This window comes from Microbacterium album (assembly GCF_014643695.1).
Taxonomy (GTDB): Bacteria; Actinomycetota; Actinomycetes; order Actinomycetales; family Microbacteriaceae; genus Microbacterium; species Microbacterium album.
In genome coordinates this window covers 114,251-170,189 of record NZ_BMJY01000004.1, presented here as the reverse complement: position 1 = coordinate 170,189, position 55,939 = coordinate 114,251, and the positions used below count along the sequence as shown (strand labels likewise).

The following is a 55,939-nucleotide window of genomic DNA, read 5'->3' as shown; positions in this document are numbered from 1 at the left end:
ACGACGTGCTCAACGACGTACATCACCGCAGCGTCGCCGCGGAGATCGTGACCTTCCTCGAACGCCTGCGCGCGGATCCCTCCGCCCGGCCCGTCCTCACCAGGGAGGCTCCGCGATGACCGGTTTCGCGACCACGCAGATCCGCGCGGGGGCACGCCCCCCGGTGCCTCCCAACCCGGCGGTCGTGCCGATCTACCAGACCGCCGCGTACGAGTTCGAGTCGTGGGAGGCCGCGCGCGACATCTTCGCGCTGCGTCGCCAGGGCAACCTCTACAGCCGCACCGGCAACCCGACGCAGAGCGTGCTGGAGCAGCGCATCGCCGCCCTCGACGGCGGCGTGGCGGCCCTGGCGGTGGCCTCGGGGCAGGCGGCCGTCGCGATCGCTCTGCTTGCGTTGGCGAAGAGCGGCGAGCACATCGTCGCCGCGCGCCAGCTCTACGGGGGCACGCTCGACCTGCTGACCGACACGTTCGCCGACTTCGGGATCGAGGTCACCCTCGTCGATCAGGGCGATCTCGACGCGTGGCGGCGCGCGATCCGTCCCCGGACGCGCGCGCTGTTCGCCGAGACGATCGGCAACCCCACGGCCACGGTGCTGGACGTGCGAGGCGTCGCCGACATCGCGCACGCGGCGGGGGTGCCTTTCGTCGTCGACAACACGGTCGCCACCCCCGCGCTGCTGCGGCCCGTCGAGCACGGGGCGGATGTCGCGGTGTACTCCGCGACGAAGTATCTCGGGGGGCACGGCGGCTCGCTGGGCGGGCTCATCGTCGATCTCGGCACGTTCGACTTCGGGGCGGCACCCGGCCGGTGGCCGCAGTTCACGGAACCCTACCCCCGGGTGGGGGACGTGGTGCTCTGGGAGCGCTTCGGTCGTGACGGCAGTGCCTTCCTCGTCTACGCCAAGACGAAGCTCGCGCACGACCTCGGGCCGGCGCTGTCTCCCTTCAACGCGCACCAGCTCCTGCTGGGCATCGAGACGCTGGACCTGCGGATCGCGCGGCAGACCGCATCGGCCGAGGCGATCGCGAGAGCCCTCGACGAGCATCCGGCGGTCTCGCGCGTGCACCATCCGTCCGTCGCCGGGAGCCCCCACGCCGAGCTGGCGCGGCGGTATCTGCCGCGCGGGGCGAGCGCGGTGTTCTCGTTCGACCTGGCGGCGGGGCCCGAGGCCGTCCCCCGTTTCGTGGACGCGCTGGAGCACTTCACCCTCGCTGCCAACATCGGCGACGCGCGATCTCTGGTGATCCACCCCGCGTCCACCACGCACTCGCACCTGCGAGACGGCGACCTCGCGCTCGCGGGGTTCTCCCGGTCCACGGTCCGCCTGTCGATCGGCCTCGAGGACGTCGCAGACCTGATCGGCGACCTGACGCGGGCCCTCGCGCTCGTGCCCGGGCGCGCGGGTCCGGACGCCCCTCCCGCCGCCCCCATTCCCGTCGCGGTCGGCGCGGCGACGACCACCGAGGAGCACTGATGGAGTTCGGACTCTGGGCGCCGGTCTACGGCGGATTCCTGCGCAACGTCGAGGACGAGGGCATGCCCGCGACGTGGGCGACGATCCGCGAGGTGGCCGAGACCGCCGACAGGCTGGGGTACGGCACAATGCTGATCCCCGAGCTGTACCTGAACGACCGCAAGGGGATCTCGGCGCCCAGCTTGGAGGCCTGGTCGCTGACGTCCGCCGTGCTCGCGGTGACGGAGCGGTTGCGCGTGATGACGGCGATCCGCCCGGGCTTCCATCTCCCCGCCGTCGCGGCGAAGACGATCTCGACCCTGAGCGACCTGGCCCCCGGGCGCCTCGCGCTCAACGTCGTCGCCGCATGGTGGGCCGAGGAGGCCAAGCAGTTCGGGGGACGGTTCCCGGCCCACGACGAGAGATACGACCAGGCGCGTGAGTTCGTGGAGGTCGTGCTCGGGACGCTGCGCACCTCGCCCTTCGATTACCGGGGCCGGTTCTTCACCGCCGAGGGCACGATCGTCGAGCCGAAGCCGCAGACCCTTCCCGCCGTGTTCGCAGGCGGCGAGAGCGAGGCGGGTCGCGAGGCGATCGCGGGCTTCGCCGATGCCTACGCGATGCACGGCGGCACGCTCGAAGAGGTACGGCACAAGGTCGCCGATCTCGATGAGCGTCGCCTGCGGCTGGTCGGCGAGCCCATGCGCGAGTTCGCCATGGCGGCGTACGTGATCGTGCGCGACACCGAGGAGGAGGCCCAGCGCGAGCTGGAGCGCATCACCACCGTGGATCCGTCCTCGCCGGGATACGCCTCGTTCCAGGAGTTCACCGCGAACTCAGCGCTCGATGTCGCGGTGTCGGCGCGCGAGTACTCGGTGGGGACACGGGGCCTGCGCCCCAACCTCGTCGGAACGGCGGAACAGGTCGCCGAGCGCATCCGCGCCTACCGCGAAGCGGGCGTGACGCTGCTGCTGATCCAGTCGTCACCGCTCGCGCCCGAGCTCGAGCGCATCGCGGCGGAGGTCTTCCCGCTCGTCGAGCGGGCGGCCATCCCCGCTTGACGTTCCCGGGGCTCTCGCGGGCGCCGCGCCACCGCACGTGGGGTCAGGCGGGCTGGCAGTGCGGGCACCAGTACACGACGCGCTCGCGCGTCGGATCGGCGCCGGCCGCGCCCCGCCGGATCGGGGTGCCGCAGCGCAGGCAGGGCCGATGCTCCCGGCCGTAGACCCAGCGCTCGCGGCCGCGCCGCGCGTCGCCCGTGAAGACGCGCACGCGCAGCTTCACGTTGCGCCGGATCGTCCGGGCGCCGAGCTCCAGGAGCGCGGCCGCGTCGACCTGCGTCGCGGGCCGCTCCGGATGCACACCGCGCAGGAAGAGCAGCTCGCTCGCGTACTCGTTGCCGAAGCCCGCCACGTGGCGCTGATCCTGCAGCGCGACGTGGATCGCGCGCGGATCGGAGCCGACGCGCCGGGCCGCCTCGGCGAGGTCCCAGTCGGGGCCCAGCGGGTCGGGGCCGAGGTGGCCCACGACGCGGGCCTCGTCGCGCATCGCCAGCACCTCGACCATCGCGAGATCGAAGCCGACGGCCTCCCACTCTCCGCCGGCGTCGGCGACGCACACGACGGCGCGTGCCTTGAACGCCGGCTTGCGCCAGCGTTCGCCACGGCGCTGCACGTGCCATTCGCCCTCCATCCGGAGGTGGGAATGCAGCGTGACGGCGCCGGAGCCCGCGGGGTCGGCGCCGGAGGGGCCGGCGCCGGGCGGGTCGATGCGGTGGAGCAGGTGCTTCCCGCGCGCGACGACCTCGCGCACGGTCCCGCCGCGCAGGTCGGCCGTCGCGTGGCCCGGCACCCGGACGTCGAACCAGGTCACCTCCTTGCCCGCGAGCACGGCGTGCAGCCGTCGCGCCGCCCGGTGGACGGTATCTCCCTCAGGCACGTGCGCCTCCCATCCCGACCGGGGCCGCCCGCCGGAGCGTGAGCCCCTTGGGGGACTCGACGAAACCCGCGGAGCGCAGCGCGCGGCCCGCGCCGGTCCCGTACACGAACTCGCCATTGACCTGCTCGACCGTGAGCGTCTCCAGGCGCCGCTCGCGCGCGACCCGGGCCAGCTCGGCGGCCGCGGCGGCGAGGTGCTGCTCGTCGTCGTCGAACGCCAGGACCGTGCGACCGCCGCGCTCGAGGTACAGCACGAGGGCGCCGTCGACCAGCACGACGAGTCCGCCGGCCTTCCGGCCCGGTCGATGACGCACGGCGTCGAGTGCCGGCCACGGCAGCGCGGCACCGTACGGGTTCGCCGGATCGGTCGCGGCGAGCACGACGGAGCGCAGGGGAGCCGGATCGGGCAGCCCCGCGAACTGGCGGAGGCGATCGATCGTCGGGGAGGTCGCGAACTGCGCCGCACCGAGGCGCTCGATGAGGTAGCCGCGACGGCAGTGGCCGGCCTGCTCCAACCCGGCGAGCACCCGGTACGCCTGGGCGAAGCCGCCCGGCACGCCCTCGTTCTGCACCGCGCCGCGCGTCACGACGCCGTAGCGATCGAGCAGGAGGGACGCGATGGCGGTGTGGCGGATCGCCGGGTCCGGCTCGGGCGCGGGCAGCAGCGACCAGCGCCCGCCCGCCGCCTGCGCGCGCGGCGCGGTCCCGCGCCCCGCGGCGCCGAAGCCCACCCGCGTCGTGGCGCCGCGGTACAGCCGCGAGCGCGGCGTGCGCCGGGCCGAGCGATGGGCCTGCGCGCCCGCGCCCAGCAGGGACCGGATGGGCGCGAACGTGTCGTTCGTGACCCGCCCCGTCCACACCAGGTTCCACAGCGCCTCGAGCGTCGCCTGCTCGGACGGGCCGTCCGGGTCGCGACCGCCGATCGCGTCGCGCAGCTGGGCGGCGAAGTACGCGCCGCCCGCGCCGAGCGCCGCCAGGAGCCGCTCCTCGAGCGAGCCGGGAGCGATCTCGGCGTCCGCCGGGGCGAGCGTCAGGGGAGCGGCCTCCGCGGGGTGCAGCGCGATCCAGCCGTCGCGACCGGGGAGGGAGCCGTGGCCCGACCAGACGACCTCTCCGGCGGACGTCAGCTCGTCCAGCATCGCCGGCGCGTAGTCGCGCACCCGCGACGGCAGCACGAGGGACTCCCAGGCGCTGGCCGGGATGGGCACGCCGGCGAGCTGGTCGACGGCCGCCAGCACCCCGTCGACGCCCTCCAGGGGACGGGTGACGTGCTGCCAGTCCGGCAGGAACCGGGCGTAGGCGTGCGGATCGACCGGTTCCACGCTGCCGCGCAGCGCCGCGAGCGATCGCATGCGGATGCGCCGCAGCGCCTCCGCGTCGCACCACTCCTGCTGGTCCTGCGGTTCGCGCGGTGTCTCCGAGCCCGGCCGTTCCCCGCGGGTCGGTCCCGGCGCATCCGGCAGGAAGAAGCCGCTCACGAGGCGACCCTGGCCCTCGAGCCGCTGCAGGGCGTGTCGCGCCACCGCCGTCCCCACGCCGAGGCGCGCGGCGACCGCAGCCGTCGTGAACGGGCCATGGGTGCGGGCGTAGCGCGAGACGACATCGCCGAGCGGATCGGGCAGCGGGTCGAGGAACGCGACGGGCACCCCGACCGGGAGGGCGACGCCGAGCGCGTCGCGCAGCCGGCCCGCGTCCTCGATCGCGGCGTACCTCTCGCGTCCCGCGATGTTCACGGGGATGGCGCGGCGCGCGGCGACGAGCGCCTCGAGGTGGGTGCGCGCCTCGCCCTCGCCGGCGGCGCCGTCGTCGGCTCCGGCAGCGGCGGGCTCCAGCCGTGCCGCGACCTCCTCGGCGGACAGCGGGCCCAGCACGCGCAGCAGATCCGCGACGCCCTCCATGCCGCGGGCGCGGCGGTCCGGCGCGAGCCGCTGCGCCTCGGCCTCGAACTGCGCGATGACGTCCGGGTCGAGCAGTTCGCGCATCTCGACCTTGCCGAGCAGCTCGCTCAGCAGCGCCGGATCGACCGACAGCGCCGCCGCCCGCCGCTCGGCGAGGGGCGAGTCGCCCTCGTACATGAACGCGCCGACGTATCCGAACAGCAGGTCGCGCGCATACGGAGAGGGCTGCGCCGTCTCGGTCTCCACGAGCCGGATGCGGCGCTCGCCGATGCCGCGCGCCAGACGCAGCAGCGCGGGCAGATCGTAGACGTCCTGCAGCACCTCCCGCAGCGTCTCGAGGATGACGGGGAACGTCGGATGCCGCCGCGCGACCTCGAGCAGCTGCGCCGAGCGCTGACGCTGCTGCCACAGGGGGCTGCGCCGCCCGGGATTCGTGCGCGGCATGAGCAGAGCGCGCGCCGCGCACTCGCGGAAGCGTGACGCGAACAGCGCCGAGCCCCCCACCTCGTCCGTGACGATCCGCTCGAGCTCGTCGGGCTCGAAGACGAACAGCTCCGCTCCCGGCGGATCCGACTCGGCATCGGGGATGCGGGCGATGATGCCGTCGTCGCTCGCGACCGCCGATCCTTCCACCCCCAGCCGCTCGCGGATGCGCGCGTTCACCGCGAGCGCCCAGGGCGCGTGCACGTGCATGCCGTAAGGGGAATGAAGGATGATGCGCCAGTCGCCGACCTCGTCCCGGCCGCGCTCGACCGTCAGCGTGCGGTCCGTCGGGAGACTGCCGGTCGCCTCCCGCTGCTCCGCGAGATAGGCGAGCAGGTTCGAGCGGGCGTTGTCGTCCAGGCCGGCGGCCCGCAGCCGCTCCTCGGCCTGCTCCGGCGCGGCCGTCGAGAGCTCGCGGGCGAGACGGCCGAGCGCCTCGCCGAGCTCCGCGGGACGTCCGAGACCGTCGCCGTGCCAGAACGGCACCTTGCCGGGCTGCCCGAAAGCCGGCACGACGTTGACGCGATCGTGGGTGATCTCCACGATCCGCCAGCTCGTCGTGCCGAGCGTGAAGACGTCGTTGACGCGGGACTCGTAGACCATCTCCTCGTCGAGCTCCCCGACGCGGGCGTTCCGTGTCTCGCCCGCGATGAAGACCCCGAACAGCCCCCGATCCGGGATGGTGCCGCCGCTGGTCACCGCCAGGCGCTGTGAGCCGGGTCGTCCCTCGATCGTGCCGGCGTCGCGGTCCCACACCAGGCGCGGCCGCAGCTCGGCGAACTCGTCGGACGGGTAGCGCCCCGCCAGCAGGTCGAGCGTCGCCTCGAAGGCGCCACGGGGGAGGGAGCGGAACGGGGCGCTGCGACGCACGGTCTCGAACCAGCGCTCGACCTCGACGCGCTCGAGCGCGACGGCGGCGACCGTCTGCTGCGCGAGGATGTCGAGCGGGTTCTGCGGGATCTCGATCGCCTCGATCTGCCCCGCGAGCATCCGCTCCGTCACGATCGCGGTGTGCAGGACGTCGCTGCGGTGCTTCGGGAAGAGGGCGGCGCGGCTGATCTCGCCGACCTGGTGTCCCGCGCGTCCGACGCGCTGCAGGCCGCTCGCCGCGCTCGGCGGCGCCTCGACCTGGATGACCAGGTCGACCGCGCCCATGTCGATCCCGAGCTCCAGGCTGCTCGTCGCGACGACGCACCGGAGGACGCCGGCCTTGAGCTCCTCCTCGACCACTGCCCGCTGCTCCTTCGACACCGAGCCGTGGTGCGCCTTCGCGAGGACCGGGGCGGCGCCCGCCGTCTGCCCCGCCTGGGCCATCATCGCCGCCGGGATCGCCGGTTCGGGCAGGTCGAGGCCCACGCGCTCGCTGTAGATCTCGTTGAGCCTGGCCGTGAGGCGCTCCGCAAGCCGTCGGGAATTGGCGAACACGATGGTCGAGCGGTGCGCCAGGATCCGATCGACGATCGCCTCCTCCACGTGCGGCCAGATCGAGCCCGTCATCTCGGTATTTTGGGGCCCTGTGTTTTGAGGCCCTGTGTTTTGAAGCCCTGTGTTCTGGGGAGGCTCCGAGAACCACTCTCCGCCCTCGCCGGGATCCGGAGCGGGGACCTCGGCCGCGACCGGCGGAGGGCTCTGCATGTCGGCGACCGGCACGGTGACGCTCAGCTCGAAGGTCTTCGACGCCCGGGGCGCCACGATGTCGACGGGAGCCGACCCGCCCAGGAACCGCGCGACCTCGTCGATCGGCCGGACGGTGGCCGAGAGGCCGATGCGCTGGGCCGGCCTGCCGGAGCCGTCCGGACCGGCGGAGACGATCAGGTCGTCCAGCCGCTCGAGGCTCACGGCCAGGTGCGCGCCGCGCTTGGTGGCGGCGACGGCGTGCACCTCGTCGACGATCACGGTGTGCACCGAGCGCAGCGTCTCGCGAGCCTGGCTCGTGAGCATCAGGTAGAGCGACTCGGGCGTGGTGATGAGGATGTCCGGGGGATGCCGCACGAGCCGCTGACGGTCGGAGGACGGGGTGTCGCCCGAGCGGACCCCGACCGTGACGTCCGGCGCCTCCAGGCCCAGCCTGCGGGCCGCCTGCGAGATGCCCACGAGGGGCGAGCGCAGGTTCCGCTCGACGTCCACGCCGAGCGCCTTGAGGGGCGAGACGTACAGGATCCGCGTGCCTTCGCCCGCGTCGGGCGTCTTCTCGCGGAACACCCGATCGATGGCCCACAGGAAGGCCGACAGCGTCTTCCCCGATCCGGTCGGCGCGACGACGAGCGCGTGGCGCCCCTGCGAGATCGCCTCCCAGGCGCCCGACTGCGCGTCCGTGGGCGCGCGGAAGGCGCCCCGGAACCATTCCCGCGTCGCGGGGGCGAACCGGTCGAGCACATCCACACCGCTATCCTCCCCCGGATCGCCGACACGCGGCGAAGGCTCAGGACGGGCGGTCGGCGTCCAGATCGGCGAGCTGGCGGTCGAGGAAGGCGCGGATGTCGGTCAGCTCCTGCTCCGAGACGGCGTGCGGCAGCCCCGGATAGATGCGCCCGACCAGGTCGCTGTGCCGGGGCAGCCACTCGGTCGTGTGGAGCACGAGCGGCGCGGGGATCACCTCGTCGAGCGCGCCGCGCCCCCAGAAGACGGGCGGGCGACGTTCGGCGAGCTCGGCGTCCCCCGGCAGCTCGCCGGGCGTGACGTAGCCGGACAGGTTGACCGCGAACGCGAACCGCTCCGGCTGCAGCCGCAGTGCCTGCAGCGCGACGGCCCCGCCCTGCGAGAAGCCGAGCAGGCCGACCGCCGAGGCGCTCGCCGCGGCCCGGTCGATCCACTCGATCAGCCGCTGCGCGGCGCGCGTGATGTGCACGGGATCGCGGCTCTCGAGCCCCTCGATCGGGTACCAGGAGCGGCCGGGCGTCGGCCACGGCGGCTCCAACGGCGCCCGCACGGCGGCGAATGCGAACTCCGCCGGCAGCCGCGGGGCGAGTGCGGCGAGGTCGTGCTCGTCGGCTCCGTAGCCGTGCAGCAGCACGAGCAACGGCCGTCCGGCCGGCGCGCCCGACCACAGCACGGCATCGTCGTCGAGTGCGGGGATGTCGATCCCGCTCGGCGCGGGTCCATTCGGCTCAGACACCCTCCCATCCTCGCCCGAACCCCCGACATCCGTCACGCACCCTGCTCGCACGCTCCGCGGCCCGCATGCAGGACGGGTGGGACGGATGCGTGCCGCCGTGGCGTGTAGGGCCTGTGAGCGGGCGCAGAACCCTGTGAGCGGCCCGCCGCGCGTGGCGTTCCGACGTCGTGCGGGTATACAGGAGGCATGGCTGTGCGCACTCCCGACCCCGATCCGAACGAGCGCGAGCCCATCGGAGGCTCGGACGACGCGGACTTCGCCGCGGCGGGCGCCGGCGGCTTCGGCGGCGTGCCCGGCGGCGCGGCCAACCCCGGATGGCTGAGCGAGGTCGAGCTCGCGGAGGCCCGGCGCCGGCTGCCGATGCTGTACGTCGAGGCGGTGCCCGTGCGCACCGACGGCACGGGGGCGGTCACGCAGGTCGGCGTCCTGCTGCGTGCCAGCCCGGTGGGCGAGATCAGCCGCACGATCGTGTCGGGCCGCGTGCGGTACGGCGAGACGGTGCGCGACGCGCTGTTCCGCCACCTCGAGAACGACCTCGGCCCCATGGCCTTCCCCCTGCTGCCGCCGCAGCCCACGCCGTTCACGGTGGCCGAGTACTTCCCGATCCCGGGGGTGAGCGCCTACCACGACGATCGGCAGCACGCCGTGTCGCTCGCGTTCGTCGTGCCGGTCACGGGCACGTGCGAGCCGCGTCAGGACGCGCTCGAGGTCACGTGGATGTCGCCCGAGGAGGCGGCGTCCGACGCGCTCGCCGCCGAGATGGAGGGTGGGCGCGGCACGCTCGTGCGGACCGCGCTGGCGAGCGTGGGCGCGCTTCGCTGAGCGGGCGCGTCAGGCGCGGGTCTCGGCCGCGATCGCGGCGACGAAGGCGTCCACGTCGGCCTCGGTCGTGTCGAAGCTCGTGAGCCAGCGCACCTCGCCGATCGCGGCGTCCCAGTCGTAGAAGCGGAAGCGCTCGCGCAGCCGGTCGGCGACCCCGGGCGGCAGCGTCGCGAACACGCCGTTGACCTGCGTCGGCTGGGTGAAGCCCACGCCCCGGATCGATCCGTCCGCCAGGCCCGACTCGATCCCTGCCCGCAGGCGGGCGGCCATCGCGTTCGCGTGCGCGGCGCTGCGCAGCCACAGCTCGTCCGTGAGCAGCGCGACCAGCTGCGCCGAGACGAAGCGCATCTTCGACGCGAGCTGCATCGCGGTCTTGCGCAGGTACTCGATCCCGTTCACCGCGTCCGGGTTCAGCACCACGACGGCCTCCGCCGCGAGGCACCCGTTCTTGGTGCCGCCGAAGCTCAGCACGTCCACGCCCGCGTCACGGGTGAACGCGCGCAGCGGCACGTCCAGCGCGGCGGCGGCGTTCGCGATCCGCGCACCGTCCATGTGCACCGTCAGCCCGAGCGCGTGCGCGCGCTCGGCGACCGCGGCGATCTCCTCGACGGTGTAGAGCGTGCCCAGCTCCGTCGACTGGGTGATCGAGACCACCTGCGGCACCGCCTGGTGCACGCCGCGGCCGCCCGCGGCCGCCTCGATCATGTCCGGCGTGAGCTTGGCGTCGGGCGTCGCGATCGGAGTGAGCTTCATCCGGCCGACCTTCTCGGGCGCGCCGCCCTCGTCGGTGTTCACGTGCGCGAGAGCCGGCGTGATCACCGCGCCCCAGGGGGTGAGCATCGACTGCAGCGCCACCACGTTCGCACCCGTGCCGTTGAAGACCGGGTACGCCGCGACGCCGTCGCCGAGCAGGTTCGCGAACAGCTCCTGGAGCCGCGCCGTCTGCGCATCCTCCCCGTACGCCGGCTCGTGTCCGCCGTTGGCGGCGGCGATCGCCGCGATCACCTCGGGGTGGACCCCCGCGTAGTTGTCGGAGGCGAAGGAACGGGGCTCGGCTGCGCGCGGCGTACTCACCCGTCCATCCTCACACCGTCCCGGTGACAGACGGCCCGCCCCTCGTCGCCGGGATACATCCCGCGGCGGATGTGGGAGGCCGCTGCGGAACGTACGGTGAGGGGGATGGACGACAGCAGGACGACCGCGCCGGAGGCGGAGACGAACGGCTGGTTCCGGCGGGTCTCGCCCACCCAGTGGGTGATCGACATCGTCGTGGGCGGCGTCTTCGCGCTGTTCGCCTTCGCGACGGTGACCGCGTTGGATCCGGGCGCCCCGCCCCTGCCGGGGTATGCGACCGCGCTGACGATGGTGGCGGCGCTCATGCTGAGCCGGGTCTCCCCGCCGCTGGCGCTCATCGTCGCGTGGGTCGGTGCGCTGGGGCAGATGGGAGCCGGCCTGCCCCCCATCCTCGGCAACACGGCCATCTTCGTCGTGCTGTTCGCCACGGCGGCGTACGGGACGAAGGTCGTGTTCTGGGCGGGCTTCGCCTCGGCGTTCGTGGGTGCGGTCGCGATCGCGGTGTACCTCGTGATGCTCCCGGGCATATTCGCCGTTCCGGGATGGGCGGGGTGGGAGCTCGCGGTCCCGGTCATCGCGACGTTCACGTCCGCGCTCTTCGCACTGATGCTGTCGTGGACGCTCGGTGCGCTCACGCGCGCCATGGTCCGCACCCGCGAGGGACGGCGCGCGCAGCGCGAGGCCGAGGAGCGCGCAGCGGCGGAGGAGGAGCGGGGGCGCATCGCGCGCGACATGCACGACGTCGTGGCGCACTCGCTCGCGGTCGTCATCGCCCAGGCGGACGGCGCCCGCTACGCCGCGGCGGCCGATCCGGAGACGGCGAAGGCGGCGCTGACCACCATCAGCCAGACGGCCCGCGCCGCGCTCGCCGATGTGCGCGTGCTGCTCACGCAGCTGCGGCACCGGCAGGCGGAGGGCCCGCAGCCGACCCTCGCCGACCTCGAGCAGCTGTACGCGCAGGTACGCGCCGCGGGTGTCGAGCTGCGCGTCGATGTCGATCCCGTCCCGCCCGGGGAGCCGCCTGCGGCCGTGCAGCTGGCCGTGTACCGCATCCTGCAGGAGGCGCTCACCAACGCCCTGCGACACGGCGACGGCGGCCCCGTCGACGTGGGGCTGTCCTGGCTGCCTGACCGCGTGGGGCTCGAGGTGCGCAACGGCCTCGACGGGGAGCCGCGGACCGAGTCGTCCCTTCTCGCCGGCGGTGTCGAGCCCGGCGGCCACGGCCTGATCGGCATGCGCGAGCGCGCACAGCTCGCCGGCGGACGCCTGGACGCCGGTCCAGAGGGCGGCGCGTTCGTCGTGCGGGCCGAGCTGCCGATCGGTCGCGCGGCGTGAGCTCGCGCGGCATCCGCGCGCCGGGTGAGAGGATGCACGGATGATCCGAGTCGTGCTCGTGGACGACCAGGCGCTGTTCCGTGCCGGGATCCGGATGCTCGTCGCCTCCCAGCCGGACCTCGAGGTCGTCGGCGAGGCGGGCGATGGACGAGAAGCCCTGGACGTCGTGAGCCGCGCCCGGCCCGACGTCGTGCTGATGGACATCCGCATGCCGGTCATGGACGGTCTCGCCGCGACGGCCGCGCTCCTGCAGCAGCCCGACGCGCCCAAGGTCGTCATGCTGACGACGTTCGATCTCGACGAGGCCGCCGCCCGCGCCATCCGCCAGGGCGCGTCCGGGTTCCTGCTCAAGGACGCCGATCCCGAGTTCCTGCTCGCGGCGATCCGCACCGTGCATGCCGGGTCCTCGGTGATCGCCGCCGCGGCCACGCGCGAGCTGTTCGCCCACTTCGCGGAGGCGCCGCGCCCCGTCCCGCCCGCCTACGGCGAACTGACCGAGCGGGAGCGGGAGATCTTCGCGCTCGCCGCCCGCGGCCTCAGCAACGCCGAGATCGCGGCCCGCGAGTTCCTGAGCGAGGCCACCGTCAAGACGCACATCAGCCGCATCCTCTCCAAGCTCGCCCTGCGCGACCGCGTGCAGCTCGTCGTCTTCGCGTTCGAGCACGGGCTCGCCTAGCGGCGGCGTGCGGCGACCTCGCCCGTGTCCCACTTCGTGCCGCTCTCGCCGCTGCCGTGTCCCAGTTGATGCCGGAATCCGGCGCCTAAAGCGACACGAATGGGGACATGGGGCCCCGGAACGCGGCGATGCCGCCCCCTCCGGAGAGGGAGCGGCATCGCGCGCAGGGGTCTTACTTCTTCAGGTCGAAGCGGTCGTTGTCCATGACCTTGGCCCAAGCGCTGACGAAGTCCTGAACGAACTTCTCCTTCGCGTCGTCCGAGGCGTACACCTCGGCGAGCGCGCGCAGCTCCGAGTTGGCGCCGAACACGAGGTCGACGCGGCTGCCGGTGAGGCCCGTGTTGCTGGTGAAGGTCTGCTCGTCCTGCGCGGGCGTCCACTCGATGCCGAGCTCGAGCAGGTTCACGAAGAAGTCGTTCGTGAGGACACCCGGCTGCTCGGTGAACACACCGAGGTTCGAGCCGTCCCAGTTGTTGCCGAGCACGCGCAGGCCGCCCACGAGCACCGTCATCTGCGGCGCGCTGAGGCCCAGGTGGTTGGCGCGGTCGAGCAGCAGGTACTCGCTGGGCAGCTTGAGGAAGCCGCTGTCGTAGTTGCGGAAGCCGTCGGCGACGGGCTCCAGCCAGGCGAACTGCTCGACGTCGGTCTGCTCCTGCGTCGCGTCGACGCGGCCCGGGGTGAAGGGCACCTCCACCTCGACGCCGCCGGCCTTGGCGGCCTGCTCGACGCCGACGTTGCCGGCGAGCACCACGACGTCGGCGAACGACAGGCCCGACTCGGCCGCGATCGTCTCGAGGTGCTGGATGACGGGCTTCAGCTGCTCGGGCTGGTTGACCCGCCAGCTCACCTGCGGCTCGAGGCGGATGCGGCCGCCGTTCGCGCCGCCGCGCTTGTCGGAGCTGCGGAACGTCGCCGCCGCCTTCCACGCGGTCGAGACGAGCTGCTGTACCGTCAGGCCCGAGTCGAGGATGAGCTGCTTCGCCTTGGCGACATCGGACGGCTGGGTCGACGCCGTGGCGGCGGGCAGCGGGTCCTGCCACAGGAGGTCCTCGGCGGGCACCTCGGGACCGAGGTAGCGCGCCTTGGGGCCCATGTCGCGGTGCGTCAGCTTGAACCACGCGCGAGCGAAGGCGTCCGTGAACGCCTGCTGGTCGTCCTTGAAGCGGCGCGAGATCTGGTCGTAGACCGGGTCGAAGCGCAGGGCGAGGTCGCTCGTGAGCATGCGCGGCTCACGCTTGCCGTCCGAGTGGGCGTGAGGCACCATGTCGGCACCCGCGCCGTCCTTCGGGCGCCACTGCTTGGCACCCGCGGGCGACTCCATGAGCTCCCACTCGTACGCGTACAGGATGTGGAAGAACTCGTTGTCCCAGCGGGTCGGGTGGTACGTCCACGTGACCTCGAGACCCGACGTGACCGTGTCCTCGCCGTGGCCGGTGCCGTAGCCGTTCTTCCAGCCGAAGCCCTGCTCCTGCAGCGGCGCGGCCTCGGGGTCCGGGCCGATCAGGTCGTCCTTGTGGGCGCCGTGCGTCTTGCCGAACGTGTGACCGCCGGCGATGAGCGCGACCGTCTCCTCGTCGTTCATGCCCATCCGGCGGAACGTCTCGCGGATGTCGCGCGCCGAGGCGAGCGGGTCGGGGTTGCCGTTCGGGCCCTCCGGGTTGACGTAGATGAGGCCCATCTGCACGGCCGCCAGCGGCGCCTCGAGCTCGCGGTCGCCCGTGTAGCGCTCGTCGTCCAGCCAGACCTTCTCGGGGCCCCAGTAGACGTCGTCGTCCGCCTCCCACACGTCGGCGCGGCCACCGGCGAAGCCGTAGGTCGGGAAGCCCATGGTCTCGAGCGCGACGTTGCCGGCGAGGATCATCAGGTCGGCCCACGAGATCTTCTGGCCGTACTTCTTCTTGACCGGCCACAGCAGGCGGCGGGCCTTGTCGAGGTTGGCGTTGTCCGGCCAGGAGTTCAGCGGCGCGAAGCGCTGCTGGCCGGCGCCGGCGCCGCCGCGGCCGTCGTGCGAGCGGTACGTGCCCGCCGCGTGCCACGCCATACGGATCATGAAGGGGCCGTAGTGGCCGAAGTCGGCGGGCCACCAGTCCTTCGACTCCGTCATGACGGCGGCGAGGTCGGCCTTCACGGCGGCGAGGTCGAGGCTGTTGAACGCGGCCGCGTAGTCGAAGTCCTCGCCGAGCGGGTTGGCCACGGCGGGGTTCTTCGCGAGGATCTTCAGGTTGAGCTTGTTCGGCCACCACTCGGCGTTCGCGCTGCCCATCGTCGGGTGCACGCGCGTGCCCTTCACCGCACCCGCGTCACCGTCGGGACCGGTGCCGGGCAGGGCGGGCTCGCTGTCGACCGCCGCGGGCTGCGGCTCGCCGTAGCCGAAGGGGCACCCGCCGGTGCTGTCGGTCGTGTCGGCGTTGTCGGTCATGCCTGTGTTCTCGGTCATGTCTGCCTTTCGCAATGCGGGGGATGGGGGGAGGAGGTTGATGGGCTCAGGCGGCTTCGGGGCCCTGGCACGAGGGGCACAGGCCCCAGTAGATGACCTCGGCCTCGTCGATCGCGAAGCCGTGGGTGTCGGCGGGCGTCGAGCAGGGCACGCTGCCGCCGCCGCAGTCCGCGTCGACGATCACGCCGCACGAGCGGCACACGAGGTGGTGGTGGTTGTCGCCGACGCGCGTCTCGTAGCGCGCGACCATGCCGTGCGGTTGGATGCGGCGGAGCAGCCCCGCGTCGTTCAGTGTGTGAAGGGAGTCGTACACGGCCTGGTGCGACACGGCCGGCAGGTCCTGGCGGACGGCGCGGATGAGCGTGTCCGTGTCGGCGTGCGGGTGCGCGCGCACGGCGCGCAGCGTGGCGACGCGCGGCCCGGTGACGCGCAGGGACGCGTCCCGCAGCGCCTGCTCGAGGTCGCCGCCGTCGTGGGCGCCGTGGCTGCGCGAGTCGTTCACGCCGATGTCGTCCCGTCGGATCGAAGGGGGAGGGAAATCCTGAACGATTCAAATGTAGCGGAGATCCCCGGTCTCGCGCATCCTCGTTCGCGGGCGTGTCCGCGGCAGGCAGGATCATCCTCGCGATGTACGCGGATGAGCCGCCAGGGCGATCCGGGGGGCGGCCGGGTCTCCGTAGCGTCGGAGTCATGGAGATCACCACCACGGACATGGGTCTCGCCGCCCGCGTCCAGAGCCTCACCAAGACCTACGGCGAGGGCGCGAGCGTCGTCCGGGCGCTCGACGACGTGAGCGTCGGGATCCGCCGCGGGCAGTTCACGGCGATCATGGGCCCGAGCGGATCCGGCAAGTCGACGCTCATGCACATCATGGCCGGCCTGGACGCGCCGACGGGCGGGCGCGCGTGGATCGGCGACACCGAGATCACGGGGCTCGGCGACCATCAGCTCACGCTGCTGCGCCGGCGTCGCGTCGGCTTCGTGTTCCAGGCGTTCAACCTCGTGCCGACGCTCGATGTCCGCGCGAACATCCTGCTTCCCTTCGACCTGGACGGACGCCGACCCACCACGAGCGAGCGCGCGCGCATCGACGGTCTCATCGACACGCTCGGGCTCGGCGCGCGGCTCGGCCACCGCCCGCACCAGCTCAGCGGCGGTCAGCAGCAGCGCGTCGCGATCGCCCGGGCGCTGGCGACGGCGCCCGACCTCGTGTTCGCGGACGAGCCGACCGGAAACCTCGATTCCCGCACCGGCCGGGAGGTGCTCGCGCTCCTCGCGACGGCGAGCCGCGAGCACGGGCAGAGCATCGCGATGGTGACGCACGACCCGATCGCGGCGAGCCACGCCGATCGCGTCCTCTTCCTCGCCGATGGGCGGATCGACGCCGACAAGCCGCGCCAGACGCCCGAACAGATCTCGGCGCACATGCTGTCCGCGGAGGTGGCGTCATGACCGCCGCGACGATGACCACGCACGTCCCGGACACCTCGGCGACCGGGTCGCGCCTGGCCCGGCTGGCGTTCCTGCGGGAACGCGGGATGGGCGCCAGCGTCCTGGTCGCGGCCCTGTCGAGCGCGTTCGGCGTCGTGCTGATCAGCGCCACCGGTTACATCGGCGAGCTGCTGCGCAGCGACCCGTACATCGGCGACAGCGAGACCCTCGCCGCCGTCGTCGCGATCCTCAGCGTGCTGCTCGTCGCCGTCGCGGTGTACGTCGCCGCGGTGGTGACGGCCAACACGTTCTCGACGATCGTGGCCGGACGCACGCGCCGCATCGCGCTCATGCGCCTCATCGGCGCGTCCGCCCGGTCGCAGCGCGACGAGGTCGCGGGCCAGGGGCTCGTGGTGGGCATCATCGGCGCCGCCGCCGGGCTCGTCGCCGGGCTCGCGCTCGCCGCGGGCGGCGTCCTCGCCGGCAACGAGCTGCTGGGCGTGGACCCCGGCTACGACGTCGGACGCGGCGTGCTCCTCGTGCCCGCGGGCATCGTCGTCCTGACCACGTGGGCGGCCGCGTGGGTCGGCTCCCGTCGCGTGCTGGCGGTCACGCCGCTGCAGGCGCTCGGCGGATCCGTGGAGCGCTCGCGCGAGGCGGCGTCCGCGCGGCCGGCGCGCAACATCGGAGCCATCGTGCTGTTCGCGATCGGCGCGGTGCTGCTGGCGCTGGGCATCGTGGCGGGCCTCGTCACCCCGCTCGGGGTGATCGTGGCGTTCGTCGGCGGTCTGCTGTCGTTCACGGGGCTCGTGCTCGGTGCGACGATCGTCATGCCGCCCGTGCTGCGCATCGTCGGGCGCTGGTTCGGCTCGAGCGCCACGGCGCGCCTGGCCGCCGAGAACGCCCTGCGCTATCCGGAGCGGTCGAGCCGGATGGCGATCGGCGTCGTCATGGGCGTCACGCTCGTGACGATGTTCGCGGTCGCGACCGAGTCGGCCAAGGCCGTCCTCACCGCCAACGCCGGCGGGCGGCTCGACGCCGAGTTCTCGGCGGTGATGGACACGTTCTCCTACGTGATGATGGGGCTCGTGGCGGTCTCCGCCGTGATCGCCGGTGTGGGCCTGGTCAACCTGCTCACGATCGGCGTCGTCCAGCGCCGTGCCGAGCTCGGCCTGCTGCGGGCCCTGGGGCTGTCGAACGCGCAGGTGCGCCGCATGGTGCTGCTGGAGGCCGCCCACATCACGATCGCGGCCCTCGTGCTGGGGCTCGGACTGGGAGTGGTCTACGGCTGGGCGGCGGCGCAGTCCCTGCTCGGCGCGGTGCCGACGAGCCCGGGCGGGCCGTCCGGATCCTTCGTCCTGCCCGCGCTGCCGTGGCTGCCGGTCACGGCGGTGATCCTGGCGACGGCGGTCCTGACGCTCGCCGCCGCCGTCGGCCCGACGCGGCTGGCCACGCGCGTCGCCCCCGTCGAGGCGCTCGCGGCCGACTGATCCGGCCCGGACCGCGCCCCTCCGGCCCGTGCCCCGCGCGTCGGGACGGCTCAGATCGCGGTGCGCACCATCCGGCGCTCGTGGAGCAGGACGCCGCCCGACCACGTCGGCTCGACCTTCGTGGCGCCGTCGAAGCGGAAGCCGATCTTCTCGTAGAAGCGGATGGCGCGCCCGTTGCCCTCCAGCACCCACAGGAAGGCGGGCACTTCCCCGATCGCCGCGTCGGCGAGGAGCTTGCCCGCCCCCGACCCGTGCCGGTCCGGCAGCACGTACAGCGCCCACAGCTCGAGCGGTGACGGCGGCTCCTCGCCGCGGCCCGGTCCCGACGAGCTGAATCCGATGAGCTCGTCCCCCTCGATCGCGACCCACGTCCGTCCGCGCGCCTTGGGGTTCTCGAGCGTCGTGCGCCAGCGAGTCGAGCGCGCGACGATGTCGAGCGAGTCGAGCACGGCCTGCGGGATCAGCCCGCGGTACGCGATGCGCCACGTCCGCACGTGCACCTCGCTGAGCCGATCCGCGTCATCCGGCACCGCCCGCCGGATGCGGATGTCAGTCACGGCCGTCCTCGGCCGTGGCGGCGGGCGGGGGCTCGGGATCGAACGCCCACGTGGGTGCCAGTCGCTTCAGCCGCGCGCCGCGCCACTGCCACAGGGCCCAGAGCGCCGGCCACAGCGCAGGCGCCGTCGGGCCGCCGATCACGAGGCGCTCCCGCCACAGCGTGCGCGACGGATCCGCCGGGTCGGGGGAGACCGCCATCTGGTGATCCCAGACGTCGAGCGAGGCCAGCGGGCCGGTCAGCGGGACCCCGGCGTCGCGCAGGATCCGCACGGGTCCGTTCGCGTCGGTCTTCTGCCGGTCGTGCAGGGAGATCAGGTGCGCCCCGAGGCGTATGCCGCCCGCGGCATACCGCACGGGTGCGTCGGCTCCGTCGTCCCAGCGCGACGGGAGCCCCTCGGCGGCCATCGCCTCGACGCGCAGCAGCGGTCCGTACAGCTCACCCAGCGCGGCGGGCGAGTGCAGGGCGCGCCAGGCGGCGTCCGCGTCGATGTCCAGCCGCAGCTTCTGCAGGATCCGCATGCGTCCATCGTGCCTCGTCGCGCGCCACCGCGGTGCGGCTTGCGCGCGCCGACCTACCCGTGGCAGGGGCCGCGCGGGGGGGGGCCTACGCTGGGGGAGTGAGCTCCCCCTTGGATCAGTCCACGTACCAGGTGCGCCTCGACTGGGGCGTCGGCGGTGTCCACCGCGTGGCCGCGTCGGACGTCTACGTGGTCGTCGACGTCATCTCGTTCGGGTCGGCTGCGGCCGCGGCGGTCGCGGGCGGCGGCGAACTGCGGCTCGACGAGGCGAGCGCGCCCGGGTCGGACGGCGCGGAGATCGCCACGGCGGCCGCGGAGCTCGGGCATACGCCGCTCGTGCTCGCCGGCGCGCTGCGGAACGCGGCGGCGATCGCCCGCGCGATCAAGGCCGAGCAGGAGCGGCGCGGTGCCCGCACCAGCGTCTCTGTCATCGCGGCGGGGGAGCGCCCGGATGTCGGCGAGCTGCGGTTCGCCGTGGAGGACCATCTCGGAGCCGGCGCGATCGTCGACGCCCTGGCCGGGCTCGGGATCGACCACTCCTCGCCCGAGGCCGTCGCGGCCGCGGAGTCGTTCGCGGCGCTGCGCCGCGCGATCCGGCACCTGCTCACCGCCAGCGGTTCCGGCCGGGCGCTGGAGGGCGATCCGCGCCACGCCGACGTCCTCGCCGCCGCGAGGGTCGACGACCTCGACGCCGTGCCCGTGCTGCGCGACGGGACGTTCACGCGACTCTGACGACGGCGCGGAGGCGCCGGCGGCGTCAGCGCGGGGAGGCCGCGGCGAGGCGCGTGGCCGCGGTGATCTCGCGCCGGGACCAGCGGAACTGGTAGCGCGCGTCGTACCGCGGGGCGCACAGCACGCACGACATCGCGCGCGTCGGACGGCGATGCCGGTACGCCGTGTGGCCGGCGGGGCAGACCCCGACCCAGGGAGCGAGCTCGTTGGCCGTCTCGCCCTTGTGGGTGGTGCCGCCGACGTAGCCGATGTCGCGCGCGATCCGCTTCCACTCCGGCCCGTGCCCGGCAGCCGGACCGGCGATGGCGTGGGCGACCTCGTGCAGCAGCGTCTGGTGGTTGGTGTCGTCGTCGTAGCGCGCGGCGAGGTAGCGCGAGACGGAGATGCGCTTGCGGTCGTAGTCGCACAGTCCCGCGCGGCGCTTGGCGTTGTCGAAGCCGAAGGTCCAGGACGGGTCGAGGTGCTGAGCGATCAGGGCCTGCGCCCAGACCCGTACGCGCTCGAGATCAGACACATCCTGAAGGGTAACCGCCCCCGCCGACATGCCGGCGCATCCCGGCCCCGCGCGCGCCGGGAGCCCGCCGGCTCAGCCCGCGACGGGCGCCTCGTGGCGGCGCCGGTCGACCGCTTCGATGCACCGCATCGTCGGCTCGAGCTCGGTGTCGGAGGCCCCGGCCTCCTGCCGCAGGAACAGCGTCTGCTTGAAGTCGGCGCGAGCGCCCGCGATGTCGCCCGCGTCGTACCGCACCTTGCCGCGGTGCTGCAGCGCGAAGGCCGCGATCCCGGCCCAGCCCTGCCCCTCGGCTTCGGCGGCGCACGTCGTCAGCTCGTGCTCGGCGGCGCCGTACGCGCCGCGCCACTGCTGCACGGTCGCGTGCAGGATCCGCGCCCGCAGCAGGTCCTTGCGGGTGCCGGCCATGCGGGCCAGGCGCACCGCCTGCTCCGACAGCGAGAGCGCCTCGTCGAGCTCGCCGAGCACCTTGAGCAGCCACACGCGCTCGAGCAGGGCGGGAAGGCTGCGCTGCTGTCCGATCTCCTGCAGGCGCGCCCGGCACTCGGCGGGGTCGACGATCTCGCGGAGCGTCTCGGGGTCGTACCCGTGGATGTAGCTCACTCGCAGACTCCTTCCCGCTGGCGGTTCGCCCGTCCAGTGTGACGCGCGCGGCTGGGCGACGGCGAAGGGCACGCCCAGATCCGGCGAATCCCGTCGCGCTCGGCGCGGGTCAGCGCTCGAACAGGATCTCGGACGGCTTCGGCGAGTCGGTCGCGTCCCCGTCGACCGCCGGCCGGGCGTCCTTCACGAACGCCTCGATCTCGGCGCCCTGCGCGACCTTCGCCGGGTGCGGTCCCGCCGCCATCAGGCGCGGCAGCCACTCCGTCGGCAGCGGCGAGCGCGACGCCGCCACCACGAGGTTGCCGAAGCGCCGCCCCTTCAGCACCTGCACCTCGGCGAGCACGATCACCTCGGGCAGCACCGCGCGGATCGTCGCGACCTGCCGGCGCGCGAAGGCGAGGCCCGCGCCGTCCGCGACGTTGACGAGCAGGAGGCCGTCCGGAGCGAGCAGCGCCGCCGCCGCGTCGTAGAACTCGACCGTCGTGAGGTGGGCCGGCGTCTGCGCGCCCGAGTAGACGTCCGACACCAGGAGGTCCACGGCACCGGTCAGCGCGGCGGGCAGGCGCGACAGGCCCTCGCGCGCATCGCCGATCCGGACGCGGATGGAGGCGCCGCGGGGCAGCGGCAGCTCGCGTCGCACGAGGTCGACGAGCGCCTGCTCCAGCTCGATGACCTGCTGCCGCGATCCGGGCCGGGTCGCCTCGATGTAGCGCGGGATCGTCAGGCCGCCCGCGCCGAGATGCACGGCCGTGAGCGGCCCGTCGCGGAGCTGGTCGATCACGGCGCTCATGCGGGCGACGTACTCGAAGTGCAGGTGCGTCGGATCGGCCGGGTCGACGTGCGACTGCGGCGTGCCGTCGACCTCCAGCTCGTACCCGCTCGCATACGCGCTCGGGTAGATCCGCGCGACGCGGCCGTCCGACAGGCGCGCGGACGGCACCTCCGCGTCCTCGCGCCGCTGCCGCCCCATCTGCCCAAGGGTACGACCCCGCCGCCGCGTCCGCCCGATCCGCGACAATCCGTCTTCGCGCCGACAATGCCTGTGCCGCACGCATTCTCGGTGCGGCGACGGATTCTCGGCGCGGGGAGGACGGCCGAAGCTGGGCATATACCGGACGTCGCGGGCTTCGTCAAGGAACCGCTGGACAAGGCGCGTCGGGATGCCTATAGTGGGTATTTGCGCTCCTTGGACTCCCCCATGCCTTCATATGGTGGTCGGCTGGTGCCCACGATCCCCGCAGATAGCGGCGTGAGGTCGAAGGGTTTCGGGATATCGGAAGCGCACCTCACCTGTCGACAAGGAATCTAGCGGCCCCGTCGGGCCCATGGAGGTTTTTCCCTTGGCTGCTGCGCGAAACGCATCTACCACCACCCCGAAGAACGGTCGCGGAGCATCCCGCCTCTCGTTCGCCAAGATCTCCGACACGCTCACGGTCCCCGACCTGCTGGCGCTGCAGACCGAGTCCTTCGACTGGCTCGTCGGCAACGACGCCTGGAAGGCCCGCGTCGCCGAGGCGAAGGCAGCCGGCCGCACGGATGTGCCCGAGCGCAGCGGTCTCGAGGAGATCTTCGAGGAGATCTCGCCGATCGAGGATCTGAGCGAGACGATGCAGCTCTCGTTCACGAACCCCTACCTCGAGCCGGAGAAGTACTCGATCGAGGAGTGCAAGGACCGCGGCAAGACGTACGCGGCCCCGCTGTACGTCGAGGCCGAGTTCATGAACCACCAGACGGGCGAGATCAAGACCCAGACGGTGTTCATGGGCGACTTCCCGCTCCAGACCGACAAGGGCACGTTCATCATCAACGGCACCGAGCGTGTCGTGGTGTCGCAGCTCGTCCGCTCGCCCGGCGTCTACTTCGACAAGACGCCCGACAAGACGAGCGACAAGGACATCGTCTCGGCGCGCGTCATCCCCAGCCGCGGTGCCTGGCTCGAGTTCGAGATCGACAAGCGCGACCAGGTCGGCGTGCGCATCGACCGCAAGCGCAAGCAGTCGGTCACGGTCTTCCTCAAGGCCCTCGGCCTGACGAGCGAGGAGATCCTCGCCGAGTTCGCGGGCATCGAGTCGATCGAGGAGACCCTCGCGAAGGACACGATCCTCACCAAGGAGGACGCGCTCCGCGACATCTACCGCAAGCTCCGTCCGGGCGAGCAGGTCGCCGCCGAGGCCGCCCGCGCGCTGCTGGACAACTTCTACTTCAACCCGAAGCGCTACGACCTGGCCAAGGTGGGTCGCTACAAGATCAACCAGAAGCTCGGCATCGACCGCCCGCTGACGGACTCGGTCCTGACCGTCGAGGACATCGTCGCGACGATCAAGTACCTCGTCCGCCTGCACCGCGGCGACAAGACGTTCGAGGGCGTCCGCAAGGGCGAGACGGTCGAGCTGCGCCTGGACGTCGACGACATCGACAACTTCGGCAACCGCCGCATCCGCGCGGTCGGCGAGCTCATCCAGAACCAGGTCCGCACCGGTCTGTCGCGCATGGAGCGCGTCGTCCGCGAGCGCATGACCACGCAGGACATCGAGGCGATCACGCCGCAGACCCTGATCAACGTGCGCCCCGTCGTGGCCGCGATCAAGGAGTTCTTCGGCACGTCGCAGCTGTCGCAGTTCATGGACCAGAACAACCCGCTCGCGGGCCTGACCCACAAGCGTCGCCTCTCGGCGCTGGGCCCCGGCGGTCTGTCGCGTGAGCGCGCGGGCGTCGAGGTCCGCGACGTCCACCCGTCGCACTACGGCCGGATGTGCCCGATCGAGACGCCGGAAGGCCCGAACATCGGTCTGATCGGCTCGCTCGCGTCGTTCGCGCGGATCAACTCCTTCGGCTTCATCGAGACGCCGTACCGCCGCGTCGTCGACGGCAAGGTCACCGACGAGATCGACTACCTCACCGCCGCGGAGGAGGAGTCGTACATCATCGCGCAGGCCAACGCCCCGCTGAACGCCGACGGCTCGTTCCGCGAGGACCGCGTGCTCGCGCGCTCGGTCGGCGGCGAGGTCGACCTCGTCCCCGCCGACGAGATCGGCTACATGGACGTCTCGCCGCGCCAGATGGTGTCGGTCGGCACGTCGCTCATCCCGTTCCTCGAGCACGACGACGCCAACCGCGCGCTCATGGGCGCCAACATGCAGCGCCAGGCCGTGCCGCTGCTGCGCTCGGACTCGCCGCTGGTCGGCACCGGCATGGAGAACTACGCCGCGATCGACGCGGGTGACGTGATCATCGCCGACAAGCCCGGCGTCGTCACCGAGGTCTCGGCCGACTACGTCACGGTGCAGCTGGACGAGGGCGGCACGCGCGAGTACTTCCTGCGCAAGTTCGACCGCTCGAACCAGGGCAACAACTACAACCAGCGCGTCATCGTGTCGGCGGGCGACCGCGTCGAGGCGGGCGAGGTCATCGCGGATGGCCCGGCCACCGAGAACGGCGAGCTCGCGCTCGGCAAGAACCTGCTGGTCGCGTTCATGACCTGGGAGGGTCACAACTTCGAGGACGCGATCATCCTCAGCCAGAACCTGGTCAAGGACGACACCCTCACCTCGATCCACATCGAGGAGTACGAGGTCGACGCCCGCGACACCAAGCTCGGCAAGGAGGAGATCACGCGTGACCTCCCCAACGTCAGCCCGGAGCTGCTGAAGGACCTGGACGAGCGCGGCATCATCCGCATCGGCGCCGAGGTCCGCCCCGGCGACATCCTGGTCGGCAAGGTCACGCCCAAGGGCGAGACCGAGCTGAGCGCGGAGGAGCGCCTGCTCCGCGCGATCTTCAACGAGAAGAGCCGCGAGGTGCGCGACACGTCGCTCAAGGTGCCCCACGGTGAGCAGGGCACCGTCATCGCGGTGAAGGAGTTCAACGCGGAGGACGGCGACGACGAGCTCGGCTCGGGCGTCAACCGCCGCGTCGTGGTGTACATCGCCCAGAAGCGCAAGATCACCGAGGGCGACAAGCTCGCCGGTCGTCACGGCAACAAGGGCGTCATCGCGAAGATCCTCCCCGTGGAGGACATGCCCTTCCTCGCCGACGGCACGCCGGTCGACATCATCCTGAACCCGCTGGGCGTGCCCGGCCGGATGAACTTCGGCCAGGTGCTCGAGCTGCACCTCGGCTGGATCGCCAAGCAGGGCTGGAAGATCGAGGGCGACCCCGAGTGGGCCGTCCGCCTGCCGGAGGAGGCCCGCGAGGCCGCGCCCGGCACGAAGGTCGCCACGCCGGTGTTCGACGGCGCCGCGGAGGCGGAGCTCGCGGGTCTGCTCGACTCGACGCTCCCGAACCGCGACGGCGAGCGCCTGATCGACAGCACGGGCAAGACCCGTCTGTTCGACGGCCGCTCGGGCGAGCCGTTCCCGGCCCCGATCTCGGTCGGCTACATGTACATCCTGAAGCTGCACCACCTGGTCGACGACAAGATCCACGCGCGTTCGACCGGCCCGTACTCGATGATCACCCAGCAGCCGCTCGGTGGTAAGGCGCAGTTCGGTGGCCAGCGCTTCGGTGAGATGGAGGTGTGGGCGCTCGAGGCCTACGGCGCCGCGTACGCGCTGCAGGAGCTCCTCACGGTCAAGTCCGACGACATCCTCGGCCGCGTCAAGGTGTACGAGGCCATCGTCAAGGGCGAGAACATCCCCGAGCCCGGCATCCCCGAGTCGTTCAAGGTGCTCATGAAGGAGATGCAGTCGCTCTGCCTGAACGTCGAGGTCCTCTCGGCGGACGGCACGGCTGTGAACCTCCGCGACACCGACGACGAGGCCTTCCGCGCGGCGGAGGAGCTCGGCATCAACATCTCCTCGCGCTTCGAGTCCGCCTCGATCGACGAGATCTGATAGCCCGGCCGATTGATTTCGGCACGCCGGCTTGGCCGGCTGCTCAATCACCAGATTTTTAACGCAGGAGAGTCAATTGCTCGACGCAACAACTTTCGATGAGCTTCGCATCGGCCTGGCGACCGCCGACGACATCCGTCGTTGGTCCTTCGGCGAGGTCAAGAAGCCCGAGACCATCAACTACCGCACCCTGAAGCCGGAGAAGGACGGTCTGTTCGGTGAGCAGATCTTCGGACCCTCCCGTGACTGGGAGTGCGCGTGCGGCAAGTACAAGCGCGTCCGCTTCAAGGGCATCGTCTGCGAGCGCTGCGGTGTCGAGGTCACGAAGAGCTCGGTCCGTCGCGAGCGCATGGGCCACATCGAGCTCGCCGCGCCCGTGACGCACATCTGGTACTTCAAGGGCGTGCCCTCGCGCCTCGGGTACCTGCTGGACATGGCGCCCAAGGACCTCGAGAAGGTCATCTACTTCGCCGCCTACATGGTGATCTCGGTGGACGAGGACGCGCGTCACCGCGACCTGCCCACGCACGAGAACAACCTGCGTCTCGAGATCAAGAACATCGGCGACCGCCGCGATGCGCGCATCGCGGCCCGCCTCCAGAAGCTGGAGGAGGAGCTCGCCGCTCTCGAGGCCGAGGACGCCAAGGCCGACCAGAAGAAGAAGGTCAAGGACGCCGCCGAGAAGGAGATGGCGACGATCCGCAAGCGCGCGGACGAGCAGGTCGCCAAGCTCGAGCGCATGTGGGAGGAGTTCCGCAACCTCGAGGTCGGCCAGCTCAAGGCGGAGGACGACGTCTTCCAGGAGCTGCAGGACCGCTTCGGTCAGTACTTCGAGGCGCACATGGGCGCCGAGGCGATCCAGCGTCGCCTGGCCGAGTTCGACCTGGCCGCCGAGGCCGACTCGCTGCGGACGCAGATCGCCGAGGGCAAGGGCCAGCGCAAGATCCGTGCGATCAAGCGCCTGAAGGTCGTCAACTCGTTCCTGCAGACCGGCATGTCGCCGGCGGCGATGGTGCTCGACGTGGTCCCGGTGATCCCGCCGGAGCTGCGTCCGATGGTCCAGCTCGACGGTGGCCGCTTCGCCACCAGCGACCTGAACGACCTGTACCGTCGCGTGATCAACCGCAACAACCGTCTGCGTCGTCTGATCGACCTCGGTGCGCCCGAGATCATCGTCAACAACGAGAAGCGGATGCTGCAGGAGGCCGTCGACGCGCTGTTCGACAACGGTCGCCGCGGTCGCCCCGTGACGGGCACCGGCAACCGCGCCCTGAAGTCCCTGAGCGACATGCTCAAGGGAAAGCAGGGTCGCTTCCGCCAGAACCTGCTCGGCAAGCGCGTCGACTACTCGGGCCGTTCGGTCATCGTCGTCGGCCCGCAGCTCAAGCTGCACCAGTGCGGTCTGCCCAAGCAGATGGCCCTGGAGCTGTTCAAGCCGTTCGTCATCAAGCGCCTGATCGACCTCGGTCACTCGCAGAACATCAAGGCCGCCAAGCGCGCGGTCGAGCGCACGCGTCCCGAGGTGTGGGACGTGCTCGAGGAGATCATCCGCGAGCGCCCCGTGCTGCTCAACCGTGCGCCCACGCTGCACCGCCTGGGCATCCAGGCCTTCGAGCCGCAGCTCGTGGAGGGCAAGGCCATCCAGCTGCACCCGCTCGTCTGCGCGGCGTTCAACGCCGACTTCGACGGTGACCAGATGGCCGTGCACCTGCCGCTGTCGGTGGAGGCGCAGGCCGAGGCGCGCATCCTGATGCTCGCGTCGAACAACATCCTCAAGCCGTCGGACGGCCGTCCGGTGACGCTGCCCTCGCAGGACATGATCATCGGTCTGCACCACCTGACGACGCTGAAGGACGGCGCGAAGGGCGAGGGTCGCGTGTTCGGCTCGGTCGCCGAGGCGACCCTGGCGAAGGACGAGGGCACCCTCGACCTGCAGGCCAAGATCCGCATCCGCATCCCGGGTCTGTCGTTCCTCGAGGGCCAGGCACCCGAGGGCTACGAGAGCCACGGCCTCGTGGACACCTCGCTCGGCCAGGCGATCTTCAACGACCAGCTGCCGAAGGGCTACCCCTTCGTGCGCGAGCAGGCCGACAAGGGCAAGCTCTCGCAGATCGTCAACAAGCTGGCCGAGGAGTACCCGAAGACCGAGGTCGCGGCGACGCTCGACCGCATCAAGGACGCCGGCTTCTACTGGGCCACGCGCTCGGGTGTGACGGTGTCGCTGAGCGACGTGCTCACGCCCCCGAACAAGGGCGAGATCATCGCCAAGTACGAGCAGCAGGCCGCCAAGGTCACGGCGCAGTACGAGAAGGGCCTCACGACCGACGCCGAGCGTCGTCAGGAGCTCATCAAGATCTGGACCGAGGCCACGGACGAGGTCCAGAAGGAGATGCGCGCCAACTTCCCGGAGGACAACACCATCAACCGCATGGTGTCGTCGGGTGCGCGTGGTAACTGGCTGCAGATCCGCAACATCGCGGGTATGCGAGGCCTGGTGAACAACCCGAAGGGCGAGATCATCCCGCGCCCGATCATCTCCTCGTACCGCGAGGGTCTGTCGGTGGCGGAGTACTTCATCGCGACGCACGGTGCCCGTAAGGGTCTGGCCGACACGGCCCTCCGTACGGCCGACTCGGGTTACCTCACGCGTCGTCTCGTGGACGTCTCGCAGGATGTCATCATCCGCGAGGACGACTGCGGCACCTCGAAGGGTCTGGAGTACCCGATCGCCGCGTTCGACGCGTCGGGCACGCTGGTCAAGGACGCGAACGTCGAGAACTCGGTGTTCGCCCGCACCCTCGCGGTCGACGTGGTCGCCGAGGACGGCACGGTGCTCGCCGAGGCGGGCTCCGACGTGGGCGATGTGCTGATCAACGCGCTGGTCGAGGCCGGCGTCGAGTCCATCAAGGTGCGCTCGGTGCTCACCTGCGACTCGGCCGTCGGCGTCTGCGCGCAGTGCTACGGCCGTTCGCTCGCGACCGGCAAGCTCGTCGACATCGGCGAGGCCGTCGGCATCATCGCGGCCCAGTCGATCGGTGAGCCCGGCACGCAGCTGACGATGCGTACGTTCCACACGGGTGGTTCGGCGTCGGCCGAGGACATCACGCAGGGTCTTCCCCGCGTGCAGGAGCTCTTCGAGGCTCGTACTCCCAAGGGTGCCTCGCCGATCGCGGAGGCCTCCGGCCGCATCACGATCGACGAGACCGAGAAGTCGCGCAAGGTCATCATCACGCCCGACAACGGCGACGAGCCGTTCGTCTACCCCGTGCTGAAGCGTGCGACGCTCCTCGTCGAGGACGGCCAGCACGTCGAGGTCGGTCAGGCCCTCCAGGTCGGCACGCTCGACCCGAAGGAGATCATGCGCGTCCAGGGCGCCCGCGAGGTGCAGAAGTACCTCGTCAACGGCGTGCAGGGCGTGTACCGGTCGCAGGGTGTGCCGATCCACGACAAGCACATCGAGGTCATCGTCCGCCAGATGCTGCGCAAGGTCACCGTGGTCGACCACGGCGAGACCGACATGCTGCCCGGCGAGATGGTCGACCTGCGTCGTTACCAGGACGTCAACCGTGCGGCCGTGGCCGAGGGCAAGCGCCCCGCGTCGGGCCGTCCGGAGCTGATGGGTATCACGAAGGCGTCGCTCGCGACGGAGTCGTGGCTGTCGGCCGCCTCGTTCCAGGAGACGACGCGCGTCCTCACCGAGGCGGCGATGCAGGGCAAGCGCGACCCGCTCGTCGGTCTCAAGGAGAACGTCATCATCGGAAAGCTGATCCCCGCCGGCACGGGCCTTGCGAAGTACCGCAACGTCACGGTCGAGGCGACGGAGGAGGCGAAGAGCGAGCGGTACCCCAACCGCATCTTCGCGTCCGACGGCGGCTTCCCCGACGGCGACTACAGCTACGTCGACTTCGACGCGTTCTCGACGGACGACTTCACGCCCGGCACCTATAACTGAGCGTGACCCCGTGAGGAAGGGCCCCGGCTTCGGTCGGGGCCCTTCCCCGTCTTCCGGCGCAGGAGGCGGGTGCGGGCTTGCGCGGCGAGGCTCCCGCGTGCCGGGGAGCGCCGGGGGTACTCTCGGCGGGCAGGGGAGAGTCCCCGACCGTGAGGAGTGCTTCGGATGAGTGACGCCCAGGGTTCGTACCGCGACCCGAGCACCGGCGAGCCCATCGAGGAGAACGCCGACCTCGAGCCCGCCGGGAGCACGGACGAGCAGCCGGCGACGCCGGATGCCCCTGCCGGGGATGCCTCCGCCGGCGCCCGGGCCGCCGATGACGCCGCGGCCGCCGACAGCGCGCCCGACGCGACGCCCACCGTCGTCGCGCGAGCCTCCGACGACGAGCCCGTGACGCGGCCCGAGCCCGGCGATCCGCAGCCCACGGAGTCCGCGGACGAGGAGCCGGACTACGCGGCCCTCGCGGCCGAGCTCGACGAGCTCGAGCGTCGGATGGCACCGCCGCGCGAGGAGAGCGCGGGCGACGAGCGCGCGGGCGACGAGCGCCCCGCCCCCTGGTTCGAGCCCGCCGACCGCACCCAGACCCTGACGGCCGCCGACGAGGCGCCGACGCAGGTCGCGCCCGCGGTCACCCCGAGCGAGCCCGTCACCCCCGAGCCGTCCGCTCCTGCGGCGCCGCCGCCCGCGCAGCTGCCGGTCTTCGTGCAGGCGCCCGAGCCGCCGCGCAAGCGCGGCAATCGAGGCGCGGCCGCCGCGATCGGCCTGCTGGCGGCGCTCGCGTTCGCAATCCTGTACTTCGCCGCCACGCTCGCCCACCGCGCCCTGCTGGGCGACGTCGATCTCGCCAACATCGCGGACGTCTCGCTGCAGCTGCTCGCGTCCTTCGCGCTGTGGGTGCCCGTCGTCGCCTTCTTCCTCGGCTTCTGGCTGCTCGGCGTGATCGTGAACCGCGCGCGCTGGGCGGCGTGGGTGCTGCTCGGGGTCTTCGTCGGGCTCGCCGCCTACGCGGGGCACATCGGCGGGCAGCTCTTCGAGGCGCCGTTCTGGCTGCAGACGCCCAGCGAGGCCCGCGCGCTGATCGAGGATCAGCTGCTGTCGCCGCTGGCGATCGCCGCGTTCGTCCTGGGACGAGAGATCACGATCTGGTTCGGCGCCTGGGTCGCCCGCCGCGGCGCGCGCGTCACGGCGCAGAACGAGGAGGCGCAGGCCGAGTACGAGCGCACGATCGAGGCCGGTCCCAGGCTGGGCTAGGACAGGGCCACGAACACGTCACGACCGGGAGCGCCGGGGGGACTGTCCCCCCTGGCGCTCCTCGCGTTCGCGACGGTCGGGTACGTCGCCCTGGTGATCTTCGCCACGGGGATGCTCAGCCTGGTCACCGATCGGGACGTGATCGACACGCCGGGGCTCGGGCCGGTGCCGGGGCCGCTGGCCGTGGGAGTCTCGGCGGGCGCCTTCGCGCTGTCGCTGCGGCCCGCGCTGCGTGTGGACCGCCCCGCGTACTCGACGGCGGTCGGTGTCGCGCTGGCGGCGGCGCTCGCACACCTGGCCGGACTGTGGCTGCTGGCCGTGGTGTTCGGCGCCGACCTGGGCCGTGCGGTGGCCGCGGCGGCCGGCGCGGCCACCAGCTGGACCTCCGCGGCGTTCGCCGGATGCGCCGCCGTCGCCGCGTGGGCGGCGATCGCCGTGCGGCGCACCGCGGCCCGGCCCCCGCGGTGGCCGTGGGAGGACGACCCCGAGGAGTGACGCCGCCGACGGTCGTGACGTCGGAGGGAGCGCACATGGAACAATGAGGCCGATCCGCAATGCACGGTTCAGCCGATATTGCGCGGTCTCGGCCTAACCTGGAACGGTGGCGCGGTCCCTCGAGACGCAGGTCAGCCAGGCGGTGGATGCCTGGCTGCGCTGGGTGCCGCGCTGGGAGCCTTCGACGCACCGCGGGCGCGTGGCGCCGTGCCGCCGCTGTCTGGGGTCGCCGATCCTGTCGGCGGCGGGCCTCGGGTCCGACGTGCCGCACGGCGTCCAGCACGGGCTGTCGACCCGGATGAAGACGATCATCGACAACGCCGTCGCGGTCTACACCGCCAAGAACCTGCCGCTGCTGCAGGCCGAGCTCGACCAGCAGGCGGCGCGCAACCGGGCGCGCAGCTACCGTCCCACCGAGGGGCTGGACCCGGAGTTCGAGGGGCTGCCGCTGGACCCGGATCCGGTGCCGGGCGCGCCGTTCCTCTTCACCCTCACGGGTCTGGCGCGGGCGGAGGAGTCACAGGTGCCGAGCCTGCCGCCGCTGTCCGACGAGGCGAAGGCGGCGCTCCGGCGGGAGGTCGCGTTGGCGGACGAGTACGCCAACCTCATCGGCCGCGAGGTGTGCGGCCTGCTGCTGCAGCACCGGCTGCGGATCCAGGCGGCGGTCGCCGAGTTCGTCGAGCCGCAGATCGAGGCGATGCTCGCCGAGCTGGCCGACGCGCTCGACGCGCCGTTCGATCCGCGCGATCCGCCCGGCGGGCTTCCGTTCTGAAGCGGCGCCTTGCATCCCGGGCGCCCGGAAGCCCGGCAGACACGCCGTGAGCGGGCGGATGCGCGTTTGACCGGTGCCCTCGCCGGCGCGTATCATGATTCGGTGTGCGTTCACGCGCGCCCTGCGACGTGCCTTGGCTTCGGCCGGGGGTCAGAAGGGGGCCGTGCGGGATCGCCTCTCTGGGACACGACCTGAGAACAGGTCACCCCCACGGCATACCCACCGCAATCGTGAGACACATTCTGTCGCTCGGGTGGGTCTACGTGAAACCCGCGACGCAACTCTGGGAAACAGGGGCGCGGCGCGGGGAACGACATCGCTGTCACCGTGCAGCACTACTAGGAGAGAACGTGCCAACCATTCAGCAGTTGGTTCGCAAGGGTCGCTCGCCCAAGGTCTCGAAGACCAAGGCGCCCGCGCTCAAGGCGAACCCGCAGCAGGCGGGGGTCTGCACCCGCGTCTACACGACCACGCCCAAGAAGCCGAACTCGGCTATGCGCAAGGTCGCCCGTGTCAAGCTTCGCAACGGCACCGAGGTCACCGCCTACATCCCCGGCGAGGGCCACAACCTGCAGGAGCACTCGCTCGTGCTCGTCCGCGGCGGTCGTGTGAAGGACCTCCCCGGTGTCCGCTACAAGATCGTCCGCGGTGCGCTCGACACCCAGGCCGTCAAGAACCGTAAGCAGGCGCGCAGCCGCTACGGCGCGAAGAAGGGCTGAGTCAGATGCCTCGTAAGGGACCCGCTCCGAAGCGTCCGGTCGTCAACGACCCGGTCTACGGCGCTCCGATCGTCACGCAGCTCGTGAACAAGATCCTCGTGGACGGCAAGAAGTCGATCGCCGAGAGCATCGTCTACGGCGCCCTCGAGGGCGTCGCGGCGAAGAAGACGGATCAGGATGCCGTCGCCACGCTCAAGAAGGCGCTCGACAACGTCCGCCCCACCCTCGAGGTCCGCAGCCGCCGCGTCGGTGGCTCGACCTACCAGGTGCCGGTCGAGGTCAAGCCGCACCGCGCGAACACGCTCGCGCTGCGCTGGCTCGTCAGCTACGCCAAGGGCCGTCGCGAGAAGACGATGACCGAGCGTCTGATGAACGAGATCCTCGACGCCTCGAACGGCCTCGGCGCCGCTGTGAAGCGTCGCGAGGACACGCACAAGATGGCCGAGTCCAACAAGGCCTTCGCGCACTACCGCTGGTAATCAGCACCCCGCGCCCCCTGGGCGCGGACAGCCGGCCCCGGATGCGGGGACACCTGGTCCGGGGCCGGCGCCCACGCTCCACTCCACACCACACGTAAGGAACCGCAAGTGGCACAAGAGGTGCTCACCGACCTCAAGAAGGTCCGCAACATCGGCATCATGGCGCACATCGATGCCGGTAAGACCACGACGACCGAGCGCATCCTGTTCTACACGGGCGTCAACCACAAGATCGGTGAGACGCACGACGGCGGCGCGACGACCGACTGGATGGAGCAGGAGCAGGAGCGTGGCATCACGATCACGTCCGCTGCTGTGACGTGCTTCTGGGACGGCACCCAGATCAACATCATCGACACCCCCGGCCACGTGGACTTCACGGTCGAGGTGGAGCGCTCGCTCCGCGTGCTCGACGGTGCGGTCGCGGTGTTCGACGGCAAGGAGGGTGTCGAGCCCCAGTCCGAGACCGTGTGGCGTCAGGCCGACAAGTACAACGTGCCCCGCATCTGCTTCGTCAACAAGATGGACAAGCTGGGCGCCGACTTCTACTTCACGGTCGACACGATCATCAACCGCCTCAAGGCCAAGCCGCTCGTGCTGCAGCTGCCGATCGGCGCGGAGAACGACTTCGTGGGCGTCATCGACCTCGTCGAGATGCGCGCGCTGGTGTGGCCCGGCGACGCCAAGGGCGACGTGACGATGGGCGCGAAGTACGAGATCACCGACATCCCGGCCGACCTCGCCGACAAGGCGCAGGAGTACCGCGAGAAGCTGCTCGAGACGGTCGCCGAGAGCGACGAGTCGCTGCTGGAGAAGTACTTCGGCGGCGAGGAGCTGACGGTCGCCGAGATCAAGGGCGCGATCCGCAAGCTCACGGTCGCCGGCGAGCTCTACCCGATCCTCTGCGGCTCGGCGTTCAAGAACCGCGGCGTGCAGCCGATGCTCGACGCGGTCGTGGACTACCTGCCCTCGCCGGTCGACGTGCCCTCGATCGAGGCGCACGACCCGAAGGACGAGGAGAAGATCATCGAGCGTCACGCCGACGCCTCGGAGCCCTTCGCCGCCCTCGCCTTCAAGGTCGTCTCGCACCCGTTCTTCGGTCGTCTGACCTACATCCGCGTCTACTCGGGCAGCCTCGAGTCGGGCTCGGCGGTCGTCAACTCGACCAAGGGTAAGAAGGAGCGCATCGGGAAGATCTTCCAGATGCACGCCAACAAGGAGAACCCGGTCGACTCGGTCACCGCCGGCCACATCTACGCGGTCATCGGTCTGAAGGACACCACGACGGGTGACACGCTGTCGGACGCCGACCAGCAGGTCGTGCTCGAGTCGATGACCTTCCCCGAGCCCGTGATCGAGGTCGCCATCGAGCCGAAGACGAAGGCCGACCAGGAGAAGCTGGGTCTGGCGATCCAGAAGCTCGCCGAAGAGGACCCGACGTTCCGTGTCGAGAACAATGCCGAGACCGGCCAGACGGTCGTCAAGGGCATGGGCGAGTTGCACCTGGACATCCTCGTGGACCGCATGAAGCGCGAGTTCAAGGTCGAGGCGAACGTCGGCAAGCCGCAGGTGGCGTACCGCGAGACGATCCGCAAGACCGTCGAGCGTCACGACTACACGCACAAGAAGCAGACCGGTGGCTCGGGCCAGTTCGCGAAGATCCAGTTCAAGCTGGAGCCGCTCGAGGTCACGGCCGACAAGACGTACGAGTTCGAGAACGCGGTCACGGGTGGCCGCATCCCGCGCGAGTACATCCCCTCGGTCGACGCCGGTTTCCAGGACGCGATGAACGTCGGCATCCTCGCCGGCTACCCGATGGTGGGCGTCAAGGCGACGCTCGTCGACGGTGCGGCGCACGACGTCGACTCCTCGGAGATGGCGTTCAAGATCGCCGGTTCGATGGGCTTCAAGGAGGCCGCCCGCAAGGCGAGCCCCGTGCTGCTCGAGCCGCTCATGGCCGTCGAGGTCCGTACTCCCGAGGAGTACATGGGCGACGTCATCGGCGACCTGAACTCGCGTCGTGGCCAGATGCAGTCCATGGAGGACGCGCAGGGCGTGAAGGTCATCAAGGCCCTCGTCCCGCTGTCCAGCATGTTCGGCTACATCGGCGACCTGCGGTCGAAGACGTCGGGTCGCGCTGTGTACTCGATGGAGTTCGACAGCTACGCCGAGGTCCCGAAGGCCGTTGCCGACGAGATCATCCAGAAGGGCAAGGGCGAGTAAGACGCCCTGCCCGGATGGGCCCTCGGGCCCGAAAAACTTCACACAGACTCTCTACTAGACTGAGAACCATCCCCGGACAGACCCGGTCGCAATCCAGCGCCCGGCGATGATCCATGAACCGTCCTGAGGAGGACCCAGTGGCTAAGGCCAAGTTCGAGCGCACCAAGCCGCACGTGAACATCGGAACGATCGGTCACGTCGACCACGGCAAGACGACGCTCACCGCGGCGATCTCGAAGGTGCTCGCCGACAAGTACCCGTCGGACGTCAACGTCGTTCGCGACTTCTCGTCGATCGACTCGGCTCCGGAGGAGCGCCAGCGCGGCATCACGATCAACATCTCGCACGTCGAGTACGAGACGCCGAAGCGCCACTACGCTCACGTCGACGCCCCGGGTCACGCCGACTACATCAAGAACATGATCACGGGTGCCGCCCAGATGGACGGCGCGATCCTCGTGGTCGCCGCCACCGACGGTCCCATGGCGCAGACGCGTGAGCACGTCCTGCTCGCCAAGCAGGTCGGCGTGCCGTACCTGCTCGTCGCGCTGAACAAGGCCGACATGGTGGACGACGAGGAGATCCTGGAGCTCGTCGAGCTCGAGGTCCGCGAGCTCCTCTCGTCGCAGGGCTTCCCGGGCGACGACGCTCCGGTCATCCGCGTCTCGGGCCTGAAGGCCCTCGAGGGTGACGAGAAGTGGGCGCAGTCGGTCGTCGAGCTCATGGAGGCCGTCGACGAGTCCATCCCGGACCCGGTGCGTGACCGCGACAAGCCCTTCCTGATGCCGATCGAGGACGTCTTCACGATCACCGGTCGTGGCACGGTCGTCACGGGTCGCGCCGAGCGTGGCACGCTCGCCATCAACTCCGAGGTCGAGATCGTCGGCATCCGCGCGACGCAGAAGACCACGGTCACGGGTATCGAGATGTTCCACAAGCAGCTGGACGAGGCGTGGGCCGGTGAGAACTGTGGTCTCCTGCTCCGTGGTCTGAAGCGTGAGGACGTCGAGCGCGGCCAGGTCGTCGTGAAGCCGGGTTCGGTGACTCCGCACACCAACTTCGAGGGCACCGCGTACATCCTGTCGAAGGACGAGGGTGGCCGTCACAACCCCTTCTACACGAACTACCGCCCGCAGTTCTACTTCCGCACCACGGACGTGACCGGCGTCATCACGCTGCCCGAGGGCACCGAGATGGTCATGCCCGGTGACACCACGGACATGACGGTGGAGCTCATCCAGCCCATCGCCATGGAGGAGGGCCTCGGCTTCGCGATCCGTGAGGGTGGCCGCACCGTCGGCGCCGGAACGGTGACCAAGATCATCAAGTAATCCCCCTGGGATCGCTCGGAAGGGCCGGGACCGCGAGGTCCCGGCCCTTCCGCATGTCCGGATGTGTCAGGCGGACGAAATGGATCACCCGGGATGCCGCTATGCTGAGCGCGCGCGGTCGCTCGACCCGACGAGAAGCGATAGCGCATCCCGCACCTCGATGAGGACCGATGACACAGCAGGCACCCGTTCGCGCGCCCAGAAGACAGTGGGGCGCCGAGCGTACGACCGCGCCCATGGCGATCATGCACGACCGTCCATCGGCGCGGAAGATCGTGCTCGGCCGGGTCGCGATCCTCGTGACGATCTTCGCGTGGCTGATGTACACGATCACGACCGTCGTCCGCGAGTTCATCGAGGGCGACGCGCGAACCCTGCGGTTCGTGCTGGAGTCGACGTCCTACCTCCTGGTGGTCACGTTCCTGTCGTTCTCCGCGCTGATGTACCTGACCGCCCGTCAGGGGGCGCTCTACCGCTTCCGCGACCACCGCAGGGTGCCCCGCGCCCTGATCGACCAGCACTTCTCGGGTGACGACGATCGCGGCGTGACGGTGCTCATCCCGTCGTACCGCGAGGAGCCCGACGTCGTGGCGAAGACCGTGTGGTCGGCCGCGCTGCAGGAGTTCCCCCGAAAGCGGATCGTCCTGCTGATCGACGACCCGCCGGACCCCGAGGACGAGGGCGATCGGGCGCTGCTCGAGTCGGCGCGCGAGCTGCCCCGGCGGGTGATGGCCGAGCTCGAGGAGCCGCGGCGGCGCCTCGCCGAGGGAGCCGAACGCGTGCGCGTCGATCTCGACGGCGCGGACGTCACGCCGCAGGACGTGCTCGAGCGCGTCGCCGACGACTACGGCTTCGCTGCGGACTGGCTCGAGGCGCGTGCCCAGGCGCATCCCCTGGTGGACCACATGGACGCCTTCTTCGTCGACCGGGTGCTCATGGGCCTGGTGGGCGATCTCCGGCTGACCAAGATCGCACTCGACGGCGCGCGCGACCAGGGCGACGCACCGTCTCCCGAGCGTATGGTGCAGCTGCAGGACCGGCTCGTGCGCATCTTCACGGCCGAGGTCGCGTCGTTCGAGCGGAAGCGGTACGCGTCGCTGTCGCACGAGGCGAACAAGGCGATGAACCTCAACTCGTACATCGCGCTGATGGGTCGGCGGTGGAAGGTCGAGTCCCTGAGCGACGGCGACGTGCTCGCGCCCGCGGAGCCCGGCGAGCCGGCGGAGCTGGACATCCCGGACTCGGAGTACCTGCTGACGCTCGACGCCGATTCGATGCTGCTGCGCGACTACTGCGTGCGGCTGGTCTATCTGCTGGAAGAGCCCGGCAACGAGCGCGTCGCGGTCACGCAGACGCCGTACTCCTCCTATCGCGGCGCCCCGAGCCGTATCGAGCGGATGGCCGGCGCCACCACGGACATCCAGCACATCCTCCACCAGGGCATGACCTACTACGACGCCACCTTCTGGGTCGGCGCGAACGCCGTCATCCGCAAGCGCGCGCTGGATGACATCGTCGAGCGCCAGACCGTCGGCGGCTACGAGATCGCCACGTACATCCAGGACCGCACGGTGATCGAGGACACCGAGTCGAGCATCGACCTGGGCACGCACGGATGGAAGCTGGTCAACTATCCGGAGCGCCTCAGCTACAGTGCCACGCCGCCGGACTTCGGATCCCTCGTCGTGCAGCGCCGGCGCTGGGCGAACGGCGGGCTGCTGATCCTGCCGAAGTTCTCGCGCCAGCTGCGCGAGCGCCGGTTCCGGCGCGAGCGCATCCTGCGCCGCGAGATCCTGCTGCGGGTCAACTACATGGCCTCGATCGCGTGGGCGAGCCTGGGCCTGATCTTCCTGCTGGGCTATCCGTACGACAGCCGCCTGCTGAGCCCCTGGGTCCTGGGCGCCGCGGCTCCGTACTTCCTGTGCATGGCGTCGGACCTGCGCACGAACGGGTACCGGGCGTCGGACGTCTTCCGCATCTACGGGTTCAACCTGGTGCTGCTGGCCGTCAACGTCGCGGGCGTGCTGAAGTCGGTGCAGCAGTCCGTGACGAACGCGAAGATCCCCTTCGCCCGCACGCCCAAGGTGCGCGACCGCACCGCCGCTCCCGGCATCTACGTCCTGATCCCGTACGTCATCGTGGCGTTCTCGATCGTCACCCTCATCCGGGACATCAACGCGCAGAACTGGGGCAACGCGGCCTTCGCCGCCGTGAACGCCACGCTGTGCGCGTGGGCGATCGTCGCGTACATCGGCATCCGCAACTCGCTCGTCGACATGGGCCTGGGCGTCCTCAACTGGCTCTACGTGCCACGCAAGCCGAAGCGCGACCGGCGCGCGAAGGCTGCGGAGACGCGCGAAGCCGCGGGGCCGCAGGACGTGGACTGGGCCGGGATCCTCTACCACGGCGACCGCCGCCTCGGGAGGGACGTCGCCCGCAAGAACGACGTGCGCCGCCGGGTGAGCCCGCGATGAGCGAGGTGACCCCAGAGATGTCCAAGAGGTTCCCCGGGCGCCGGCTGTCGATCTTCCGGCTCACCGTCCTCGTCGCGATCGTCGCGGCGCTCGTCGTGGGCGGCTTGACCGGATTCCGGTGGTGGCAGGACGAGCGGGAGGCGGAGCGCAGCACGCCCTGGTTCGCGAGCTACGTGGACGTCACGGCCACGCCCGCCCATCCGTTCGAGTCGGTGGCCGACGACGAGCCGCGCCACGCCGTGCTGAGCTTCGTCGTCGCGGCCGGCGAGGGCGCGTGCGAGGCCTCGTGGGGCACGCACTACTCCCTCGACGAGGCGCGCCAGGGTCTCGATCTGGAGCGGCGGATCGCGCGCCTGCGTCAAGCGGGCGGCGACGTGATCGTCTCGTTCGGCGGCCTGCTCAACGACGAACTGGCCCTCGCGTGTGACTCGGTGGACGCGCTCGCCGACGAATACCGCAGGGTGATCGACCGGTACGAGCTCGCGACCATCGACCTCGACATCGAGGGCGCGGCACTCGCGGACGAGCGTTCGCGGACGCGCCGCGCCGAGGCGATCGCGCAGATCCAGCAGGAGCAGCGCGACGCGGGGGAGTCGCCCGTGTCGGTGTGGCTGACCCTGCCCGTGGGGTCGAGCGGCATGCCGCCGGACGCGGTCGCGACCGTTCAGTCGTTCCTCGACGCGGGCGCGAACATCGCGGGCGTCAACGTGATGACCATGAACTTCACGGGTGCGGAGGCCGCGACGGGGCTCGCGGAGGTGATCGAGGGATCTCTCCGCGCCACGCACCGCCAGCTCGTGGCGCTGTACACCGACCACGGCCTCTCGGTGGGAGACCGCACCGCGTGGCGGATGGTCGGAGCCACGCCCATGATCGGGCAGAACGACGTCGTGGCCGAGACGTTCACCCTCGACGACGCCCGGGCGCTCAACGCCTTCGCGGCGGACGTGGGCCTGGGACGGATGTCGATGTGGTCCGCGAACCGCGATCGCACGTGCGCCGCGGCGTACGTGGACCTGCACGTCGTGTCCGACTCGTGCAGCGGAGTCGATCAGGGCGACCTGAGGTTCGCGACGGTGCTGGCCGCGGGCTTCCGCGGCTCTCCCGACCATGCCGCGGCCGACGCGGCCACCCCGCCGCCGCCCGTGCGGCCCGGCGAGATCACCGACGACCCGGCGACCAGCCCGTATCCGATCTGGGACGAGGAGGCGACCTATCCCGCCGAGACCCGGGTCGTGTGGCGACGCAACGTCTACGCGGCGAAGTGGTGGACGTCCGGCGATCAGCCGGATGATCCGACCGTGGCGGCGACCGACCACCCCTGGCGCCTGATCGGTCCGGTGCTGCCGGGCGAGACCCCCGTGCCCCAGCTGAGCCTGCCGGCCGACTTCTATCCGGCCTGGACCCGTGGGGACGTGTACGTCGCGGGCGATCGCGTGATGCTGGACGGCATCGCTTATGAGGCTCGCTGGTGGACGCAGGGCGACAATCCCGCGGCGGTTCAGCTGGATCCCGGCGGTGCGCCGTGGGTGCCCCTCACCCAGGACGAGATCGCCGAACTGCTCTCGGAGGAATGAGTCGGACGGGGGCCGCCGAAGATAACGTTCAGGTAACGCCCACCGATCGTCCACGCCGCTGCCAGGCCATGGCGGGGTTTCGTCCAGACGCGACCGCCAGGGTCGAGAGTCCGTGCCTTCACGGCCGCGTCCCGAAGCGGCCGTCCGCTCTTCCGGTGAAGTCCGAGGGCGACGACGCGGGCGCCCCGACACGAAACGCAAGGTATGACGCAGAACGACATCGAGAACTCGAACAGCCCGATCCTGACCCCCTTCCCCCGCGCGAACCACCTGACGCTGCTGCGCCGCGAGCGTCGAGCCCGCCGCAATCGCTGGCTCATCGGATCCGCCATCGCGGCGGGCGTGGCCCTCAGCGGCGTCACCGCGGTGTCGGCCGCGACGGTGCCCTCGCCGCCGAAGGCCGTGCAGAGCCCCGTGCCCGCCAGCGCCGACCCCGGGGCGATCGCCGTCGCGGAGGAGACCCTCGAGCGCGCGGAGACCGTCCTGGGCGAGGCCAAGGAGGGCGTCGACACGAAGCAGCTGAGCGGCTACGTCGCAACGCTCAAGGGGTACGACAAGATGCCCGCCGTCGTGGTGATGGGCATGGTCGACCGTGCCGCGTCCGAGACGCAGCAGGTCGCGGCGCAGACCGCGGCGATCCAGAAGGCCGAGGACGAGGAGGCCGCGCGCCAGGCCGAGGCCGAGCGCAAGGCCGCCGAGGAGCGCGCTGCCGCCGAGCGCAAGGCCGCCGAGGAGCGCGCCGCCGCCGAGCGGGCCGCGGCGGAGGAGCGTGCGGCCGCGGAGCGCGTCGCGACCGAGTCCCTCGCGTCGTCGAACTCCGTCGCGGGCGCCCAGGCGACCGCGCAGCGCATGGCCGCGGCGCAGTACGGCTGGGGCGGCGACCAGTTCGGCTGCCTGGTCTCGCTGTGGAACAAGGAGTCCGGCTGGAACCACCAGGCGCAGAACCCCTCGAGCGGCGCGTACGGCATCCCCCAGTCGCTGCCGGGCAACAAGATGGCCACGGCGGGCGCCGACTGGGCGACCAACGCCACGACGCAGATCGCGTGGGGCCTCGATTACATCTCCCGCGCCTACGGCACCCCCTGCGCCGCCTGGGGCCACTCCCAGGCCGTCAACTGGTACTGACCTGCCGGCGATTCCGAAGGGATCCGCGAATCCGAAGGCCGATCCAGCCAGGACACCTTCGGAATCGCGGATCCCTTCGCCTTGCGGCGGGGCTATGCCGCCTTGTGCAGGCCCTGGGCGATCGCACGCAGGATGAGATCCTGCACCTCGGGCCACCGCTCCATCACCTGCGTGTAGGTGACGCGGATGACGGTGTAACCGTGCAGGCGCAGGATCGCGTCGTGCTCGTTGTCGGACGCCCTCTGCGCGCCGACGTGGTGTCCGCCATCGACCTGGACGACGAGCCGTTCGCCGATGAGGAAGTCCACGCGGTGGCCGTACAGCCACACCTGCGAGCGGATGGGCACGGGAAGCCAGCTGAGACGCGTGAACACGAAGGTCTCCACCCCCGAGTCGCGGAACGGCGAGGTCTCCGCGAGGAGCCGGCGCGCGGCGGGAGAGAGGCGGTATCGCCCGAAGGAGTCGCGGTCCACGAGTCCCTGCTGAAACGCGGAGTCCCAGATCGCCAGCGCGCGCTCGTGCGGTTGGCAGTCCGCCACGAGCGTGAGGACGTTCTCGACCGGGTCCTCGAGCCGGTCGCGGTCGCGCGGGATCAGCGGCTCCGCCCAGTGCACGTGGGCGCGCTCGACGACGACCGAGGCAGGCGCCAGCGCTGCGACATGCACCGTGTCGTCGTCGCACAGCGTCCAGAGGCCGAGCCTTGCGGCCTGGGTCACGCAGGTGAGGACGACGCCCGACACCGCTGCTCGCACCAGCATCCGATCCGTCCCCGGGACGTACACCCATCCCTTGCGAGGCCTGCGGAGCTCCCCGCGCTGCAGCACCCCCGCGATCGCATGGCGCGAGTAGCCGGCGTCGACGAGTGTCCGGGTGCGGGCGATGCCGTCGTGAGCCATGAGGAAGGCGAGCAGATCCATGCCGACACCCTGCCGAGCCGAGCACCCTCCGCACGGCTCGCGTCACCTCTCCGGGGAGATACCCGCCGGAATCCACGCCTGTGGACGAACCGTGCCCCCGGCGCATCCGAAGGGATCGGCGATCCTGAAGGCGGATCGCGCGAGATGGCCTTCGGGATCGCGGATCCCTTCGCTTGCGCCGGCTGGGAGAGGGCTCCACGCGGGGTCCCGAGCCGCGGGATTCCGCGGGTCGGGGCGCGACACGCCCGGGTTGCCAATGCCGCGTGCGGGGTGGCAGAATAGACAAGTTCCACATTCCTGCGCGTTCGACGCGCCGGATCACTGCCAGGGCAGTGCACAGACCCCCGAGTCTGGGCCGCGGGCAGGAGAACGAAATCACACAACCACCTCGCAGGGGGATCTCTGCGCGCGTGGGCTGACATGTGAACACAGGACCGATTGGTTCGCCCGAAGGGTATCCGGAGGGCACGTGCGTCCAATGCCCGAGAGGTACGACGCGTAAAGAGAGTGAGCAGACACATGGCGGGACAGAAGATCCGCATTCGCCTGAAGTCGTATGACCACGAGGTCATCGACACGTCGGCGCGCAAGATCGTCGACACGGTGACCCGTGCGGGCGCCCAGGTCGTGGGGCCCGTGCCCCTGCCGACCGAGAAGAACGTGGTCGTCGTGATCCGTTCTCCCCACAAGTACAAGGACAGCCGCGAGCACTTCGAGATGCGCACGCACAAGCGCCTCATCGACATCGTCGACCCGACGCCGAAGGCCGTCGACTCGCTGATGCGTCTCGACCTGCCGGCCGACGTCAACATCGAGATCAAGCTCTGAGGTTCGACATGGCTGACATCAACAACAAGGTTTCGAAGGGCATGCTCGGCACGAAGCTCGGCATGACCCAGGTGTGGAACGAGAACGGCAAGCTCATCCCCGTCACGGTGATCGAGCTCGCTCCGAACGTCGTCACGCAGATCCGCACGCCCGAGAAGGACGGCTACAGCGCCGTGCAGATCGCGGCGGGCCAGATCGACCCCCGCAAGGTGAACAAGCCCCTCACGGCCCACTTCGAGGCCGCGGGCGTCACCCCCCGTCGCCACCTCACGGAGATCCGCACCGCCGACGCTGCCGAGTACGCGCTCGGTCAGGAGATCACGGTGGACGGCACGTTCGAGGCCGGCCAGCTGGTCGACGTCGTCGGCACCAGCAAGGGTAAGGGCACCGCGGGTGTCATGAAGCGCCACAACTTCAAGGGCGTCTCCGCCTCGCACGGTGCTCACCGCAACCACCGCAAGCCCGGTTCGATCGGCGCCTCGTCGACCCCGAGCCGCGTGTTCAAGGGCATGCGCATGGCCGGCCGTATGGGCGCCGAGCGCGTGACCGTCCTCAACCTCACGGTGCACGCCGTCGACGCCGAGAAGGGTCTGCTGCTCGTCAAGGGCGCGGTCCCCGGCGCGCGCGGTCGCACCGTGTACGTCCGCAACGCTGTGAAGGGGGCCTGAGTTAGATGGCTGACTCGACTCTCGCTCTCGACGTCCGCGGCACCGACGGCAAGAAGGCCGGCTCCGTCGAGCTGCCCGCCTCGGTGTTCGACGTCAAGACGAACATCCCGCTCATCCACCAGGTCGTCGTGGCGCAGCTCGCCGCGGCTCGCCAGGGCACTCACTCGACCAAGCGTCGCGGTGAGGTCTCGGGTGCCGGCCGCAAGCCCTTCAAGCAGAAGGGCACGGGTAACGCCCGTCAGGGCTCGATCCGCGCGCCGCACATGACCGGCGGTGGCATCGTGCACGGCCCGAAGCCGCGCAACTACGCCCAGCGCACGCCCAAGAAGATGATCGCCGCCGCCCTCGCGGGCGCGCTGAGCGACCGTCTGCGCGGCGAGCGTCTGCACATCGTCGACTCGTTCGGCATCGACACCCCTTCGACGAAGGCCGCCGCCGCGTACCTCGCGCAGGTCGCCCCGACGAAGAACGTGCTCGTCGTGCTGGACCGTGACGACGAGGTCGGCTACCTGAGCGTGCGCAACCTGTCGTACGTGCACGTGCTGTTCGCCGACCAGCTCAACGCCTACGACGTGCTCGTCGCCGACGACATCGTCTTCACCAAGGCCGCCTTCGACGCGTTCGTCGCGCTGAAGACCGGCGCCACTGAGGAGGTCTCGGCATGACCGCCGTCCAGAAGGACCCGCGCGACATCATCCTGAAGCCGATCGTCTCGGAGAAGAGCTACTCGCTGATCGACGAGGGCAAGTACACGTTCCTCGTGGACCCCCGCTCGAACAAGAGCGAGATCAAGCTCGCGATCGAGAAGATCTTCGGCGTGAAGGTCGCCTCGGTCAACACGATCAACCGCGTCGGCAAGGCCCGCCGCACCCGCTTCGGCACCGGCAAGCGCAAGGACACCAAGCGCGCCATCGTGACGCTCAAGTCGGGCACCATCGACATCTTCACGGCAGTCGGCTGACGGTCGGGGAGGAAGAGAGAACATGGCTATTCGCAACTACAAGCCCACGACCCCCGGTCGCCGCGGCTCGTCGGTGGCTGACTTCGCGGAGATCACCCGGTCGACGCCTGAGAAGTCGCTGCTGCGCCCGCTCTCCAAGACGGGCGGCCGCAACAACCAGGGCCGCATCACGACGCGTCACATCGGTGGTGGCCACAAGCGCCAGTACCGCGTGATCGACTTCCGTCGCAACGACAAGGACGGCATCAACGCCAAGGTCGCTCACATCGAGTACGACCCCAACCGCACCGCGCGCATCGCGCTGCTGCACTACGTGGACGGCACGAAGCGCTACATCCTCGCGCCGAACAAGCTGCAGCAGGGCGACGTCGTCGAGTCGGGTCCGAACGCCGACATCAAGCCCGGCAACAACCTGCCGCTGCGCAACATCCCCACGGGTACCGTCGTGCACGCCATCGAGCTCCGCCCCGGCGGCGGCGCGAAGATGGCCCGTTCGGCCGGCGCCGCGGTGCGTCTGGTCGCCAAGGACGGCCCGTACGCGCAGCTGCGTCTGCCCTCGGGCGAGGTCCGCAACGTGGACGCGCGCTGCCGCGCCACGATCGGCGAGGTCGGCAACGCCGAGCAGTCGAACATCAACTGGGGCAAGGCCGGCCGCAAGCGCTGGAAGGGCGTCCGCCCGACCGTCCGCGGTGTCGCCATGAACCCGGTCGACCACCCGCACGGTGGTGGTGAGGGCAAGACGAGCGGTGGACGCCACCCCGTCAGCCCGTGGGGTCAGCCTGAGGGCCGCACCCGTCACGCCAACAAGGAAAGCGACAAGCTCATCGTGCGTCGTCGTAACGCCGGCAAGAAGCGCAAGTAGGAGTAAAGAAGATGCCCCGCAGTCTGAAGAAGGGCCCCTTCGTCGACGAGCACCTGCTGCGCAAGGTTGTCTCGCAGAACGAAGCCGGCACCAAGAACGTCATCAAGACCTGGTCGCGCCGTTCGATGATCGTCCCGGCCATGCTGGGTCACACGATCGCCGTGCACGACGGTCGCAAGCACATCCCCGTGTTCGTGACCGAGACGCTGGTCGGCCACAAGCTGGGCGAGTTCGCGCCCACCCGCACCTTCCGCGGCCACGTGAAGGACGACAAGAAGGGCCGTCGCCGCTGACCGCGGTGACGCAAGAGGAGAAGAAATGGTGGAGTCCATCGCACGCGTGCGACACATCCGCGTGACCCCTCAGAAGGCTCGTCGTGTCGTCGCGCTCATCAAGGGCAAGCAGGCCCAGGAAGCGCTCGCGATCCTGAAGTTCGCGCCGCAGTCGGCGTCCGAGCCGATCTACAAGCTCGTCGCGTCGGCCATGGCCAACGCGCAGGTGAAGGCCGACAAGGACGGCGAGTACCTGGACGAGCAGGACCTGTTCGTGAAGAACGCCTACGTGGACGAGGGCACGACGCTCAAGCGTTTCCAGCCCCGTGCCCAGGGTCGCGCGTTCCAGATCAAGAAGCGCACGAGCCACATCACGGTCGTGCTCTCGACGCCGGAGGTCGCGGACACGGCTGCCGGCAGCAACAAGAAGGCGAGCAAGTAATGGGACAGAAAGTCAGCCCCTACGGCTTCCGCCTCGGCATCACGACGGACCACGTCTCGCGCTGGTTCTCTGACTCGACCAAGCCGGGTCAGCGGTACGCCGACTACGTGGCCGAGGACATCAAGATCCGCAAGCTGCTGCAGACGTCGCTCGACCGTGCCGGCGTGAGCCGCATCGAGATCGAGCGCACGCGCGACCGCGTCCGCGTCGACATCCACACGGCCCGCCCGGGCATCGTGATCGGTCGTCGTGGCGCGGAGGCCGAGCGCATCCGCAGCGAGCTCGAGAAGCTCACCGGCAAGCAGATCCAGCTGAACATCCTCGAGGTGAAGAACCCCGAGGCCGACGCTCAGCTCGTCGCCCAGGGCGTCGCCGAGCAGCTCAGCGCCCGCGTGGCCTTCCGCCGCGCGATGCGCAAGGGTCTGCAGGGTGCGCAGCGCGCCGGCGCCAAGGGCGTCCGGATCCAGGTCTCGGGCCGCCTCGGCGGCGCGGAGATGAGCCGTTCGGAGTTCTACCGCGAGGGTCGTGTGCCGCTGCACACGCTGCGCGCGAACATCGACTACGGCTTCTACGAGGCCAAGACCACCTTCGGCCGCATCGGCGTGAAGGTCTGGATCTACAAGGGCGACCTCACCAACAAGGAACTCGCGCGCGAGCAGGCGAACCAGAAGCCGGCGCGCGACCGTGGCGGCCGCCGCGGCCCGCGTCGTGACAACGCGCCGGCCGAGCAGGTCGCGGAAGGAGCTTCGGCGTAATGCTCATCCCCCGCAAGGTCAAGTACCGCAAGCAGCACCACCCCAAGCGGGATGGTCAGGCGACGGGTGGCACGAAGGTCTCCTTCGGCGAGTTCGGCATCCAGGCCCTCACGCCCGCGTACGTGACGAACCGTCAGATCGAGTCCGCTCGTATCGCCATGACGCGTCACATCAAGCGAGGCGGAAAGGTGTGGATCAACATCTACCCCGACCGCCCGCTCACGAAGAAGCCCGCCGAGACCCGCATGGGTTCCGGTAAGGGCTCGCCGGAGTGGTGGGTCGCCAACGTCAAGCCGGGTCGCGTCCTGTTCGAGGTCGCCGGCGTCAACGAGCAGCTCGCTCGTGAGGCCCTGACCCGTGCCATTCACAAGCTGCCGCTCAAGGCACGCATCATCAAGCGCGAGGAGGGCGACGCGTAATGGCGATCGGCACCAAGGAGCTCGCCACCAGCGAGCTCGACACGTTCGAAGACCAGCGCCTCGTCGAGGAGCTGCGCAAGGCCAAGGAAGAGCTGTTCAACCTGCGCTTCCAGTCGGCCACGGGGCAGCTCGAGAGCCACGGCCGCATCCGCGCCGTCAAGCGCGACATCGCGCGGCTCTACACCGTGATCCGCGAGCGCGAGCTCGGCATCCGTGCCACGCCCGCTCCGGTCGAGACGAAGGCCAAGAAGAGCAAGGCGAAGAAGTCCGAGGAGACTTCGACCGCCGAGGGAGAGGCTGAGTGATGGCCACCGAGAAGAAGGTCGGCGCGCACGCTGAGCACGATGTGCGCGATGTCGACGCCCGTGGTTACCGCAAGGCTGCCCGCGGTTATGTCGTGAGCGACAAGATGGACAAGACGATCGTCGTCGAGGTCGAGGACCGCGTGAAGCACCCCCTCTACGGCAAGGTCATCCGTCGCACCAAGAAGCTGAAGGCGCACGACGAGCAGAACACCGCCGGCATCGGCGACCTCGTGCTCATCAACGAGACCCGCCCGCTCAGCGCCACCAAGCGCTGGCGCCTGGTCGAGATCCTCGAGAAGGCGAAGTAACACATGATTCAGAACGAATCCCGCCTCAAGGTCGCCGACAACACCGGTGCGAAGGAGCTGCTCACCATCCGCGTGCTCGGCGGCTCGAACCGCCGTTACGCGGGCGTGGGCGACACCATCGTCGCGACGGTGAAGGACGCGATCCCGGGCGGAAACGTGAAGAAGGGCGACGTCGTCAAGGCGGTCGTCGTCCGCACCGTGAAGCAGACGCGCCGCGCCGACGGCTCGTACATCAAGTTCGACGAGAACGCCGCCGTGATCCTGAAGAACGACGGGGAGCCCCGCGGCACCCGCATCTTCGGCCCGGTCGGCCGCGAGCTTCGTGACCGCAAGTTCATGAAGATCGTCTCGCTCGCCCCGGAGGTGCTGTAACCCATGGCGAAGATCAAGAAGGGTGACCTGGTCCAGGTCATCACGGGTGCCAAGCAGGAGCGCGGCGGCGACCGCGGCAAGCAGGGCAAGGTCCTCGACGTCGTGGACGGCGGCAACCGCGTCGTCGTCGAGGGCGTCAACTACATCACGAAGCACAACCGGATCGGGCAGACCCAGCGCGGTACCAAGACCGGTGGCATCGAGACGTACGAGGCACCCATCCACATTTCCAACGTCGCGCTTGTCGACCCCGAGACGAAGAAGCCGACCCGCGTGGGCTTCCGTGTCGAGGAGCAGGCGAAGGACGGCGTGAAGCGCATGGTTCGCGTGCGCGTCGCGAAGAAGTCAGGTAAGGACATCTGAAGATGAGCACCACGACTGCCGCGCCGGCTGGCAAAATCCAGCCGCGCTTGAAGCAGGTCTACCGCGACCAGATCCGGCAGAAGCTGCAGGACGAGTTCGGCTACCCGAACGTCATGCAGATCCCCGGCCTGGTCAAGGTGGTCGTGAACACGGGTGTCGGCGAGGCCGCTCGCGACAGCAAGGTGATCGAGGGTGCGGTCGCCGACCTCACCGCGATCACCGGTCAGAAGCCGGTCGTCACCAAGGCGAAGAAGTCGATCGCGCAGTTCAAGCTGCGCGAGGGCCAGCCCATCGGCGCGCACGTCACCCTCCGGGGCGACCGCGCCTGGGAGTTCCTGGACCGCCTGATCTCGCTGGCCCTGCCCCGCATCCGCGACTTCCGCGGCCTGTCGGGCAAGCAGTTCGACGGCAACGGCAACTACACGTTCGGTCTGCAGGAGCAGTCGGTCTTCCACGAGATCGACCAGGACAAGATCGACCGCGTCCGCGGCTTCGACATCACGATCGTCACCTCCGCGAAGACGGACGACGAGGGACGCGCGTTCCTGCGTCACCTCGGCTTCCCGTTCCGCGCGGACGACCAGCAGGCCTGAGTTACAATCGAGCGTTTGTGCGTTTCCGCCGCCGGTCCGGGGGCCTGCCCCCCGGCCGGCGGCGGAGCGTTGCTCGCACAACTGAACACCGCTGAATCATCGAAGGTCGTCTGTCGTGTAACGGCAGCCGAAACCTCATGACCAAAGGACATTCCTCATGACCATGACAGACCCGGTCGCAGATATGCTGACCCGTCTGCGCAACGCGAACTCGGCGCACCACGATTCCGTGACGCTGCCGTCGAGCAAGCTGAAGACGCACATCGCGGAGATCCTCAAGCAGGAGGGTTACATCGCGGCGTGGGAGGAGACCGACGCGCGCGTCGGCAAGAACCTCACGCTGACCCTGAAGTACGGCCCGAACCGTGAGCGGTCGATCGCCGGCATCAAGCGCGTGTCGAAGCCCGGACTCCGCGTGTACGCGAAGTCCACCGAGCTGCCCCGCGTGCTCGGCGGTCTCGGCGTCGCCATCCTGTCCACCTCCTCCGGTCTTCTCACCGACCGTCAGGCAGAGCAGAAGGGCGTGGGCGGAGAAGTTCTCGCCTACGTGTGGTGATCCCCCCATGTCGCGTATCGGACGTCTTCCCATTGACATCCCCGCCGGCGTCACCGTGACGGTCGACGGGCAGCAGGTTGCCGTGAAGGGCCCCAAGGGCGAGCTCGCGCTCACCGTGGCCAAGCCCATCGAGGTGAAGGTCGAGGAGAACCAGGTTCTCGTCACCCGCCCCGACGACGAGCGCGAGTCGCGCTCGCTGCACGGTCTCACGCGCACCCTGATCAACAACAACATCATCGGCGTGACGCAGGGCTACTCCAAGGGCCTCGAGGTCGTCGGCACCGGTTACCGCGTGGCGCAGAAGGGCTCGGCGATCGAGTTCGCCCTGGGCTTCTCGCACCCCGTGACCGTCGAGCCGCCGGCCGGCATCACCTTCACGGTCGAGGGCAACAACAAGCTCACCGTGAGCGGCATCGACAAGCAGGCCGTCGGTGAGACCGCCGCCAACATCCGCAAGATCCGCAAGCCCGAGCCGTACAAGGGCAAGGGTGTGCGCTACGCCGGCGAGGTCGTGCGTCGCAAGGCCGGAAAGGCTGGTAAGTAATCATGGCTGTGAAGTCGAAGACCGTAAGCCGCAAGCGGCGTCACGTTCGCCTTCGCAAGAAGGTCGTCGGCACCGAGGCCCGTCCTCGTCTCGTCGTGACCCGTTCGGCGCGCCACGTGTTCGTGCAGCTCGTCGACGACAGCAAGGGCCACACCGTGGCCTCCGCCTCGACCCTCGAGACCGACCTGCGCGCCCTCGACGGCGACAAGACCGTCAAGGCCCGCAAGGTCGGCGAGCTGATCGCCGAGCGCGCGAAGGCCGCCGGCTTCACGGACGTCGTGTTCGACCGCGGCGGCAACCGGTACGCCGGTCGCGTGGCCGCGATCGCCGAGGGCGCCCGTGAAGGGGGGCTGAACCTGTGAGTGAGAACAAGGAGAACGCTGTGACCACCGAGGCCGCCGAGCCTGCCACCGAGCAGGCGGCGCAGACCGAGCAGCGCAACGAGCAGCGTGGCGACCGCCGCGGCGGCCGCGACCGCAACCAGAGTCGCGACCGCAACTCGCGCGGTTCGGACAGCCAGTTCCTGGAGCGCGTCGTCACGATCAACCGCGTCTCGAAGGTCGTGAAGGGTGGTCGTCGCTTCAGCTTCACCGCTCTCGTGGTCGTCGGTGACGGCAACGGCGTGGTCGGCGTCGGCTACGGCAAGGCCCGCGAGGTGCCCCTGGCGATCTCGAAGGGCGTCGAGGACGCCAAGCGCAACTTCTTCCGCGTGCCGCGCGCCGGCGCCACCATCCCGCACCCCGTGCAGGGTGAGGCAGCCGCCGGTGTCGTCATGCTGCGCCCCGCGTCGGCCGGTACCGGTGTTATCGCCGGTGGTCCCGTGCGCGCCGTGCTCGAGTGCGCCGGCATCCACGACGTGCTGTCGAAGTCGCTGGGCTCGTCGAACACGATCAACATCGTGCACGCGACGGTCGAGGCCCTGAAGCAGCTCGAGGAGCCCCGCGCGGTCGCCGCGCGTCGCGGTCTCGAGTTCGATCAGGTCGCGCCCGCGCGTCTCGTCCGTGCGGAGGCCGAGGCCGCCGCTGCTGCGAAGGCAGGTGCGTAATGGCTGCTCGTCTGAAGGTGACGCAGACCAAGTCCAAGGTGAGCGAGAAGCAGAACCAGCGTGACACGCTGCGCAGCCTCGGCCTGAAGCGGATCGGCGACTCGGTCGTCCGTCCCGACGACGCGCAGACGCGCGGTTACGTCCGGGCCGTCGCTCACCTCGTGAAGGTGGAGGAGATCGACTGATGGCTGAGAAGAAGGCCGACAAGGCCGCCGAGGCGCAGCGCCCCGGCGTGCTCAAGGTGCACCACCTCCGTCCGGTCCCGGGCGCCAACACCGCGAAGACCCGCGTGGGTCGCGGTGAGGGCTCCAAGGGCAAGACGGCCGGCCGCGGCACGAAGGGCACCAAGGCCCGCAACACCGTGCGCGCCGGCTTCGAGGGTGGCCAGATGCCGCTGCACATGCGCACGCCCAAGCTGCGCGGCTTCAAGAACCCGTTCCGCGTCGAGTACCAGGTCGTGAACCTGGACAAGCTCGCGGAGCTCTACCCGCAGGGTGGGGACGTCACCGTGAGCGACCTGGTCGCGAAGGGTGCCGTCCGCAAGAACGAGAAGGTCAAGGTCCTCGGCGGTGGCGACATCACCGTGGCCCTGAACGTCTCGGTCGACAAGGTCTCCGGCTCGGCAGAGCAGAAGATCGTCGCCGCAGGCGGAAGCGTCAAGTAACCACTCAAGGGGCCGGGAGCATTTGCTTCCGGCCCCTTGCGTTAGCCTGGAGGTCGGCCCACCTGATCCGGCCACCTCATCCCCGGGAGGCACGTCCTTGTTTAGCGCCATCGCGCGGATTTTCCGCACGCCGGATCTGCGGCGGAAGATCGGTTTCACGCTTGCGATCATCGCGATCTACCGCTTCGGCGCGCACGTGCCGACGCCGTTCGTCAACTTCCCGAACGTGCAGAGCTGTATCGATCTGACCTCCGGCACGGACGGCCTCCTCTCGCTCGTCAACCTGTTCTCGGGTGGCGCGCTGCTGCAGCTGTCGATCTTCGCGCTGGGCGTGATGCCGTACATCACGGCCACGATCATCACGCAGCTGCTGCGCGTGGTCATCCCGCACTTCGAGACCCTCCACAAGGAGGGCCAGGCGGGTCAGGCCAAGCTCACGCAGTACACGCGCTACCTGACGATCGCGCTCGCGCTGCTGCAGTCGACCACGCTCGTCACCGTCGCGCGCAGCGGCCAGCTGTTCGGCGTGACCGGCATCCCGGAGTGCACGCAGCTGCTCACCAACGACGTGTGGTGGGCCCAGCTGCTCATGATCTTCACCATGACCGCCGGCACCGGCCTGGTCATGTGGTTCGCCGAGATGGTGACCGAGCGCGGCATCGGCAACGGCATGTCGCTGCTCATCTTCACCTCGATCGCGGCGACCTTCCCGGGCGCGATGGGCGCCATCTGGGCGGCCCGCGGCTTCGAGATCTTCCTGCTCGTGATGGCGGTCGGTCTCGTGGTGGTCGCGCTCGTCGTGTTCGTCGAGCAGTCGCAGCGGCGCGTTCCCGTGCAGTACGCCAAGCGCATGGTGGGTCGCCGCACCTACGGCGGCACCAACACCTACATCCCGATCAAGGTGAACATGGCGGGCGTCGTGCCGGTCATCTTCGCGTCGTCGCTGCTGTACATCCCGGCGCTCATCGGGCAGTTCAACACGCCCACCGACGGCAGCATGCCGCCGGAGTGGGTCACCTGGATCTCGCAGTACCTGACGACGGGCGACCACCCGCTGTACATGGCGGTGTACTTCCTGCTGATCATCGGCTTCACGTACTTCTACGTGGCGATCACGTTCAACCCGGTCGACGTCGCCGACAACATGAAGAAGTACGGCGGTTTCATCCCCGGCATCCGCGCCGGTCGTCCCACCGCCGAGTACCTGGACTACGTGCTGACCCGCATCACGTTCCCCGGTTCGATCTACCTCGGTCTCATCGCGCTCATCCCGCTCGTCGCGCTGGCCACGGTCGGCGCCAACCAGAACTTCCCGTTCGGTGGCGCCTCGATCCTGATCATCGTGGGCGTCGGCCTCGAGACCGTGAAGCAGATCGACGCGCAGCTTCAGCAGCGCCACTACGAAGGGCTCCTCCGATGACGGCACAGCACACCGGTTCCACCCGCCTTCTGATCGTCGGACCGCAGGGCTCGGGCAAGGGCACGCAGGGCGTGCGCGTCGCGGAGGCCTTCGGGATCCCCGTGGTCTCGACCGGCGACATCTTCCGCGCCAACATCAAGGAGGGCACGGAGCTGGGCCAGCAGGTCAAGGAGATCACGGACGCGGGCGACCTCGTGCCGGACGAGCTGACCAGCGCGATCGTGCGCGACCGCCTGGCGCAGCCGGATGCCGCGCACGGGTTCCTGCTGGACGGGTACCCCCGCAACGTCGCCCAGGTGTCGCACCTGGACGACTTCCTGATCGGTCGCGAGGAGTCGCTCGACGCGGTCATCGAGCTCAGCGTGCCGCGCGAGGAGAGCCTGCAGCGCCTCGCCCTGCGCGCCAAGGACCAGGGCCGCACGGATGACACGGAGGCGGCGATCGCGCACCGCCTGGACATCTACGAGCGCGAGACCGCGCCGATCCTGGCCGTGTACCGCACGCGCGGGATCGTCGACACGATCGACGGGGTCGGCGACCTCGACGAGATCACCGAGCGCATCTTCGCGGCGCTCGGCGCCCGCGGCCTGCAGCGCGCCGCCTGAACCCTGCCGTGATCTTCCGCCGTTCCATCTACAAGACGCCCGCGCAGTTGCGCGGGATGATCGAGCCCGGTCTCATCACCGCGGACGCCCTCGCCGCCGTGCGCGCGCTCATCCGCCCGGGAGTGACGACGCTCGAGCTCGACGCGGAGGCGTCCCGCGTGATCACCGAGCGCGGCGCACGCTCGAACTTCAAGCTGGTGCGCGGCTACCGGCACACCGTCTGCGCGTCGGTCAACGAGGCGGTCGTGCACGGCATCCCGTCCGACGTCCCGCTGCGGCCGGGCGACATCGTGTCGGTCGACTGCGGCGCGGAGACGCCGGAGGGGTGGAACGGCGACTCGGCGATCACGGTCGTCATCCCCGATCCCGAGCGTCCGGAGGTGGTCGCCGAGCGCGAGGAGCTCTCGCGCGTGACGGAGGGCTCCATGTGGGCGGGGATCGCCGCGCTGGCGACCGCGCAGCGACTGGGCGAGGTGGGCGCCGCGATCGAGGACTTCATCGAGGCGAACCCCCTGTCGTCGACCGGCAAGCCCGCCGGCATCCTGCGCGAGTACGTGGGGCACGGCATCGGGCGGAAGATGCACGAGCCGCCGTCGATCTTCAACTACCGCACGCCCGACCCGGGTGCCGAGGTCAAGCCCGGGCTCACGGTCTGCATCGAGCCGATGATGACCACCGGGTCGGGGGAGACGTTCGTCGAGGACGACGAGTGGACCGTCACCGCGGCCGACGGC

The 55,939-nt window shown here is 70.4% G+C and carries 56 protein-coding genes (2 of these 56 cut by a window edge); 44 read left to right on the top strand and 12 right to left on the bottom strand.

The genetic code is table 11. The annotated features are described in order from the left end of the window. The 3 genes in view from IEX37_RS07280 to IEX37_RS07270 are tightly spaced (each overlapping or abutting the next) and all read left to right on the top strand, a layout consistent with a single transcriptional unit that may run on beyond the window. Window positions 1-119, top strand: the end of a protein-coding gene (locus IEX37_RS07280) for an alpha/beta hydrolase (protein WP_188755587.1). The gene continues 610 nt to the left of window position 1, outside the view; the window shows 119 of its 729 coding nt (coding positions 611-729); its start codon lies off the left edge, out of view; it ends in the stop codon at window positions 117-119. Further along, window positions 116-1,477 (top strand): O-acetylhomoserine aminocarboxypropyltransferase/cysteine synthase family protein, encoded by a 1,362-nt coding sequence (locus IEX37_RS07275; protein ID WP_188755586.1) that lies wholly within the window; start codon window positions 116-118, stop codon window positions 1,475-1,477. Before IEX37_RS07280 ends, IEX37_RS07275 begins: the two co-directional genes overlap by 4 nt. Beyond that, complete coding sequence (locus tag IEX37_RS07270) at window positions 1,477-2,517, top strand: LLM class flavin-dependent oxidoreductase (RefSeq protein ID WP_188755585.1); 1,041 nt, start codon at window positions 1,477-1,479, stop codon at window positions 2,515-2,517. The genes IEX37_RS07275 and IEX37_RS07270 overlap by 1 nt, the downstream gene beginning before the upstream one ends. 43 nt (window positions 2,518-2,560) lie before the next feature. Here IEX37_RS07270 and IEX37_RS07265 read toward each other — a convergent pair whose 3' ends face one another. From IEX37_RS07265 to IEX37_RS07255, 3 genes are read right to left on the bottom strand one after another with little or no spacing between them, the layout of a single operon-like run. Beyond that, window positions 2,561-3,394: a DNA-formamidopyrimidine glycosylase family protein gene (locus tag IEX37_RS07265; protein ID WP_188755584.1), complete on the bottom strand. Its 834-nt coding sequence runs from the start codon at window positions 3,392-3,394 to the stop codon at window positions 2,561-2,563. Next, window positions 3,387-8,156 carry an ATP-dependent helicase gene (locus IEX37_RS07260; RefSeq protein ID WP_188755583.1) on the bottom strand — a complete coding sequence of 1,590 codons (4,770 nt, stop codon included), beginning with the start codon at window positions 8,154-8,156 and terminating at the stop codon, window positions 3,387-3,389. Before IEX37_RS07260 ends, IEX37_RS07265 begins: the two co-directional genes overlap by 8 nt. 40 nt (window positions 8,157-8,196) lie before the next feature. Beyond that, the gene (locus IEX37_RS07255; RefSeq protein WP_373286255.1) at window positions 8,197-8,889 is read right to left on the bottom strand and encodes an alpha/beta hydrolase; all 693 of its coding nucleotides are present in this window, start codon (window positions 8,887-8,889) and stop codon (window positions 8,197-8,199) included. 186 nt (window positions 8,890-9,075) lie between these two features. On the opposite strand from IEX37_RS07255, the gene IEX37_RS07250 reads away from it, so the two are divergent. Beyond that, window positions 9,076-9,711, top strand: a complete 636-nt coding sequence (locus tag IEX37_RS07250) for an NUDIX hydrolase family protein (protein WP_188755582.1) — start codon at window positions 9,076-9,078, stop codon at window positions 9,709-9,711. Window positions 9,712-9,720: 9 nt separating this feature from the next. On the opposite strand, the gene IEX37_RS07245 is transcribed toward IEX37_RS07250, so the two are convergent. Further along, window positions 9,721-10,785, bottom strand: a complete 1,065-nt coding sequence (locus tag IEX37_RS07245) for a threonine aldolase family protein (RefSeq protein WP_188755581.1) — start codon at window positions 10,783-10,785, stop codon at window positions 9,721-9,723. A gap of 105 nt (window positions 10,786-10,890) precedes the next feature. Between IEX37_RS07245 and IEX37_RS07240 the strand changes: the two genes are divergently transcribed. Together IEX37_RS07240 and IEX37_RS07235 are read left to right on the top strand one after the other, a co-directional pair. Further along, a complete protein-coding gene (locus tag IEX37_RS07240; protein WP_188755580.1) occupies window positions 10,891-12,120 on the top strand; it encodes a sensor histidine kinase in 1,230 nt (409 codons plus the stop codon). A gap of 40 nt (window positions 12,121-12,160) precedes the next feature. Further along, window positions 12,161-12,796 carry a response regulator gene (locus IEX37_RS07235; RefSeq protein ID WP_188755579.1) on the top strand — a complete coding sequence of 212 codons (636 nt, stop codon included), beginning with the start codon at window positions 12,161-12,163 and terminating at the stop codon, window positions 12,794-12,796. A 172-nt stretch (window positions 12,797-12,968) separates the two neighbouring features. On the opposite strand, the gene katG is transcribed toward IEX37_RS07235, so the two are convergent. Beyond that, window positions 12,969-15,233: a catalase/peroxidase HPI gene (katG, locus tag IEX37_RS07230; protein ID WP_188755578.1), complete on the bottom strand. Its 2,265-nt coding sequence runs from the start codon at window positions 15,231-15,233 to the stop codon at window positions 12,969-12,971. A 46-nt stretch (window positions 15,234-15,279) separates the two neighbouring features. Then, entirely contained in the window at window positions 15,280-15,735 is a 456-nt protein-coding gene (locus IEX37_RS07225; protein WP_188755577.1) for a Fur family transcriptional regulator, read from the bottom strand. Between the two features lie 188 nt (window positions 15,736-15,923). Between IEX37_RS07225 and IEX37_RS07220 the strand changes: the two genes are divergently transcribed. Then, the gene (locus tag IEX37_RS07220; protein ID WP_188755576.1) at window positions 15,924-16,685 is read left to right on the top strand and encodes an ABC transporter ATP-binding protein; all 762 of its coding nucleotides are present in this window, start codon (window positions 15,924-15,926) and stop codon (window positions 16,683-16,685) included. After that, window positions 16,682-18,154 (top strand): FtsX-like permease family protein, encoded by a 1,473-nt coding sequence (locus tag IEX37_RS07215; RefSeq protein ID WP_188755575.1) that lies wholly within the window; start codon window positions 16,682-16,684, stop codon window positions 18,152-18,154. The genes IEX37_RS07220 and IEX37_RS07215 overlap by 4 nt, the downstream gene beginning before the upstream one ends. A 50-nt stretch (window positions 18,155-18,204) precedes the next feature. Here the strand turns inward: IEX37_RS07215 and IEX37_RS07210 are convergent, their stop codons facing one another. Together IEX37_RS07210 and IEX37_RS07205 are read right to left on the bottom strand one after the other, a co-directional pair. After that, entirely contained in the window at window positions 18,205-18,711 is a 507-nt protein-coding gene (locus IEX37_RS07210; protein WP_188755574.1) for a GNAT family N-acetyltransferase, read from the bottom strand. After that, window positions 18,704-19,231, bottom strand: a complete 528-nt coding sequence (locus IEX37_RS07205; protein WP_188755573.1) for a hypothetical protein — start codon at window positions 19,229-19,231, stop codon at window positions 18,704-18,706. The genes IEX37_RS07210 and IEX37_RS07205 overlap by 8 nt, the downstream gene beginning before the upstream one ends. 98 nt (window positions 19,232-19,329) lie before the next feature. Between IEX37_RS07205 and IEX37_RS07200 the strand changes: the two genes are divergently transcribed. After that, window positions 19,330-19,962 (top strand): 2-phosphosulfolactate phosphatase, encoded by a 633-nt coding sequence (locus tag IEX37_RS07200; protein WP_188755572.1) that lies wholly within the window; start codon window positions 19,330-19,332, stop codon window positions 19,960-19,962. 25 nt (window positions 19,963-19,987) lie between these two features. Here IEX37_RS07200 and IEX37_RS07195 read toward each other — a convergent pair whose 3' ends face one another. From IEX37_RS07195 to IEX37_RS07185, 3 genes are all read right to left on the bottom strand, one after another. Further along, window positions 19,988-20,476: a SprT-like domain-containing protein gene (locus tag IEX37_RS07195; protein WP_188755571.1), complete on the bottom strand. Its 489-nt coding sequence runs from the start codon at window positions 20,474-20,476 to the stop codon at window positions 19,988-19,990. 72 nt (window positions 20,477-20,548) lie between these two features. Further along, window positions 20,549-21,076 (bottom strand): hypothetical protein, encoded by a 528-nt coding sequence (locus tag IEX37_RS07190; protein ID WP_188755570.1) that lies wholly within the window; start codon window positions 21,074-21,076, stop codon window positions 20,549-20,551. A gap of 109 nt (window positions 21,077-21,185) precedes the next feature. Then, window positions 21,186-22,046, bottom strand: a complete 861-nt coding sequence (locus IEX37_RS07185; protein ID WP_188755569.1) for a spermidine synthase — start codon at window positions 22,044-22,046, stop codon at window positions 21,186-21,188. Between the two features lie 370 nt (window positions 22,047-22,416). Between IEX37_RS07185 and rpoB the strand changes: the two genes are divergently transcribed. The 12 genes from rpoB to IEX37_RS07125 all read left to right on the top strand — a co-directional run bounded on the left by rpoB (window position 22,417) and on the right by IEX37_RS07125 (window position 42,306). Next, a complete protein-coding gene (gene rpoB, locus IEX37_RS07180) occupies window positions 22,417-25,908 on the top strand; it encodes a DNA-directed RNA polymerase subunit beta (RefSeq protein ID WP_188755568.1) in 3,492 nt (1,163 codons plus the stop codon). Window positions 25,909-25,984: 76 nt separating this feature from the next. Continuing rightward, entirely contained in the window at window positions 25,985-29,860 is a 3,876-nt protein-coding gene (locus IEX37_RS07175) for a DNA-directed RNA polymerase subunit beta' (RefSeq protein ID WP_188755567.1), read from the top strand. Window positions 29,861-30,025: 165 nt separating this feature from the next. Further along, the gene (locus tag IEX37_RS07170; RefSeq protein ID WP_229663130.1) at window positions 30,026-31,111 is read left to right on the top strand and encodes a DNA translocase FtsK 4TM domain-containing protein; all 1,086 of its coding nucleotides are present in this window, start codon (window positions 30,026-30,028) and stop codon (window positions 31,109-31,111) included. 42 nt (window positions 31,112-31,153) lie between these two features. Then, window positions 31,154-31,606: a DUF6121 family protein gene (locus IEX37_RS07165; protein ID WP_188755643.1), complete on the top strand. Its 453-nt coding sequence runs from the start codon at window positions 31,154-31,156 to the stop codon at window positions 31,604-31,606. A gap of 106 nt (window positions 31,607-31,712) precedes the next feature. Then, window positions 31,713-32,378, top strand: coding sequence for a spermidine/putrescine ABC transporter substrate-binding protein (locus IEX37_RS07160; RefSeq protein WP_188755566.1), 666 nt, complete (start codon window positions 31,713-31,715; stop codon window positions 32,376-32,378). Between the two features lie 350 nt (window positions 32,379-32,728). Beyond that, window positions 32,729-33,097: a 30S ribosomal protein S12 gene (rpsL, locus tag IEX37_RS07155; RefSeq protein WP_018171438.1), complete on the top strand. Its 369-nt coding sequence runs from the start codon at window positions 32,729-32,731 to the stop codon at window positions 33,095-33,097. Window positions 33,098-33,102: 5 nt separating this feature from the next. Beyond that, entirely contained in the window at window positions 33,103-33,576 is a 474-nt protein-coding gene (gene rpsG, locus IEX37_RS07150; RefSeq protein ID WP_188755565.1) for a 30S ribosomal protein S7, read from the top strand. Between the two features lie 108 nt (window positions 33,577-33,684). Continuing rightward, entirely contained in the window at window positions 33,685-35,799 is a 2,115-nt protein-coding gene (fusA, locus tag IEX37_RS07145; protein WP_188755564.1) for an elongation factor G, read from the top strand. Between the two features lie 137 nt (window positions 35,800-35,936). Continuing rightward, window positions 35,937-37,130 carry an elongation factor Tu gene (gene tuf, locus IEX37_RS07140; RefSeq protein ID WP_188755563.1) on the top strand — a complete coding sequence of 398 codons (1,194 nt, stop codon included), beginning with the start codon at window positions 35,937-35,939 and terminating at the stop codon, window positions 37,128-37,130. A gap of 236 nt (window positions 37,131-37,366) precedes the next feature. Beyond that, window positions 37,367-39,604: a glycosyltransferase family 2 protein gene (locus tag IEX37_RS07135; RefSeq protein ID WP_188755562.1), complete on the top strand. Its 2,238-nt coding sequence runs from the start codon at window positions 37,367-37,369 to the stop codon at window positions 39,602-39,604. A 17-nt stretch (window positions 39,605-39,621) separates the two neighbouring features. Next, window positions 39,622-41,181 (top strand): chitinase, encoded by a 1,560-nt coding sequence (locus tag IEX37_RS16095; protein WP_188755642.1) that lies wholly within the window; start codon window positions 39,622-39,624, stop codon window positions 41,179-41,181. A 204-nt stretch (window positions 41,182-41,385) separates the two neighbouring features. Next, window positions 41,386-42,306 carry an aggregation-promoting factor C-terminal-like domain-containing protein gene (locus IEX37_RS07125; protein ID WP_229663128.1) on the top strand — a complete coding sequence of 307 codons (921 nt, stop codon included), beginning with the start codon at window positions 41,386-41,388 and terminating at the stop codon, window positions 42,304-42,306. A 92-nt stretch (window positions 42,307-42,398) separates the two neighbouring features. On the opposite strand, the gene IEX37_RS07120 is transcribed toward IEX37_RS07125, so the two are convergent. Further along, complete coding sequence (locus IEX37_RS07120) at window positions 42,399-43,223, bottom strand: type IV toxin-antitoxin system AbiEi family antitoxin domain-containing protein (RefSeq protein ID WP_188755561.1); 825 nt, start codon at window positions 43,221-43,223, stop codon at window positions 42,399-42,401. A gap of 519 nt (window positions 43,224-43,742) precedes the next feature. Here IEX37_RS07120 and rpsJ point away from each other — a divergent pair. From rpsJ to map, 23 genes are all read left to right on the top strand, one after another. Then, the gene (rpsJ, locus tag IEX37_RS07115) at window positions 43,743-44,051 is read left to right on the top strand and encodes a 30S ribosomal protein S10 (RefSeq protein ID WP_055992136.1); all 309 of its coding nucleotides are present in this window, start codon (window positions 43,743-43,745) and stop codon (window positions 44,049-44,051) included. Between the two features lie 8 nt (window positions 44,052-44,059). Further along, the gene (rplC, locus tag IEX37_RS07110; RefSeq protein WP_188755560.1) at window positions 44,060-44,719 is read left to right on the top strand and encodes a 50S ribosomal protein L3; all 660 of its coding nucleotides are present in this window, start codon (window positions 44,060-44,062) and stop codon (window positions 44,717-44,719) included. Between the two features lie 5 nt (window positions 44,720-44,724). Further along, on the top strand, window positions 44,725-45,384 hold the full coding sequence (rplD, locus tag IEX37_RS07105) for a 50S ribosomal protein L4 (RefSeq protein ID WP_188755559.1): 660 nt from the start codon (window positions 44,725-44,727) through the stop codon (window positions 45,382-45,384). Continuing rightward, window positions 45,381-45,680 carry a 50S ribosomal protein L23 gene (rplW, locus tag IEX37_RS07100; protein ID WP_188755558.1) on the top strand — a complete coding sequence of 100 codons (300 nt, stop codon included), beginning with the start codon at window positions 45,381-45,383 and terminating at the stop codon, window positions 45,678-45,680. Before rplD ends, rplW begins: the two co-directional genes overlap by 4 nt. 22 nt (window positions 45,681-45,702) lie before the next feature. Further along, window positions 45,703-46,542: a 50S ribosomal protein L2 gene (gene rplB, locus IEX37_RS07095; RefSeq protein ID WP_188755557.1), complete on the top strand. Its 840-nt coding sequence runs from the start codon at window positions 45,703-45,705 to the stop codon at window positions 46,540-46,542. Between the two features lie 11 nt (window positions 46,543-46,553). Next, the gene (gene rpsS / locus IEX37_RS07090; protein WP_188755556.1) at window positions 46,554-46,835 is read left to right on the top strand and encodes a 30S ribosomal protein S19; all 282 of its coding nucleotides are present in this window, start codon (window positions 46,554-46,556) and stop codon (window positions 46,833-46,835) included. A gap of 25 nt (window positions 46,836-46,860) precedes the next feature. Beyond that, window positions 46,861-47,256 (top strand): 50S ribosomal protein L22, encoded by a 396-nt coding sequence (gene rplV / locus IEX37_RS07085; RefSeq protein ID WP_188755555.1) that lies wholly within the window; start codon window positions 46,861-46,863, stop codon window positions 47,254-47,256. Next, window positions 47,256-48,011: a 30S ribosomal protein S3 gene (gene rpsC, locus IEX37_RS07080; protein WP_188755554.1), complete on the top strand. Its 756-nt coding sequence runs from the start codon at window positions 47,256-47,258 to the stop codon at window positions 48,009-48,011. Before rplV ends, rpsC begins: the two co-directional genes overlap by 1 nt. Then, window positions 48,011-48,430, top strand: a complete 420-nt coding sequence (gene rplP / locus IEX37_RS07075; RefSeq protein WP_067354305.1) for a 50S ribosomal protein L16 — start codon at window positions 48,011-48,013, stop codon at window positions 48,428-48,430. The genes rpsC and rplP overlap by 1 nt, the downstream gene beginning before the upstream one ends. Next, window positions 48,430-48,735, top strand: a complete 306-nt coding sequence (gene rpmC / locus IEX37_RS07070) for a 50S ribosomal protein L29 (protein WP_188755553.1) — start codon at window positions 48,430-48,432, stop codon at window positions 48,733-48,735. Before rplP ends, rpmC begins: the two co-directional genes overlap by 1 nt. Continuing rightward, window positions 48,735-49,043 (top strand): 30S ribosomal protein S17, encoded by a 309-nt coding sequence (rpsQ, locus tag IEX37_RS07065; protein WP_188755552.1) that lies wholly within the window; start codon window positions 48,735-48,737, stop codon window positions 49,041-49,043. The genes rpmC and rpsQ overlap by 1 nt, the downstream gene beginning before the upstream one ends. A gap of 3 nt (window positions 49,044-49,046) precedes the next feature. After that, a complete protein-coding gene (rplN, locus tag IEX37_RS07060; RefSeq protein ID WP_166319896.1) occupies window positions 49,047-49,415 on the top strand; it encodes a 50S ribosomal protein L14 in 369 nt (122 codons plus the stop codon). A 3-nt stretch (window positions 49,416-49,418) separates the two neighbouring features. After that, complete coding sequence (gene rplX, locus IEX37_RS07055; RefSeq protein ID WP_188755551.1) at window positions 49,419-49,778, top strand: 50S ribosomal protein L24; 360 nt, start codon at window positions 49,419-49,421, stop codon at window positions 49,776-49,778. A gap of 2 nt (window positions 49,779-49,780) precedes the next feature. After that, window positions 49,781-50,371, top strand: coding sequence for a 50S ribosomal protein L5 (gene rplE, locus IEX37_RS07050; RefSeq protein WP_188755550.1), 591 nt, complete (start codon window positions 49,781-49,783; stop codon window positions 50,369-50,371). A 157-nt stretch (window positions 50,372-50,528) separates the two neighbouring features. Next, window positions 50,529-50,927 carry a 30S ribosomal protein S8 gene (gene rpsH / locus IEX37_RS07045; RefSeq protein WP_188755549.1) on the top strand — a complete coding sequence of 133 codons (399 nt, stop codon included), beginning with the start codon at window positions 50,529-50,531 and terminating at the stop codon, window positions 50,925-50,927. A gap of 7 nt (window positions 50,928-50,934) precedes the next feature. Continuing rightward, complete coding sequence (rplF, locus tag IEX37_RS07040) at window positions 50,935-51,471, top strand: 50S ribosomal protein L6 (protein WP_188755548.1); 537 nt, start codon at window positions 50,935-50,937, stop codon at window positions 51,469-51,471. A 2-nt stretch (window positions 51,472-51,473) separates the two neighbouring features. Further along, a complete protein-coding gene (rplR, locus tag IEX37_RS07035) occupies window positions 51,474-51,833 on the top strand; it encodes a 50S ribosomal protein L18 (RefSeq protein WP_188755547.1) in 360 nt (119 codons plus the stop codon). After that, window positions 51,830-52,516: a 30S ribosomal protein S5 gene (gene rpsE, locus IEX37_RS07030; protein ID WP_188755546.1), complete on the top strand. Its 687-nt coding sequence runs from the start codon at window positions 51,830-51,832 to the stop codon at window positions 52,514-52,516. The genes rplR and rpsE overlap by 4 nt, the downstream gene beginning before the upstream one ends. After that, the gene (rpmD, locus tag IEX37_RS07025; RefSeq protein WP_188755545.1) at window positions 52,516-52,701 is read left to right on the top strand and encodes a 50S ribosomal protein L30; all 186 of its coding nucleotides are present in this window, start codon (window positions 52,516-52,518) and stop codon (window positions 52,699-52,701) included. The genes rpsE and rpmD overlap by 1 nt, the downstream gene beginning before the upstream one ends. Next, complete coding sequence (gene rplO, locus IEX37_RS07020; protein WP_373286254.1) at window positions 52,701-53,180, top strand: 50S ribosomal protein L15; 480 nt, start codon at window positions 52,701-52,703, stop codon at window positions 53,178-53,180. The genes rpmD and rplO overlap by 1 nt, the downstream gene beginning before the upstream one ends. Before the next feature lie 97 nt (window positions 53,181-53,277). Next, a complete protein-coding gene (gene secY, locus IEX37_RS07015; RefSeq protein ID WP_188755544.1) occupies window positions 53,278-54,600 on the top strand; it encodes a preprotein translocase subunit SecY in 1,323 nt (440 codons plus the stop codon). After that, the gene (locus IEX37_RS07010) at window positions 54,597-55,205 is read left to right on the top strand and encodes an adenylate kinase (RefSeq protein WP_188755543.1); all 609 of its coding nucleotides are present in this window, start codon (window positions 54,597-54,599) and stop codon (window positions 55,203-55,205) included. Before secY ends, IEX37_RS07010 begins: the two co-directional genes overlap by 4 nt. Window positions 55,206-55,213: 8 nt before the next feature. Beyond that, window positions 55,214-55,939, top strand: partial view of a type I methionyl aminopeptidase gene (gene map / locus IEX37_RS07005; protein WP_188755542.1) — the 5' portion only. The gene runs 126 nt beyond the window's last position; 726 of the gene's 852 nt are visible here — the first part of the coding sequence; the start codon lies at window positions 55,214-55,216; its stop codon lies off the right edge, out of view.

What these genes read in the sequence shown, in the direction of transcription:
- IEX37_RS07275 (WP_188755586.1), top strand. Translation starts at nt 116, where the DNA reads ATGACCGGTTTCGCGACCACGCAGATCCGCGCGGGGGCACGCCCCCCG.
- IEX37_RS07270 (WP_188755585.1), top strand. Translation starts at nt 1,477, where the DNA reads ATGGAGTTCGGACTCTGGGCGCCGGTCTACGGCGGATTCCTGCGCAAC.
- IEX37_RS07250 (WP_188755582.1), top strand. Translation starts at nt 9,076, where the DNA reads ATGGCTGTGCGCACTCCCGACCCCGATCCGAACGAGCGCGAGCCCATC.
- IEX37_RS07240 (WP_188755580.1), top strand. Translation starts at nt 10,891, where the DNA reads ATGGACGACAGCAGGACGACCGCGCCGGAGGCGGAGACGAACGGCTGG.
- IEX37_RS07235 (WP_188755579.1), top strand. Translation starts at nt 12,161, where the DNA reads ATGATCCGAGTCGTGCTCGTGGACGACCAGGCGCTGTTCCGTGCCGGG.
- katG (WP_188755578.1), bottom strand. Translation starts at nt 15,233, where the DNA reads ATGACCGAGAACACAGGCATGACCGACAACGCCGACACGACCGACAGC.
- IEX37_RS07220 (WP_188755576.1), top strand. Translation starts at nt 15,924, where the DNA reads ATGGAGATCACCACCACGGACATGGGTCTCGCCGCCCGCGTCCAGAGC.
- IEX37_RS07215 (WP_188755575.1), top strand. Translation starts at nt 16,682, where the DNA reads ATGACCGCCGCGACGATGACCACGCACGTCCCGGACACCTCGGCGACC.
- IEX37_RS07205 (WP_188755573.1), bottom strand. Translation starts at nt 19,231, where the DNA reads ATGCGGATCCTGCAGAAGCTGCGGCTGGACATCGACGCGGACGCCGCC.
- IEX37_RS07185 (WP_188755569.1), bottom strand. Translation starts at nt 22,046, where the DNA reads ATGGGGCGGCAGCGGCGCGAGGACGCGGAGGTGCCGTCCGCGCGCCTG.
- IEX37_RS07170 (WP_229663130.1), top strand. Translation starts at nt 30,026, where the DNA reads ATGAGTGACGCCCAGGGTTCGTACCGCGACCCGAGCACCGGCGAGCCC.
- rpsG (WP_188755565.1), top strand. Translation starts at nt 33,103, where the DNA reads ATGCCTCGTAAGGGACCCGCTCCGAAGCGTCCGGTCGTCAACGACCCG.
- IEX37_RS07135 (WP_188755562.1), top strand. Translation starts at nt 37,367, where the DNA reads ATGGCGATCATGCACGACCGTCCATCGGCGCGGAAGATCGTGCTCGGC.
- IEX37_RS16095 (WP_188755642.1), top strand. Translation starts at nt 39,622, where the DNA reads ATGTCCAAGAGGTTCCCCGGGCGCCGGCTGTCGATCTTCCGGCTCACC.
- IEX37_RS07125 (WP_229663128.1), top strand. Translation starts at nt 41,386, where the DNA reads ATGACGCAGAACGACATCGAGAACTCGAACAGCCCGATCCTGACCCCC.
- IEX37_RS07120 (WP_188755561.1), bottom strand. Translation starts at nt 43,223, where the DNA reads ATGGATCTGCTCGCCTTCCTCATGGCTCACGACGGCATCGCCCGCACC.
- rpsJ (WP_055992136.1), top strand. Translation starts at nt 43,743, where the DNA reads ATGGCGGGACAGAAGATCCGCATTCGCCTGAAGTCGTATGACCACGAG.
- rplC (WP_188755560.1), top strand. Translation starts at nt 44,060, where the DNA reads ATGGCTGACATCAACAACAAGGTTTCGAAGGGCATGCTCGGCACGAAG.
- rplD (WP_188755559.1), top strand. Translation starts at nt 44,725, where the DNA reads ATGGCTGACTCGACTCTCGCTCTCGACGTCCGCGGCACCGACGGCAAG.
- rplW (WP_188755558.1), top strand. Translation starts at nt 45,381, where the DNA reads ATGACCGCCGTCCAGAAGGACCCGCGCGACATCATCCTGAAGCCGATC.
- rplB (WP_188755557.1), top strand. Translation starts at nt 45,703, where the DNA reads ATGGCTATTCGCAACTACAAGCCCACGACCCCCGGTCGCCGCGGCTCG.
- rpsS (WP_188755556.1), top strand. Translation starts at nt 46,554, where the DNA reads ATGCCCCGCAGTCTGAAGAAGGGCCCCTTCGTCGACGAGCACCTGCTG.
- rplV (WP_188755555.1), top strand. Translation starts at nt 46,861, where the DNA reads ATGGTGGAGTCCATCGCACGCGTGCGACACATCCGCGTGACCCCTCAG.
- rpsC (WP_188755554.1), top strand. Translation starts at nt 47,256, where the DNA reads ATGGGACAGAAAGTCAGCCCCTACGGCTTCCGCCTCGGCATCACGACG.
- rplP (WP_067354305.1), top strand. Translation starts at nt 48,011, where the DNA reads ATGCTCATCCCCCGCAAGGTCAAGTACCGCAAGCAGCACCACCCCAAG.
- rpmC (WP_188755553.1), top strand. Translation starts at nt 48,430, where the DNA reads ATGGCGATCGGCACCAAGGAGCTCGCCACCAGCGAGCTCGACACGTTC.
- rpsQ (WP_188755552.1), top strand. Translation starts at nt 48,735, where the DNA reads ATGGCCACCGAGAAGAAGGTCGGCGCGCACGCTGAGCACGATGTGCGC.
- rplN (WP_166319896.1), top strand. Translation starts at nt 49,047, where the DNA reads ATGATTCAGAACGAATCCCGCCTCAAGGTCGCCGACAACACCGGTGCG.
- rplX (WP_188755551.1), top strand. Translation starts at nt 49,419, where the DNA reads ATGGCGAAGATCAAGAAGGGTGACCTGGTCCAGGTCATCACGGGTGCC.
- rplE (WP_188755550.1), top strand. Translation starts at nt 49,781, where the DNA reads ATGAGCACCACGACTGCCGCGCCGGCTGGCAAAATCCAGCCGCGCTTG.
- rpsH (WP_188755549.1), top strand. Translation starts at nt 50,529, where the DNA reads ATGACCATGACAGACCCGGTCGCAGATATGCTGACCCGTCTGCGCAAC.
- rplF (WP_188755548.1), top strand. Translation starts at nt 50,935, where the DNA reads ATGTCGCGTATCGGACGTCTTCCCATTGACATCCCCGCCGGCGTCACC.
- rplR (WP_188755547.1), top strand. Translation starts at nt 51,474, where the DNA reads ATGGCTGTGAAGTCGAAGACCGTAAGCCGCAAGCGGCGTCACGTTCGC.
- rpmD (WP_188755545.1), top strand. Translation starts at nt 52,516, where the DNA reads ATGGCTGCTCGTCTGAAGGTGACGCAGACCAAGTCCAAGGTGAGCGAG.
- rplO (WP_373286254.1), top strand. Translation starts at nt 52,701, where the DNA reads ATGGCTGAGAAGAAGGCCGACAAGGCCGCCGAGGCGCAGCGCCCCGGC.
- IEX37_RS07010 (WP_188755543.1), top strand. Translation starts at nt 54,597, where the DNA reads ATGACGGCACAGCACACCGGTTCCACCCGCCTTCTGATCGTCGGACCG.